This is a genomic window from Sulfitobacter litoralis, assembly GCF_900103185.1.
In the GTDB taxonomy this organism is placed as follows: Bacteria; Pseudomonadota; Alphaproteobacteria; order Rhodobacterales; family Rhodobacteraceae; genus Sulfitobacter; species Sulfitobacter litoralis.
The window spans coordinates 1-56,304 of sequence record NZ_FNJD01000020.1; the positions used below are offsets into that span (position 1 = coordinate 1).

General features: G+C 58.5%; 55 protein-coding genes (1 of these 55 only partly in view). 27 read left to right on the forward strand and 28 right to left on the reverse strand.

The window, feature by feature from the left end:
• Positions 1–434: IS30 family transposase (locus BLQ98_RS14200; RefSeq protein WP_141135342.1), on the forward strand; the 434-nt coding region annotated here is incomplete at its 5' end.
• 116 nt (positions 435–550) lie between these two features.
• Here the strand turns inward: BLQ98_RS14200 and BLQ98_RS14205 are convergent.
• From BLQ98_RS14205 to BLQ98_RS14240, 8 genes are all read right to left on the reverse strand, one after another.
• Positions 551–1,567, reverse strand: a complete 1,017-nt coding sequence (locus BLQ98_RS14205; RefSeq protein WP_244148439.1) for a C45 family peptidase — start codon at positions 1,565–1,567, stop codon at positions 551–553.
• A 1-nt stretch (position 1,568) separates the two neighbouring features.
• Complete coding sequence (locus BLQ98_RS14210; protein WP_093733965.1) at positions 1,569–2,639, reverse strand: extracellular catalytic domain type 1 short-chain-length polyhydroxyalkanoate depolymerase; 1,071 nt, start codon at positions 2,637–2,639, stop codon at positions 1,569–1,571.
• Positions 2,640–2,669: 30 nt separating this feature from the next.
• Positions 2,670–3,086, reverse strand: a complete 417-nt coding sequence (locus BLQ98_RS14215) for a CopG family transcriptional regulator (protein WP_093733966.1) — start codon at positions 3,084–3,086, stop codon at positions 2,670–2,672.
• A gap of 78 nt (positions 3,087–3,164) precedes the next feature.
• Positions 3,165–4,586, reverse strand: a complete 1,422-nt coding sequence (locus tag BLQ98_RS14220; RefSeq protein ID WP_093733967.1) for a UdgX family uracil-DNA binding protein — start codon at positions 4,584–4,586, stop codon at positions 3,165–3,167.
• Positions 4,586–5,821, reverse strand: a complete 1,236-nt coding sequence (locus BLQ98_RS14225) for a putative DNA modification/repair radical SAM protein (RefSeq protein WP_093733968.1) — start codon at positions 5,819–5,821, stop codon at positions 4,586–4,588. Before BLQ98_RS14225 ends, BLQ98_RS14220 begins: the two co-directional genes overlap by 1 nt.
• A 103-nt stretch (positions 5,822–5,924) precedes the next feature.
• Positions 5,925–6,296, reverse strand: a complete 372-nt coding sequence (locus tag BLQ98_RS14230; RefSeq protein WP_093733969.1) for a response regulator — start codon at positions 6,294–6,296, stop codon at positions 5,925–5,927.
• Positions 6,293–7,396, reverse strand: coding sequence for an HWE histidine kinase domain-containing protein (locus BLQ98_RS14235; protein ID WP_093733970.1), 1,104 nt, complete (start codon positions 7,394–7,396; stop codon positions 6,293–6,295). The genes BLQ98_RS14230 and BLQ98_RS14235 overlap by 4 nt, the downstream gene beginning before the upstream one ends.
• An 86-nt stretch (positions 7,397–7,482) precedes the next feature.
• Positions 7,483–8,367, reverse strand: coding sequence for a LysR family transcriptional regulator (locus BLQ98_RS14240; RefSeq protein ID WP_093733971.1), 885 nt, complete (start codon positions 8,365–8,367; stop codon positions 7,483–7,485).
• A gap of 133 nt (positions 8,368–8,500) precedes the next feature.
• Between BLQ98_RS14240 and BLQ98_RS14245 the strand changes: the two genes are divergently transcribed.
• The 7 genes from BLQ98_RS14245 to BLQ98_RS14275 all read left to right on the forward strand — a co-directional run bounded on the left by BLQ98_RS14245 (position 8,501) and on the right by BLQ98_RS14275 (position 17,205).
• On the forward strand, positions 8,501–9,448 hold the full coding sequence (locus BLQ98_RS14245; protein ID WP_093733972.1) for a Bug family tripartite tricarboxylate transporter substrate binding protein: 948 nt from the start codon (positions 8,501–8,503) through the stop codon (positions 9,446–9,448).
• A gap of 14 nt (positions 9,449–9,462) precedes the next feature.
• Complete coding sequence (locus tag BLQ98_RS14250; protein WP_237273139.1) at positions 9,463–9,954, forward strand: tripartite tricarboxylate transporter TctB family protein; 492 nt, start codon at positions 9,463–9,465, stop codon at positions 9,952–9,954.
• Positions 9,955–11,472 (forward strand): tripartite tricarboxylate transporter permease, encoded by a 1,518-nt coding sequence (locus BLQ98_RS14255; protein WP_093733974.1) that lies wholly within the window; start codon positions 9,955–9,957, stop codon positions 11,470–11,472.
• Positions 11,456–13,045, forward strand: a complete 1,590-nt coding sequence (locus BLQ98_RS14260) for a gamma-glutamyltransferase family protein (protein ID WP_093733975.1) — start codon at positions 11,456–11,458, stop codon at positions 13,043–13,045. The genes BLQ98_RS14255 and BLQ98_RS14260 overlap by 17 nt, the downstream gene beginning before the upstream one ends.
• A 103-nt stretch (positions 13,046–13,148) precedes the next feature.
• Positions 13,149–14,126: a bile acid:sodium symporter family protein gene (locus BLQ98_RS14265; RefSeq protein WP_093733976.1), complete on the forward strand. Its 978-nt coding sequence runs from the start codon at positions 13,149–13,151 to the stop codon at positions 14,124–14,126.
• Between the two features lie 205 nt (positions 14,127–14,331).
• Positions 14,332–15,600: a tetratricopeptide repeat protein gene (locus BLQ98_RS14270; protein WP_093733977.1), complete on the forward strand. Its 1,269-nt coding sequence runs from the start codon at positions 14,332–14,334 to the stop codon at positions 15,598–15,600.
• 219 nt (positions 15,601–15,819) lie between these two features.
• On the forward strand, positions 15,820–17,205 hold the full coding sequence (locus BLQ98_RS14275) for a cytochrome P450 (RefSeq protein ID WP_093733978.1): 1,386 nt from the start codon (positions 15,820–15,822) through the stop codon (positions 17,203–17,205).
• On the opposite strand, the gene BLQ98_RS14280 is transcribed toward BLQ98_RS14275, so the two are convergent.
• Positions 17,187–18,578 carry a sensor histidine kinase gene (locus BLQ98_RS14280; RefSeq protein ID WP_093733979.1) on the reverse strand — a complete coding sequence of 464 codons (1,392 nt, stop codon included), beginning with the start codon at positions 18,576–18,578 and terminating at the stop codon, positions 17,187–17,189. The two genes, BLQ98_RS14275 and BLQ98_RS14280, sit on opposite strands and share 19 nt — an antisense overlap.
• 173 nt (positions 18,579–18,751) lie before the next feature.
• Here BLQ98_RS14280 and BLQ98_RS14285 point away from each other — a divergent pair, with 173 nt between their 5' ends.
• The gene (locus tag BLQ98_RS14285) at positions 18,752–19,474 is read left to right on the forward strand and encodes an acyl-homoserine-lactone synthase (RefSeq protein WP_093733980.1); all 723 of its coding nucleotides are present in this window, start codon (positions 18,752–18,754) and stop codon (positions 19,472–19,474) included.
• Here the strand turns inward: BLQ98_RS14285 and BLQ98_RS14290 are convergent.
• Positions 19,441–20,028, reverse strand: a complete 588-nt coding sequence (locus tag BLQ98_RS14290) for a TetR/AcrR family transcriptional regulator (RefSeq protein ID WP_244148440.1) — start codon at positions 20,026–20,028, stop codon at positions 19,441–19,443. The genes BLQ98_RS14285 and BLQ98_RS14290 overlap by 34 nt on opposite strands.
• Positions 20,029–20,172: 144 nt before the next feature.
• On the opposite strand from BLQ98_RS14290, the gene BLQ98_RS14295 reads away from it, so the two are divergent.
• Together BLQ98_RS14295 and BLQ98_RS14300 are read left to right on the forward strand one after the other, a co-directional pair.
• A complete protein-coding gene (locus BLQ98_RS14295) occupies positions 20,173–21,249 on the forward strand; it encodes an efflux RND transporter periplasmic adaptor subunit (RefSeq protein ID WP_093733982.1) in 1,077 nt (358 codons plus the stop codon).
• A 3-nt stretch (positions 21,250–21,252) separates the two neighbouring features.
• Positions 21,253–24,312, forward strand: coding sequence for an efflux RND transporter permease subunit (locus BLQ98_RS14300; protein ID WP_093733983.1), 3,060 nt, complete (start codon positions 21,253–21,255; stop codon positions 24,310–24,312).
• 9 nt (positions 24,313–24,321) lie between these two features.
• Here BLQ98_RS14300 and BLQ98_RS14305 read toward each other — a convergent pair whose 3' ends face one another.
• On the reverse strand, positions 24,322–24,978 hold the full coding sequence (locus BLQ98_RS14305) for a TetR/AcrR family transcriptional regulator (RefSeq protein ID WP_093733984.1): 657 nt from the start codon (positions 24,976–24,978) through the stop codon (positions 24,322–24,324).
• Between the two features lie 336 nt (positions 24,979–25,314).
• Between BLQ98_RS14305 and BLQ98_RS14310 the strand changes: the two genes are divergently transcribed.
• The 3 genes from BLQ98_RS14310 to BLQ98_RS14320 all read left to right on the forward strand — a co-directional run bounded on the left by BLQ98_RS14310 (position 25,315) and on the right by BLQ98_RS14320 (position 28,417).
• Positions 25,315–26,466 (forward strand): C4-dicarboxylate TRAP transporter substrate-binding protein, encoded by a 1,152-nt coding sequence (locus BLQ98_RS14310; protein ID WP_093733985.1) that lies wholly within the window; start codon positions 25,315–25,317, stop codon positions 26,464–26,466.
• A 95-nt stretch (positions 26,467–26,561) separates the two neighbouring features.
• Positions 26,562–27,107 carry a TRAP transporter small permease gene (locus tag BLQ98_RS14315; protein ID WP_093733986.1) on the forward strand — a complete coding sequence of 182 codons (546 nt, stop codon included), beginning with the start codon at positions 26,562–26,564 and terminating at the stop codon, positions 27,105–27,107.
• A complete protein-coding gene (locus BLQ98_RS14320) occupies positions 27,107–28,417 on the forward strand; it encodes a TRAP transporter large permease (protein ID WP_093733987.1) in 1,311 nt (436 codons plus the stop codon). The genes BLQ98_RS14315 and BLQ98_RS14320 overlap by 1 nt, the downstream gene beginning before the upstream one ends.
• Before the next feature lie 65 nt (positions 28,418–28,482).
• On the opposite strand, the gene BLQ98_RS14325 is transcribed toward BLQ98_RS14320, so the two are convergent.
• Genes BLQ98_RS14325 through nthA form a run of 3 tightly spaced genes read right to left on the reverse strand, consistent with a single transcriptional unit; the run spans position 28,483 to position 30,085 of the window.
• The gene (locus tag BLQ98_RS14325; protein ID WP_093733988.1) at positions 28,483–28,809 is read right to left on the reverse strand and encodes a nitrile hydratase accessory protein; all 327 of its coding nucleotides are present in this window, start codon (positions 28,807–28,809) and stop codon (positions 28,483–28,485) included.
• Entirely contained in the window at positions 28,806–29,468 is a 663-nt protein-coding gene (nthB, locus tag BLQ98_RS14330; RefSeq protein WP_093733989.1) for a nitrile hydratase subunit beta, read from the reverse strand. Before nthB ends, BLQ98_RS14325 begins: the two co-directional genes overlap by 4 nt.
• Positions 29,465–30,085 (reverse strand): nitrile hydratase subunit alpha, encoded by a 621-nt coding sequence (gene nthA, locus BLQ98_RS14335; RefSeq protein ID WP_093733990.1) that lies wholly within the window; start codon positions 30,083–30,085, stop codon positions 29,465–29,467. Before nthA ends, nthB begins: the two co-directional genes overlap by 4 nt.
• Before the next feature lie 147 nt (positions 30,086–30,232).
• Here nthA and BLQ98_RS14340 point away from each other — a divergent pair, with 147 nt between their 5' ends.
• The gene (locus BLQ98_RS14340) at positions 30,233–32,521 is read left to right on the forward strand and encodes a glycosyltransferase family 2 protein (RefSeq protein WP_335754937.1); all 2,289 of its coding nucleotides are present in this window, start codon (positions 30,233–30,235) and stop codon (positions 32,519–32,521) included.
• Between the two features lie 106 nt (positions 32,522–32,627).
• On the forward strand, positions 32,628–33,635 hold the full coding sequence (locus BLQ98_RS14345) for a glycosyltransferase family 32 protein (RefSeq protein WP_093733991.1): 1,008 nt from the start codon (positions 32,628–32,630) through the stop codon (positions 33,633–33,635).
• Between the two features lie 72 nt (positions 33,636–33,707).
• On the opposite strand, the gene BLQ98_RS14350 is transcribed toward BLQ98_RS14345, so the two are convergent.
• Positions 33,708–34,739 carry a YeiH family protein gene (locus BLQ98_RS14350; RefSeq protein ID WP_093733992.1) on the reverse strand — a complete coding sequence of 344 codons (1,032 nt, stop codon included), beginning with the start codon at positions 34,737–34,739 and terminating at the stop codon, positions 33,708–33,710.
• Between the two features lie 52 nt (positions 34,740–34,791).
• Positions 34,792–36,447, reverse strand: a complete 1,656-nt coding sequence (locus BLQ98_RS14355) for an FAD-binding dehydrogenase (RefSeq protein ID WP_093733993.1) — start codon at positions 36,445–36,447, stop codon at positions 34,792–34,794.
• A gap of 326 nt (positions 36,448–36,773) precedes the next feature.
• Between BLQ98_RS14355 and BLQ98_RS14360 the strand changes: the two genes are divergently transcribed.
• Positions 36,774–38,309 (forward strand): AMP-binding protein, encoded by a 1,536-nt coding sequence (locus BLQ98_RS14360; RefSeq protein ID WP_093733994.1) that lies wholly within the window; start codon positions 36,774–36,776, stop codon positions 38,307–38,309.
• A 134-nt stretch (positions 38,310–38,443) separates the two neighbouring features.
• Complete coding sequence (locus BLQ98_RS14365) at positions 38,444–39,082, forward strand: NAD(P)H-dependent oxidoreductase (protein WP_093733995.1); 639 nt, start codon at positions 38,444–38,446, stop codon at positions 39,080–39,082.
• 72 nt (positions 39,083–39,154) lie between these two features.
• Here BLQ98_RS14365 and BLQ98_RS14370 read toward each other — a convergent pair whose 3' ends face one another.
• The 4 genes from BLQ98_RS14370 to BLQ98_RS14385 all read right to left on the reverse strand — a co-directional run bounded on the left by BLQ98_RS14370 (position 39,155) and on the right by BLQ98_RS14385 (position 42,345).
• Positions 39,155–40,069 (reverse strand): cation efflux transmembrane domain-containing protein, encoded by a 915-nt coding sequence (locus BLQ98_RS14370; RefSeq protein WP_093733996.1) that lies wholly within the window; start codon positions 40,067–40,069, stop codon positions 39,155–39,157.
• On the reverse strand, positions 40,066–40,503 hold the full coding sequence (locus tag BLQ98_RS14375; protein ID WP_093733997.1) for an enoyl-CoA hydratase: 438 nt from the start codon (positions 40,501–40,503) through the stop codon (positions 40,066–40,068). Before BLQ98_RS14375 ends, BLQ98_RS14370 begins: the two co-directional genes overlap by 4 nt.
• Positions 40,504–40,602: 99 nt before the next feature.
• A complete protein-coding gene (locus tag BLQ98_RS14380) occupies positions 40,603–41,379 on the reverse strand; it encodes an enoyl-CoA hydratase-related protein (protein ID WP_093733998.1) in 777 nt (258 codons plus the stop codon).
• An 87-nt stretch (positions 41,380–41,466) separates the two neighbouring features.
• Entirely contained in the window at positions 41,467–42,345 is an 879-nt protein-coding gene (locus tag BLQ98_RS14385; RefSeq protein ID WP_093733999.1) for a glycosyltransferase family 2 protein, read from the reverse strand.
• A gap of 169 nt (positions 42,346–42,514) precedes the next feature.
• Here BLQ98_RS14385 and BLQ98_RS14390 point away from each other — a divergent pair, with 169 nt between their 5' ends.
• The 3 genes from BLQ98_RS14390 (at position 42,515) to BLQ98_RS14400 (ending at position 44,634) form a co-directional block, all read left to right on the forward strand.
• Positions 42,515–43,264, forward strand: a complete 750-nt coding sequence (locus tag BLQ98_RS14390) for a helix-turn-helix transcriptional regulator (RefSeq protein WP_093734000.1) — start codon at positions 42,515–42,517, stop codon at positions 43,262–43,264.
• Positions 43,265–43,611: 347 nt separating this feature from the next.
• Complete coding sequence (locus tag BLQ98_RS14395; RefSeq protein ID WP_093734001.1) at positions 43,612–44,052, forward strand: hypothetical protein; 441 nt, start codon at positions 43,612–43,614, stop codon at positions 44,050–44,052.
• 108 nt (positions 44,053–44,160) lie between these two features.
• Positions 44,161–44,634, forward strand: a complete 474-nt coding sequence (locus BLQ98_RS14400) for a Dps family protein (protein ID WP_093734002.1) — start codon at positions 44,161–44,163, stop codon at positions 44,632–44,634.
• 45 nt (positions 44,635–44,679) lie between these two features.
• Here the strand turns inward: BLQ98_RS14400 and BLQ98_RS14405 are convergent, their stop codons facing one another.
• Both BLQ98_RS14405 and BLQ98_RS14410 read right to left on the reverse strand, forming a co-directional pair.
• Entirely contained in the window at positions 44,680–44,925 is a 246-nt protein-coding gene (locus tag BLQ98_RS14405) for a DUF1289 domain-containing protein (protein WP_093734003.1), read from the reverse strand.
• 136 nt (positions 44,926–45,061) lie between these two features.
• Complete coding sequence (locus tag BLQ98_RS14410) at positions 45,062–45,568, reverse strand: superoxide dismutase family protein (protein ID WP_093734004.1); 507 nt, start codon at positions 45,566–45,568, stop codon at positions 45,062–45,064.
• 214 nt (positions 45,569–45,782) lie between these two features.
• Between BLQ98_RS14410 and BLQ98_RS14415 the strand changes: the two genes are divergently transcribed.
• The 3 genes from BLQ98_RS14415 (at position 45,783) to BLQ98_RS14425 (ending at position 47,201) form a co-directional block, all read left to right on the forward strand.
• Positions 45,783–46,136, forward strand: a complete 354-nt coding sequence (locus BLQ98_RS14415; RefSeq protein WP_208596070.1) for a PRC-barrel domain-containing protein — start codon at positions 45,783–45,785, stop codon at positions 46,134–46,136.
• Positions 46,137–46,299: 163 nt separating this feature from the next.
• Positions 46,300–46,791: an MgtC/SapB family protein gene (locus tag BLQ98_RS14420; RefSeq protein ID WP_093734005.1), complete on the forward strand. Its 492-nt coding sequence runs from the start codon at positions 46,300–46,302 to the stop codon at positions 46,789–46,791.
• Positions 46,792–46,904: 113 nt separating this feature from the next.
• The gene (locus BLQ98_RS14425; protein WP_237273162.1) at positions 46,905–47,201 is read left to right on the forward strand and encodes a hypothetical protein; all 297 of its coding nucleotides are present in this window, start codon (positions 46,905–46,907) and stop codon (positions 47,199–47,201) included.
• An 83-nt stretch (positions 47,202–47,284) separates the two neighbouring features.
• Here the strand turns inward: BLQ98_RS14425 and BLQ98_RS14430 are convergent, their stop codons facing one another.
• Together BLQ98_RS14430 and BLQ98_RS14435 are read right to left on the reverse strand one after the other, a co-directional pair.
• Positions 47,285–47,953, reverse strand: a complete 669-nt coding sequence (locus BLQ98_RS14430; protein ID WP_093734007.1) for a L,D-transpeptidase — start codon at positions 47,951–47,953, stop codon at positions 47,285–47,287.
• A 257-nt stretch (positions 47,954–48,210) separates the two neighbouring features.
• Positions 48,211–48,900: a YrbL family protein gene (locus BLQ98_RS14435; RefSeq protein WP_335754934.1), complete on the reverse strand. Its 690-nt coding sequence runs from the start codon at positions 48,898–48,900 to the stop codon at positions 48,211–48,213.
• 222 nt (positions 48,901–49,122) lie between these two features.
• Here BLQ98_RS14435 and BLQ98_RS14440 point away from each other — a divergent pair, with 222 nt between their 5' ends.
• Together BLQ98_RS14440 and BLQ98_RS14445 are read left to right on the forward strand one after the other, a co-directional pair.
• Complete coding sequence (locus tag BLQ98_RS14440; protein WP_208596071.1) at positions 49,123–49,701, forward strand: TRAP transporter small permease subunit; 579 nt, start codon at positions 49,123–49,125, stop codon at positions 49,699–49,701.
• Positions 49,701–51,092, forward strand: a complete 1,392-nt coding sequence (locus BLQ98_RS14445) for a TRAP transporter large permease (protein WP_093734008.1) — start codon at positions 49,701–49,703, stop codon at positions 51,090–51,092. The genes BLQ98_RS14440 and BLQ98_RS14445 overlap by 1 nt, the downstream gene beginning before the upstream one ends.
• 70 nt (positions 51,093–51,162) lie before the next feature.
• Here the strand turns inward: BLQ98_RS14445 and BLQ98_RS14450 are convergent, their stop codons facing one another.
• The 3 genes from BLQ98_RS14450 to BLQ98_RS14460 form a co-directional block, all read right to left on the reverse strand.
• Positions 51,163–52,257, reverse strand: coding sequence for a TRAP transporter substrate-binding protein (locus BLQ98_RS14450; protein ID WP_093734009.1), 1,095 nt, complete (start codon positions 52,255–52,257; stop codon positions 51,163–51,165).
• Positions 52,258–52,667: 410 nt separating this feature from the next.
• Complete coding sequence (locus tag BLQ98_RS14455) at positions 52,668–53,732, reverse strand: ParB/RepB/Spo0J family partition protein (protein ID WP_093734010.1); 1,065 nt, start codon at positions 53,730–53,732, stop codon at positions 52,668–52,670.
• Positions 53,729–55,039, reverse strand: coding sequence for an AAA family ATPase (locus BLQ98_RS14460; RefSeq protein WP_093734011.1), 1,311 nt, complete (start codon positions 55,037–55,039; stop codon positions 53,729–53,731). The genes BLQ98_RS14455 and BLQ98_RS14460 overlap by 4 nt, the downstream gene beginning before the upstream one ends.
• A 389-nt stretch (positions 55,040–55,428) precedes the next feature.
• Here BLQ98_RS14460 and BLQ98_RS14465 point away from each other — a divergent pair, with 389 nt between their 5' ends.
• A complete protein-coding gene (locus BLQ98_RS14465) occupies positions 55,429–56,124 on the forward strand; it encodes a DnaA N-terminal domain-containing protein (protein ID WP_093734012.1) in 696 nt (231 codons plus the stop codon).
• Here the strand turns inward: BLQ98_RS14465 and BLQ98_RS14470 are convergent.
• Positions 56,121–56,304, reverse strand: partial view of an IclR family transcriptional regulator gene (locus BLQ98_RS14470; protein ID WP_244148442.1) — the end only. The gene runs 626 nt beyond the window's last position; the window shows 184 of its 810 coding nt (coding positions 627–810); the start codon falls outside the window, past its right edge; the stop codon is at positions 56,121–56,123. The two genes, BLQ98_RS14465 and BLQ98_RS14470, sit on opposite strands and share 4 nt — an antisense overlap.

Consider the following 56,304-nt stretch of genomic DNA (forward strand, 5'->3'; position numbering starts at 1 on the left):
GTGCTCAGGGTAAGATGAACGTCGCCTCGCTCATTGAGCGGAAAACCCGCTTCGCCGTCCTGTTCCGTAACAACGACCGCAGCACAACGCATCTGATGGACAAGCTAATGACTGTGATGGAACCCCTGCCCCAAACGGCCCGTAAATCGATCACCTTTGATAGAGGTATTGAGTTTAGGAATTGGCGCAAGCTGGAACCTGGAATCGGAACCGAGGCATGGTTCTGTGATCCGCAAGCCCCGTGGCAAAAGGGTTCCGTCGAAAACCTGAACAAGCGTGCGCGGCGCTACTTACCAAGAGATGCGCCTGTGGCCGCGCTCTCAAATCAAGATATGAAGTCGATTTGCGACCGCTTGAACGGCACGCCCAGAAAGTGTCTGGGATGGCGCACACCAACGGAAGCATTCAGGGAAGAACTCATGAAACTAAGATAGCGGTAACCGTCGCAACGACCCTTGAGAATCCACTTAGCTTTACGCCCCGTAGCTCCATTTCGGGACATATCTTTGCCAATCGCACCCATGACCCGCGGCGTAGTCCATACCCACCTTCACCCAGTCGATATCACCTTCACGCTGCTGCGGTGTAGCACCGTTAGAATAGATGACGTCGCGCTGCCTTCTTGGAAGGCGTCAATTGATTGTACCCAGGTATCATTGTCCCAATGCAGCGTCAGATGTCGGCGTTTTGGCTCGTATTCAGCTGTGAACAGCGTGCCAAACCCATCGGCATACCGATCCTGCTTTAGGGGCGCTTGGGTGAATTGCTGCGCAAGACCGGCGGGACCAGGTCCCTCGGATAAGAGACTAATAAGGCGTTTTGACCGCTCAAACGTTCGCGTAAAACCGCCGCGATCGGGGGTACTGCCGTCAGTCTGATGGTTCGTCGCAACAAGACGCGGCTGCACTTTGGCACCTCCGCCCGCGTATAGCTCGACGCTCGCGGCGGCTCCATCGGCATCCGCAACCACTACGTTATAGGGCATATGGGACGGCACCCGCTGCAACACCCGCAGGGCCTCAGGGACTGTTTTACAGGTCTCTAGGACATAGCGCAGGATCGTCGTGATGCCAAAACCACGGCCGGTTTCTTGTCGCCCACCATAGGCCAGCGCGATGCTGAGGCCTGCGTCGTTGATACCGTCAGACAGCCCCCAGAGGAACTCGACCATGCCCATGACGGGGCGGCCGGTCCAGGCACTGTGCAACAGCAACCCTTCGTTTAAGTCTGGCGATAGATCGTAATTACGCACAAGCCGGATGTCGTCCCGCGATGTGGCAACCGCCAGCGAGCAGCCCCCCAGATAGCTAGGAGGGCACCATGTCGACAAAAAACGCGCAGCGCGATCTGATCCTCCAGCCAAATCCTTAAGCTTTGCGTGAACAGGGACTAACTCGGGCATATACTGCTGTAACGCGGCTTCGCAGGCAGTGCGGTCGGGGCCGGTATCGCCGCCACGTGCGGTGAACCACGCCTCGTAGGCAGGCCATGAACGGTCCCAGCGGGCGGCCCACTTTGCTCCCGGGGTGGCTTCGCTGATTGCGTCAAACGTAAGGGAGTGCGTCATATCAAGCGCCCTTCGACGGCAACTCGAGGAAAAACCTTATCATCTCGCGGCTGGCGTTTGGCCCTGTCGGGTCCGTGTACGACCCTGCGCTGTCGCCCCCCGACCACGCATGAGCAAGGCCCGTGATGGACCACTGCTCTCTTACCGCGTGGCCTTTCGGGGCCAAGATCGTGCGACGGGTAAAGCTGCGCCCGTCAGTCTCGCCATCGTCCATCACCTCTGTCCCCGCGGGAGGCGTCTTGGCAATCGCATCTGCATTGGTTGCGTGAACGGTGGTGTCAGCGTCGCCCTGAAAGATGATGGTCGGAATGAAATCGCCCGTGTTAGAGCCTGTTGCCCCCTGCCCCATGGCTGCGAAAGCCGATGGCACATCGCGGGCCGCCTGATAGGGCAGCCCCGAATGCGCCCCGACCGCGTCGAATACATCGGGGTAAGTCTGCCCCAGCACGACGGCCATCGCGGCCCCCGCAGAAAGCCCGGCCACAAAGCTAAGCCCCTTTGGAATGGCATGGTCCCGCTGCACCTGTTGCATCAGCCCTGCAAGGATCACGGGTTCACCCGCGCCGCGCATTTGGTCGCCCGGATCGAACCACTTCCAGCAGTTTTGCATATTCGCGATCCGCGATTGCGCCGGATACACAAGGATAAGCCCGTAGTCATCCGCCAGCTGGTTCATGCCTGTACCCTTGGCAAAATCAACCGGGGACTGCTTGCAGCCGTGGAGCATCATCACCGCCCCTTTCGGCGCTGACCCGTTGAGGTTGGGGACATAAATCCGATACTCTCGGCTGCCCGCGGTACAGCTGAAAGTACCGCTGTCGAATGTCGCACCTTGGGGGAGTTCGGGTTCTGTCGTGTCGCCGCCGGTCAAAGCCGATTGCGCCAATCCAGCGAGTGTGTCGCGCAGGCCGCGGCCAACTTTAGCTCTAGCAAAGGGATTTTTAGCGGTTTTAGTCGCAATACCACCCCCTACGCCGAGCGCATTCTGGATCGCTTCGGTTGCCGCTTTGGGGTTTCCCCCGCGCACAAGTTTCCCGGCACGGCGCATGGCCGCGTTGAAATCATCTGTCATGTCGCATTCCTTTAAAGGATTAAGCCGGTCTTAACTGATCCGGTCGCCGAGTGCTTTTTTGACGTCTGTGCTGGCTTGAAGCGCCCCCAGCACATGAATGGAACCAATCGTGGCGCGTGCGAGTTCCGGTGTGACGTCACGTGCGATACGCGCAAGCCCCACGACTTTGATGTGCAGGACCTCATTCGCGGCTTGCACGGCTTCAAGATCTGCGAGGGTGTAGTCGCGCAGGCCCATCTCCATCGTGTGCCGTTCTATCGACCGTGTGACCGTATCGGACTGGTGGTCCAACTGCTTGCGGATCGCTGTACGGATAAAATCGCTGCGGTTGGAATAGAACCCCTCCTGTACCAGCAGATCGATCCGACCCAGATCAACAAAGCCCAGGTTAATGGTAATTTTCTCGTTTTCGGGCTGTTTGTCTCGTAGCTGCCTGACGTTGTTCATATCGATTCTCCATCCATGTGGATGGTATATGGCATCCGATACGCAGATTGCAATGGGTGCCCGATCTTTCTGGCCGCTTCAATCCAGCAGTTTTACCGCCATGGCTAGATCGTCCCTAAACTGGGCCGTTGCATCGGCTTTGGCTTTAGGATCTGGAAGGCGCAGCAGATAAGACGGGTGTAGGGTTAACAAAATAGGCGTGCCGGATGCGGTTTGTTCGACCGTGCCCCGCCGCGACAAGATACCCGCGCGGCGCCCCGTTAGCCCTTCGGCGGCGGTGGCCCCCATCCCAAGCAGCAATTTGGGACGTACCTGCGCGATCTCTGCGTCCAGCCACCACCGGCAATGCTGAATCTCTGACCCGTTGGGAGATTGGTGCAAGCGCCGCTTACCGCGCGGGGTGAACTTAAAATGCTTTACGGCATTGGTGACAAACGTCTTGTGTCGCTCCAGCCCCGCCTGCCCCGCAATCTTGTCAAACAGCTGCCCCGCCGGACCAACGAAGGGTCGCCCGCTAAGGTCCTCCTGATCGCCGGGCTGCTCCCCTACGACCATCAGGTCAGCGTCCATCGGCCCCTCGCCCGGTACAGCTTGTGTTGCGTTGCAATGCAGGGGGCAACGGGTGCAGGCCGCGATATCTTTGGCCAATGCGTCTTTCGGCCCCTCCCACGCCGATTGATGTGCGGCAAGCTGCGCTTGTACTTGTGCCATGCGCGCAGGTGGCAGCGAGGGTGCGGCCTCTGCCATCGCCCGCGCGCGGGCGGGGGCTTCGGCAATCATCTGGGGAATAAACGCCGCTTCGGGCATGTTCTTCCAGTATTTCTTTGGCATCTCTGACTGCATGGCTTTGACCATCAACCGGGCAGGATTAAAGATATTCTGGAAATAGGTGATCCACAGCTGCTCGCTTGCGTCTTCGGGCAGCGCTGGCTTTTCCTGTCCTTCGCGGAATGACAGCGACCCATTTTCGAACACGGCAGACACATCCGGCGTGAAGATACGCCAATCCATATCGCTGAAACGGCGGACAAAGAAATCGGCGGTAGGCTCTACCGTGTGATACGTGGGCTCGAACCACGCGGCAAAGGACCGCCGCGGCGCGTCTTCGACCCCGATCTCGCGGAAGCGCACGAATGCTTTCATCTTATGTTGGCAGCGATGCACGTTCTTTTCCATCGATCGCAGGCGTGACAAATCGGCGTCGCCGCGGTCCGTCATGAGATGCGGGGCATCTTTCAAACGCCACAAAAATGCATAGAGCCGCGCAAAGCGTTCAGGATCGCTATGCCAGACGACGGTGCTCGCCATCGAAATAAAGCTACGCGGTACAGTGACGTGCCCTGCCGGTCGGACCGGCCGAACCTCACCAAACAGATCGGGTGCAGTGGTGGTATCGCCCCACAGGATCGCTTCGGGCGGGATGCCCGCTGCTAGAAACTGACGCGCCGCATCACGCCACGCCTGCGCCGTGCCAATCGGGGGCATCACTGCGCGGTGCATCAGAACAATGTCAGCTGTTCGGGCGGCGGCGCAAAACGCGCACGCAGGTCAAGGCTGTCGGTCAACCCACCGGGGGACCAGCCGCCCGCTGTGATAAAACTGCGCGCCTTTTTCATCGACGCACCCATGCGGATCAGATCTTCGTAGCGCAGGGCGCGGTGGCAGCGCGTTGACAGGATCCGGTTCACCGTCTTCACCCCGAACCCCGGTACGCGCAGCAGCATTTCGCGAGTGGCACGGTTCACATCCAGCGGAAACACCTCGCGGTGCACCAAAGCCCAGGCCAGTTTTGGATCTACTTCAAGATCAAGGTTCCCGTCCGCCGTGACCGACGTGATTTCGTCCAGTTGGAAATCATAGAAACGCAGCAACCAATCCGCTTGATAGAGCCGATGTTCGCGCTGCAAGGGCGGTCGGATCAGCGGGAGCTTGGACGAACTGTCCGAGATCGGTGAGAAAGCCGAATAATATACGCGCTTGAGTTTATAGCTGGAATAGAGCCGTGTTGACTGGCCCAGAATGGCGGCATCATTTGACCCGTCTGCCCCGATGATCATCTGCGTCGATTGGCCCGCCGGCGCAAACCGTGGGGGGCGTTTACCGGTGTGGGATTTGTCCTTCGACACTTCCTTGCGCAGCCGGAAATCCGCCATCGCCTTGCGGATCTGCTCAGGCTTCTTTTCCGGCGCATATTGTTGAACGGCAGCATCCGTTGGCAGCTCGACATTGATCGACAACCGGTCCGCCAACAGCCCCGCTTCGGCGATCAGCTCGGGGGCCGCATCAGGGATGGTTTTGAGGTGGATATAGCCGCGAAAGTTTTCCTCGTGGCGCAGCTTGCGCGCGATTTGCACCATGTCCGACATGGTGGCGTCCGGCGACCGGATCACGCCCGAGGACAGAAACAGACCTTCGATATAATTGCGGCGATAAAACTCGATGGTCAGTTTGACCACTTCATCGACACTAAACCGCGCCCGCGTCACGTTCGACGAGGCCCGATTGATGCAATAGCTGCAATCATAGATGCAAAAGTTCGTCATCAGGATTTTCAGCAACGAGATACAGCGCCCATCCGGCGCATAGGCGTGACAAATGCCCGACCCCTCGTTCGAGCCAAGCCCCTTACCATCGCGCGAGTCGCGCTTTGTCGACCCCGAAGAGGCACATGACGCATCATATTTTGCCGCGTCGCTGAGGATCGCCAGTTTTTGTTCTACAGTTTGTTTAGCCATACGTTCACTATATGTTCACGTTCGGCCGATGTCACGCCCCTTGATGGGCCCACCCCTGCGCCGCAGTGTCGCGGCGCGCGGGATTCTGCTTATACTTCGCGTTTTAGGTTTCCAACGTGGGATAGAGGCGCCGCAGGGTCTCAACCAGTTTTTCACTGCTGACCGGCTTTTTAACGACGCGGTCTTCTGGCCCGAGAAAGCTGATCTGATCCGCATCATAGGCTGTGATGAACACGAACGGTATGCCACGTTCGCGCAGGATATCGGCCACGGGCTTGGAGGTCTTATTCGGACCGAGGTTCACATCCAGAAACGCGATGTCGATATCGCCCTTACGGGCTTTCTCTTTTGCATCTTCAAGATGGATACTGGGCCCAACAACGTTAAAGCCGATGTCTTCCAAAAGGTCGGTCATCTCGAAGGCGACAACGACCTCATCTTCGACGATGAAAATATTCTGAGGTGTATCTGTCATTGTGGTGCCTGTTCTTCCATTTGTTGCAGCATCGTTAAATGCCATTCGTATCCGCCTGACCCAAAGATCGTGTCGATCTTGCCGCCAGTTTCAGCCTCAAGGGCCCGTCCGGTGATAAAACTGCCAAATCCGGTTTCGCTCGGTTTCTCGGCCGCGGGGCCGCCGCTTTCTACCCAGTGAAGCTCAAGGGTGGAACCCTCAGGGGTATCATGCTGTTCCCAAGTTAGTTTCACTATTCCGTCAGGAACCGACAACGCACCGTATTTCACGGCGTTCGTGGCCAGCTCGTAAAATGCCATCGACAACGACAAGGCCTGACGCGAAGGCAGCTCTGTCGCGGGGCCCGAGGTCTTAATGCGTCCACCGCCAATGGGTTCCAGCACATCGTTGGCCACCTCTTCGATACCGGCGCGGTCCCACGTGGTGCCGACCAGTTTCGAATGCGCCGTGGCATAGGCGTTCAGACGTTGATCGATCGTTTCGCGAATATTGCGGTGAATGCTCATCTTGCGCAGGGATTGGCTGACAATAGACTTCACCACACTAAAGGCGTTCTTCACGCGGTGGTTAAGCTCTGCAATGAGGATGTTCTGCGCCTCGCGCAATCGGCGCTCTTCGTCGATGTCGATCAGGGCGACGGTGGCTCCGATGCGTTCGCCATCACCGTTCAACACCGGCTCGCCGATTATACGTAACCAGAACCGCGTGCCATCGCCCCGCTGGTAATGAACGTCGATTTCAGCGTGATCCTGATTGCCCTCGATGACGCGCGCCAATGGATACTCGTGGCTTTCAACACGCCGCCCATCGGCATGATACGAGATCCATTCACCATAGGACGTGACATCATCGGAAAGAATGACTTTGTGGCCGACCATTTTCTCGACATGGCTGTTGCCATACACGATCTGGCCATCCGCATCCGCCATAACGACCCCGACGGGTACCGTTTCCATCACAGCTTCAAGGAAGTTCAACCGGTTCAATGCGTGCTGCGCCTTCTTCTTTTTGCGCGCGTCCGTGTTAGAATTGTTTGCCGCCAGCTCATCATGCAGATGCAAAAGCTCTGTCGCCATCTTATCGGGGGACTGTGTCGGCATCGTAATTCCTAGATTTTCAAAATACTGCGTGGTTGGAAATAGCCTGTCGGGGGCTGATGTCTAGGGTAACACAGGTGTTTTGCCCCCTAGTCATGGACATCGCCCGACAAGCCCTGCTGAATCAGCGCCGCCACAAGCGCTGCCAAGACCTCTGCCCGGCGCGACGCGACCCGCTGCACCAGCCCCAAACGACGATGGATAGGCGGTGCACCAAAGGGAAACCAATCAAGCGAGGCTGACTCCGCGTCATGCAGCGCGATCTGCGGAATAATCGCGAACCCCAGCCCTGCCCGCACGCAGCCCACTATGGCAGGCATTGTGTTGACCGACACGATCTGGCGCGGCGCAGCCCCAAGGCGGGCGATCTCTGTGTCGATCTGACGCGCCAGCGGCACCTGCGTACGGTACCGGATATAGGGCATATCGCGGATCAGATCATCAATGCTCAACGTCCCTGTCCCCGGCGGCGTCAGCACGATCAGCGGTTCGGTCAGCACGGGTGTCCACCGCAAGCTGCTGGGGACGGCAACGTGATCGGCCACAACGGCAGCATCCAGCTGCCCCGACACAACTTCGCTCATTAACTCCTCAGAGACGCCGACGCGCAGGCGAAAGTTAAGATGCGGAAAGCTGGCGCTCAGAGTTGCAAGAGCTTGTGGCACCAGCGAATTCGCCCCCGTCCGCAACGACCCAAGCGCCACGGTGCCGCGCATTTGCTCGCCTGCGACCGACGCTTTGGTGTCCGACACGATCTGCAGGATTGACTGGGCGGCGCGCACCATCTCGGCACCTTTGGTGGTCAAGGCGGGCGGGCGTCGCGTGCGGTCAAACAGTTGTGTACCGATCTCAGCCTCAAGTGCAGCGATCTGCTGGCTCACGGCAGAGGCGGTCAGGTTCACCGCCTGCGCCGCTGCAGCAAAGCCACCGCGCTGGCTAATGGCCAATAAAGTCTCGAGCTGACGTGTATCCATCCCTTAAGGTAAGCAATGCTAAACATAATGGCAAGAATTACGCGCTTTGTCTGGGTTGCTCTTGTGTTATTCACGAAACTGACACCAAACCCGCGGCGGAAAAACCGCTGCTTCTCTCACAGGGAGTCCTCCTATGACGTTTCGTTCGGGCCTAGCCGCCCTTTTCACCGCTGCGAGCCTACTTGCAGTTCCCGCCACTGCCGAAACCTACCCTGAAAGGGCTGTAGAATTCATCGTACCATGGTCGCCCGGTGGTGGGTCTGACACGCTGATGCGTCTTGTGGCCAACAACGTGCAGCCGTTCCTTGGCGCTGAAATGCCCGTCATCAACATGCCCGGCGTTGGCGGCACCGTTGGTCTGCGCGAGGCGTCGCGCCGCGCAGCGGACGGCTATACCATCAGCCAGGTCCACGAAGGTCTGTTGGTCGCTACCGAAACCGGCATCACCGATCTGGCATGGGATGACTTTGACCCCATCGCGCTGATGACCGCATCACCCCAATATCTGGTGGCCGGTAAATCCGACAACTACAGCAATTTCGAGGAATTCGTGACCTATGCCAAGGCGCATCCCGGCGAAATCTCCATGGGGGTGACACTGGCGGGCGTACCGCACCTGCACGCTGCGATGATCGAACAGGCGTTCGGGCTTGAGTTTAAATACGTCGGCTATGAAGGCACCGGAGAGCGCGTGCGCGCGCTGGTTGGCGGCAACCTTGACGTAGCCATCGGCGACATCAGCTCCTCCAAGCAATTCGTCGACAATGGCGATCTGACATTCCTTGCTGTCGGTGCGACCGAACGTGTGGCCGCCGCCGCAGATGTGCCGACCTTCAAAGAGCTGGGTCAGGACCTCGAACTGAACGTGACCCGCGGCATCGTCATGCCCAAAGGTGCCCCACAAGAGGTACGCGACACACTGGAAGCCGCGCTGAAAGAAATGGCACAAGACCCAACCTATATCGAGCAGACCAACAATGCGGGTGCAGATGTCGGGTTCCGCGGTCAAGAGGACTACCGTGCCTATCTGACCAAACTGGACGAGACAGTGAAATCGCTGTCGTCGGTTCTGGCCCCATGAACGGGCACGACCCCATGAAGTCACAGGAGGCGGGCTTGGTTGCCCGCCTTCTGAGCTATGTCTTCTTGCTGTTGGCTTCGGTCGGGCTGTTCATCTCGGCCAGCGGCATTGCCACCTCGCGCTTTGAAAAACTCGGCGCCGGTGCCTTCCCCAAGATTATCTTTGCCACCATGGCCATCGTTTCAGCCATCGCGATCATCGACGCGCTGCGCCAGATCCCCCGCCGCGCTTACGGTGATTTCGCGGCGCAGGCCGTGGCATGGGCCAAACGCTGCTATCTGGTGTTTGTCTGCCTTGGCGCGCTCACAGCCTATCTGCTGACCATTCCTTTGCTGGGGTTTTCCATCGCCAGCCTGATCTTCCTTTTCGTGCTTCAAGTGATCCTGATGCCACGCACGCCCAAGTCAATCGCCCTCGCCGCTGTGGTGGCTGTGGTGTTTTCCTTCGGGCTGAACTGGCTTTTTGCCGAAGTGTTCACCGTCTTCCTGCCGCGCGGAGTGCTTTGAATGACTGATTTCATGACAGGGGCCGCGCAGATTTTCACGCTGGCCACGCTCGCCTATATGCTGGCGGGGTCCGTCGCGGGCATCGTCGCCGCCGCGATCCCCGGTTTCACCGTGACCATGGCGATTGTGCTGACCTTGCCGCTGACCTTCACGATGGAGCCGTTGCAAGGCATCGCGGTGATGTTGTCGGTCTATGTGGGTGGCTACACCGGCGGGCTGATCTCGGCGGCATTGCTGGGCATCCCCGGCACACCATCGTCTGTCGCCACCACCTTTGACGCTTTCCCCATGGCCCGCAACGGTGAACCAGGGCGCGCGCTTTCCATCGGGGTGTGGGCGTCGTTCTTTGGCACCGTGATCTCGACCATCGTGCTGATCTTTGCTGCACCGCCGCTCGCGCTATTTGCTGTGCGCCTTGGCCCGTGGGAGTATTTCTCGCTTATCGTGTTTGCCCTGACCATCGTGGCCAGCCTCGTGGGCACATCCGCAATGCGCGGCATCTTGGCGGGGCTGATCGGGCTCGCAATCTCTACCGTGGGGACAGACCCGATCATGGGCCGCCCGCGCTTTGATTTTGGCATAGAGATGTTGCAGGCCGGCCTGCCGTTTCTGGTGGTGCTCATCGGCATCTTTGCCATCTCGCAGCTTGTGTCAGAGGTAGAGAATGCCGACAGCGTCCGGTCAGGCAATGCGCTGGTCACAGGGGCTATCGACTTTCAGACATGGACGGTGATGAAAGAAGTGTTGATGCGTCCGGTCAACCTGCTGAGATCGTCAATCATTGGGGTGCTGATCGGTGCCCTGCCCGGCGCGGGGGGGTCCATCGCCAATCTCGTTGCCTATGACCAAGCCAAACGCGGATCGAAGAACAGCGAGAAATTCGGCACTGGTGAACCTGACGGCATCGTCGCCTCCGAAGCAGGCAACTCTGCCACTGCGGGCGGCGGGTTGATCCCGTTGATCGGTCTGGGCATCCCTGGGTCGGCTGTTGATGCGATCCTTATGGCGTCTTTGATGGTGCACGGCATTTCCGTCGGTCCCCGACTGATCCTGGATCACGGCGACCTTGTCTATGGCATGTTCATCGCGATGGTTGTGGCGTCTTTCATGATGCTGATCGTGTCGATCTTTTCCATGCGCCTGTTTCTGCGGGTGACCGAGGTACCCAAATGGCTGATCGTGCCAGTGGTGATGACCTGCTGTGTCGTGGGCACCTTTGCGCTGAACAACCGCGTGACCGACCTCTATCTGCTGATCTTTATCGGCATTACCGGCTATACGCTGCGCGCCCTTGGCTATGCGCTGGCACCCTTGGTGCTGGGGGTCATTCTGGGCCCGATCGCCGAAACCAACCTGCGGCGCGCGCTGATGACGGATGAAGACCCGACACTGTTCTTCACCCGCCCCATCAGCCTGATTTTCCTGATTGCGGCGTTCGTGTCCATTGTCTGGGCCGTCCGCAGTCACCTTAAAAACCGTACATCTACAGAAAGGCCAACCCATGCGCCTACGTCATGATCCCGTCTATCCGTCGCGCCGCTCGCCCGTTCTGGCCGAGAACGTCGTCGCCACATCTCAACCCCTCGCGACCCAAGCCGGCCTGTCTATCCTGCAACAAGGCGGCAACGCCGTAGACGCGGCTATCGCCACTGCCGCTGTGCTGACCATCGTTGAACCTACCGGCTGCGGCCTTGGCTCTGACGCGTTCTGCATCCTGTGGGACGGCAAGCAGCTGCACGGGCTCAATGCCTCTGGCCGCGCGCCGGCGGCTTGGACGCCCGAGTATTTCAAGGATGGCATTCCCGAACATGGCTGGGACGCCGTGACCGTTCCGGGTGCTGTCAGTGCGTGGGTCGAACTGTCCGAGAAATTCGGCAGCCTCGGCCTGTCCACCGTGCTCGCCCCCGCGATCCGCTATGCCGAAGACGGGTTCATCGTGTCGCCTGTCGTGGGCACAGCATGGGCCAAAGGGGCCGCAGTGCTAAAGGACCAACCCGGCTTTGCCGAGACCTTTATGCCCGATGGCCGTGCGCCCAAACCCGGCGAACGCTTTCGCAACCCCGGCGCCGCGCGCACCCTACGGGCGATCGCAGAAACCAAAGGCCGCGCGTTCTATGAGGGCGAGATCGCGCAAGAGATCGCTGCTTTTGCAAAGGCCAATGGCGGGGCGATGACGGTTGACGATCTTGCCGCGCATTACAACGACTGGTGCGGCACCATCAGCCAAAGCTTTGACGACGTCGAACTGCACGAGATCCCGCCAAACGGTCAGGGCATCGCCGCGCTGATGGCGCTTGGCATATTGCAACATACAGACATTCGCGACCACGGCCCCGACGATCTGGCCGCTGTGCATTTGCAAATCGAAGCGGTCAAGCTCGCCTATGCCGATATGCACGCCTATGTCGCCGACCGCGATCACATGACAGATGTGGACGAGAGCGCATTGCTTGACCCCGCTTACCTCGAATCCCGCGCGGCGCTGATTGATGCGAACCATGCACAAAACTTTGGCACCGGCGCCCCTAAGCAAGGCGGGACCGTTTTGCTCAACGTGGGCGATGCGTCGGGCATGATGGTCAGCTTTATCCAGTCGAACTATGCGGGCTTCGGCTCTGGTGTGGTTGTGCCGGGCACGGGCGTATCGATGCAGAACCGGGGCTTTGGCTTCACAACGCAAGAAGGCCATCAAAATCAGGTCGCGCCGGGCAAACGCCCCTTCCACACGATTATTCCGGGCTTTGCGATGAAGAACGGCGCACCGCTGATGGCCTTTGGCATGATGGGCGGCCCAATTCAGGCGCAAGGGCATATGCAACTATTGCTGCGCACGCAGCTGTGGGATCAAGACCCCCAGACCGCCGCCGACGCCCCTCGCTGGCGCGCGATCAAGGGGCTGGCAGTGGCCTGCGAGCCGTCGATGTCTGCTGATTTGTTGGACGGGCTCAAGGCGCTTGGCCATGCGATCCAGATCGAGGCACCGGATAATGCATTCGGCTTTGGCGGCGCTCAACTGGTGCAGCGCACTGACAACGGTGGCTATGCCGCTGGCTCTGATCCGCGCAAGGATGGGCAGGCCGCAGGGTTCTAAGCACGCTTAAAAGCAGAACGAGCGGAGGAAGCTTTTCTTCCGCTCGCTCTTTACGGGCGGGCAGCGCCCCTATACCGATTTCTGCGACAAGGCGGGTTTTCTCATGAATTATATCAAACGTATCGGTATCGATGCCTATATGCTTTTGCTGCTGGCCACTGTGATCGCGGGCATAGTGCTGCCTGCCACTGGCCTTGCCGCCGAAGGGCTGCGCGGGGTGACGTTCTGGGCGGTCTCGCTGCTGTTCTTTTTGTACGGGGCCAAGCTTGATCCCAGTGCGGTGAAGGCGGGCATCACAAACTGGCGGCTTCAAGGCATGACCTTTGGCGCGACCTATATTTTGTTTCCGTTGATCGGACTGGTCCTTGCCACGCTGTTCAGCCCGATACTGGGCGCGACTGTGACCATGGGGCTGCTGTTTCTGTCGGTTCTGCCGTCTACCGTGCAATCATCCATCGCCTTTACCTCTATCGCAGGGGGCAATGTGCCGGCGGCGATTTGCGCGGCCTCAGTCTCTAACATCATCGGGGTTATTCTGACGCCGGTGTTGGTGACCCTTCTGCTACAACAAGGCGACGGCGGCGTCAGCCTTGATGCAATCGGCAAGATCGGCGTGCAGATTTTGCTGCCCTTTGTCGTCGGCCAGCTTATGCGTCCGCTGGTTGGCGGGTTTGTGCAACGCCACAAGCTGCTGACCATGATAGTCGACCGTGGGTCGATCATGTTGATCATCTATTCGGCCTTCAGCGCAGGCACGGTGTCTGGGCTTTGGTCCGCCATTCCCTTGACGACCCTTGTGCTGCTGTTTGCTGTGGTCTGGTTGTTTCTGGCCGTGGGTATGTGGTCGATGATCGCGCTTGGCAAAGCGACGGGGATGCCGGATCCTGACCGCGCGGTGCTGTTCTACTGCGGATCGACCAAAAGCCTTGCCAGCGGCTTGCCCATTGCCACGGCGCTGTTTGCGCCCGATCTGGTCGGGGCCATTGTTCTGCCGCTGATGATCTACCACATCTCGCAGCTTCTGGTCTGTGCCTTTGTCTCGCAGCGGGCGTCCCGCCGCGCCGGTGCCGCGCCGAGCTAAGTTACCCATGGGTATCTTTTCCGCCAGTTCCCCGCCCCCGCGCGGGCGGGTCTTTGCCGGTTTGTCATGAGCCGCCTAAGCCATAGCAGGAACACGCAAATTTCCGCCGAGGTTTGACGGGGCGGCGGCGTGCATCGTCAGGTGATTAGCGTTACGCCAACGTGAAAAGGCAGCAGGCTGCCCGCCCGACAAGAAGGACCCTCCCATGGCAGGTAAAACCAAAAGAAGCTGGATTGGTCGCACCATTCTGGCCGCGATCATGCCCATGGTCGCACAGGCGCAAACCGTACAGGACGGCTTGGCCGCGTTCGAACAGGGCAATTATGCCCACGCGCTAGAGCTTTTGCTGCCACTTGCCGAAAAGGGGGATGCTGAGGCGCAGTGTCAGATGGGCCGGCTGTACTATCGCGGCGGCGACGGCATCCCGCAAAATTTCAACAAATCGATCGAATGGGCTGAAAAATCCGCCGAGCAGAATAATCCCTGCGGTCTGAATTCATTGGGGGTCTCCTACCGCTTTGGTCACGGCGTCGATGCCGATGCTAATACCGCCTTTGACTATTTCACCCGCGCTGCGGCACAGGGCTTCGACAAGGCGCAATTCAGTCTGGGCAATATGCACGAGTTGGGCGAAGGCACGGTGCAAAGTGATGCAGAGGCCCGCGCCTGGTACCGAAAAGCGGCAGACCAGGGATATGCCATGGGCCAGTACCGCTTGGCGGTCCTGCTGCTAGAAGGTCGTGGCGGTGCCGCGGCGCCCAAAGAAGCGCAGCAGCTATTGCGCGCCGCGGCAGCACAGGAACTGGCAGAGGCGCAGTATTCCTTAGGGTGGTTGTCCCATCACGGCATCGGAGTGAAACAGGACTATGGCGAGGCGCTTGAATGGTATCGCCTCGCGGCAGAGCAGGGATACCCTGCAGCCCAGATCAATCTGGGCAACCTCTATGCCGACGGGCTTGGCACCTCGCAGGATGATGAAAAAGCCGTTGGCTGGTACTACGAGGCCGCGCGAAACGGAGTGCCTGCAGCGCAGGTGAACATGGGCAAGCATTATGCCTTGGGGCGCGGTGTACAGCAGGATTTTGACGAGGCAATGGTCTGGTACCAGCAGGCCGCGGAATACGGCGAACCCGTCGCCTATCTGAATGTCGGTTTGCTGTATGAGAACGGACAGGGGCGCCCCGCCGATCCGGCAGAGGCCGCCCGCTGGTACCACGCCGCCGCCGAACGCAGAGAGCCAAGATCGCTCGCAAAACTCGCGCATTTTTATGCCGATGGCATAAGCGTCAAGCGAGACCCTGTAGCGGCTTGGGCCCTACAGCATACTGCGATGGCCTATGCCGCAGATGGAGAGCTCGATGCGCCCGAAGAACGCCTGATGCAAATGGGCCAACAACTGGCACCCCAGCAAAAGGGCGAGGCAAAGGCACTGGCACAAAGCTGGCAAAACGGGCAAGAGCTGGTCTTGCCCTAGGTCAAATCGCCGCGTGGCACATGGATGTTTGCCAGTTGGGTGGACTGCTGTTCTGGCTATTTTGCACGCGCAAATACCAAGGAGAAGCACGTTCCGCTCGCGCGCCCTGAAGGCTGACGTTCCGCCCGCGCGGGTAACTTTAGGTAGTATGTGGTATTGTTTCCCTGCTAGAAACAGCGATGTGGCAGCCGCCACCGTTGCACCGGCAAGGAGACGACAATGAGTTCACCCAATATGCCCGCACAGGATAGTATGACGCTTGTGCAACCGATCCCGGTTCAAGCGGATTTGGCCACCGCCGATGTCGGTTTGATCGACTTCGCCAAAAAGGCCGGCAAAAACATCTTTTCTGTGATCCCCGACGCGACCCGAACGCAAAGCTATCTGAAGGGTCCCGCCAGAATCCATTATGTCTGCGACCCCGAAATGGTAACCGAACTGCTGGCCGGAGCCGGGCGCCGGTTTCCCAAGGCTGCATTTACCCATAATGTGATCGGCCCGGTGGTCGGCAACGGCATGATCCTGTCGGAGGGCGAGAAGTGGCGCAGCCAGCGTCATCGGTATGCACCCCTTTTTGCGGCGCGCAACCTGCCTGTACTGACCCGCCACTTTGCCCAGACCGGCGACGAGCTGGCGGCGTTTTTTGCGCGGGCGCAGGGCGAGGTCGATGTGTCGGATGCCGCGCAAGAGGCGACGCTGACCAATATCTCGCGCGTGATGTTTTCGGGCAACGAGGCAGTGTCGAAAGAGGATGTCCGCTTGGGGATGCGACGGTTTACCGATTACATCAGCTATATGTCGCTGTTTGATCTGATGGGACTGCCAAAATGGATGCCCCGCTTGAAATGGCTGCGCAGCAAGAAAGCGATCCGTGATCTACGACAGCTGACCCATGACGTGATCACCAACCGCCGCGCCGCGCGCCATGCCGAGGCGGTCGATTTTCTTGATCTGTTGATCGAGGCGCTCCAGACTGACAAGGAAGACATCGAAACCACCGTCGATAACCTGCTGACCTTCGTCGCGGCGGGCTATGAAACCTCGGCCAATACGGTTGCTTGGGGGCTGTATCTACTGGCGATGCATCCGCAGGTGCAAGCGGATCTGCGCGCCGAGGTGATTGAGGTGTGCGGTGCGGGCCCAATCGGGTTTGCTGACCTGCCCAAGATGCCGAAACTACACGCTCATGTGCGCGAAACCCTGCGGATGTATCCCGCCGGTGCCCTATTCGCCCGTGATGCGTCAGAGGAGGTTACGATAAAGGATGTGACCTTTAAGAAAGGCGATGTGATCATGTTTCCGGTCTATGCGCTGCACCGGAATGAACTGCTGTGGGAGAACGCGGCGCTGTATCAGCACGACCGATTTTTGAACCGCAAATACCCGCGTGGCCAGTATATTCCCTTTGGCGACGGGCCACGTATCTGTATCGGTGCGCAATACGCCGAGACCGAGATTATGGTGCTGCTTGCCTCGGCCCTGCGAGGGGCGTCGTTCGAACTGACGGAACACCCTGTCGCACCGCCGAACCTAACCTTTACCATGCGCCCTGACGGGCCGCTGATGCTGCGCGCCGTGCCAGTGGGTCAGGCCGCGTCGGAATAGCTTTGGGGCTTGGTGCCATCGGCCGCATCCGCCGCCTTGAGCGACACGTTGAAGGTCGTGCCGTAGCCAAGTTTGCTTGTGTAGGCGATGCTGCCACTGTGAGCATCGACGATACGCTTTGATATCGACAGCCCCAAACCGGTGCCTTGGAACTTGCGCTGATCGCTGGAGTCAAGCTGGCCGAACTCTTCGAAAATAACGCTTTCGCTGCCTTCGGGAATCCCGATGCCCTGATCGGCAACAGAGATGACCAGATTTTCGCCGTCCCGCCCTAGCCCGACAGAAATGGTTCCGCCCGCCTGAGAGAATTTGGCAGCGTTGGACAGAAGGTTGACGACGACTTGATCCAGTCGCTTCCGGTCCCCACGGACGATGGGGTTTTCGGTTTTTACATCGATTTTGACAGCCACACCAAAACGGCTGGCATAGGGTTGGAACGAATGAGCCGCTGTGTTCACCACTTCTGCCAAATCCACATTGCCAAGATCGAGCGAGAATTTTCCGACATCGGCAGATTGCAACAGCAGCAAATCCCCGACCAGTTCGCCCAGACGATGCGCGTTGCGTGTGGCGATATCGAGAAGCCGCGACATTTTGTCCGGCACCTCCCCCGCAGAACCCGCATTAATCAGATCAAGCGCCCCTCGGATCGACGTTAGAGGCGTGCGTAATTCATGGCTGACTGTTGACAGGAAACGGGTCTTGGCTTCGCTTGCTGCAAGGGCATTCTTGGCTTCTATCTGAAGCGCCAGACGGTTCTTCATCAAGGCGGAATACCCCTTAATGAAGGTCCGCGCGAGTTCGAGCACGAAGCCCAAGACAAAGAGCGCGGTAAAGAGGTTCAACCAAATCTCAGAGTCCAGTGAGGGTCGGGCAATCACCACATCGCGGATCGGGATGTAAAGGATCGCCCCGATGTAAATCGCCAGGCGAAACCCCAGCACGTAGAGAAACTGATGGTTGTTCATCGCCGCAAATATAGAGGCGGAAATCAACAGGAAAAGCGGCAGAAAATGGCTATTTCCCACGCCCTGCTGGATCGCAATCGCGATGCAGAACAACGATATGGTCGTCGCGCTAAGCGCCGTGGTCATATAGATATGGAACAGTGACTTGCGGATCTTGAGCGTCTTGGAACGGGTGTTGCGCAGGATAGAACGCAGCACAAGAATATCATATACTTCACAGATGCCGATGGCGGCGAAAAAGAACAGCGCCACATAGAGATCGTAATAATACCCTGCCAGTCCGATCGCGACGGTGTAGATGATCGCGCGCTGCGCAAAGGCACGGCTGCCGACAAGCGCATAGTCCCGCAGCCGGCTTAACACCGGGCGGGTCTGGGGCAAGTTAACATTGTCGATTGCTTGCATGTTGCGCTTTCTCCGTCTGCTTGGCGCACTGTAAGGCGCCAAACGAATCTATTTCTATATCACAATGATACACCTCAACTATTAGTGGAAAATTTGTTGCGATTAAGGCAGAACCGTGACTGTATGCATTTAGTTAACTTTTTCGTGATTTCAGTGGGCTCGGGGCAATATCAATGGGAATCCAGAACGCATATTCACATCGAAACGCAGAGACGCTTGAGCCTTTGGTGCAACCCGCTCTCACGTCGCGACCTGTCGAAGATAGCGTGCCTTCCTACGCGACACGCCTAGAGGAAACTGTGGTGCATATTGGCAACCAGTACCGCTATGGCCAGCTGTATTCAGATTTTCTGAAAGCCCGTAAATCGGTATTCATTGACCAAAAAGAATGGGATCTGCCCCATACCGAAGGGATGGAATTCGACCAGTACGACACACCACAAAGCCGGTCTGTCGTCATTCATGAATACGGGCGCGTGCTGGCGGGTGTCCGGTTGTTGCCGACCACGGCGCAGTGCGGGTGCTACACCTATATGCTCAAGGATGCGCAGCGCGGGATGCTGCAGGATATTCCTGAATATGTGCTTTACGAAGAGGCCCCCGTGATGCCCCATGTCTGGGAAGCAACGCGCCTGTTTTTGTCAAAGAACGAGCCCGCGCACCGGCGGCTGGCGATCCAGACCAAGCTGATCAAGGCCATGGCCCGTGCGGCCACCCAACAAGGCGCGACCCATGTGATCGGAATTGTCCCCGCGGTGTTCCAGCGCTGGATGAACCGTCTGGGCATGAGCGCCCTGCCAATGGGGCCCAAGCTAAACATCAGCGGCGACAACACGCAGGCCGCGATCATGCATGTGGCCAATTACGCCAGCGCGGCCCCATCCGACGCACGGTAGGCGATCAAGATAGTGTCGACCACGCGTGCGACGTGCTGGTCGATGTCTTTGTACGGACGGGTCGTCAGCCCCAGTTGTGCGCGGACCGTCCCAAAGCCTTTCAACAGCGAAATAAGATCTTCGGCCACATCCGCCGGATCAAAATCATCCCGCAGTTCGCCGGTTTCTTGCCCCTGTGCCAGCAGGCCGGAAACGGCCGTGCAGACTGCCTCGAAGGCGGCGGTATAAAAAATCCGTCCTACCTGTGGATAGTCCCGCGCAACTTCGTGAATCAGACAGGTAAATTTAACCGAATCCTGCTCGCTCAGGAAACTCAGGAACTTACGTCCGAACGATGTCAGCGCGGTACGCAAATCGGGATGACTGGAAATATCGCCCAACACCTCGGCGCGGAACACGTCTGCCTCCGCCTCAAGCACATGCTGCAAAATATCCGACATATTGTCGAAATAGCGATAGATCGTCGCCTTGGACACGGATGCTTCACGCGCCAGAAGGTCCGTCGTGACCTTGTCAAAGCCGTTGACAAAGAACAGGGCGCGGGCCGTCGACAATATCCGTGACTTTGATGCATTTTCATTCATCCCCCTGAACTAGGGCGTGTATCGGCGAAATAAAAGTGCTGAAGGGCATCTAAGAGGGGTTGAACTGTGCGTCACTGAGCGTAAGTACCGCTCAGTACTCAAAAGGCCATTAAAATGAAGCAGCTAATTTCCGTTCTATTATGCGCGACCCTTGCGACGCCGCTTATTGCCCAAAGCGCTGACGACCTTACACCCTCGGGCATACAGGCCCCCATTCGGTCGGTCAAACTGATAGAAGCAGGCGGGGCCGCAGCGCAGGTAAAGCGGGTCTTCTTTGGGCAGATCGCTGCGCGAGAGACGGTCGATCTGTCTTTCGAAGTCGGTGGCCGTATGGTGATGTTCGACGCACAAGAGGGGCAGTTTTTGCAAGAAGGCGCGCAGATCGCAGCACTGGATGCCGCGCCGTTTGAACGTGCCGTCCAACGCGCCGAAGTACAACTGACCCAAGCGGAACGGGATTTTGAGCGGTCGCAAACCTTGGCCAAAAGCAATGCAGTCTCCACCGCGCAGGCGCAGGATACGCAAACCGCCCGTGATCTGGCGCGGATCGCGTTGACCGAAGCCCGCGAGGCGTTGGACCACGCGACGCTAATTGCCCCTTTCCGTGCATTGGTGGCGTCGCGGCTGACGCCCAATTACGCCAACATCGCCCCCGGTCAGGCCATCGTGCGCCTGCATGATATGTCGGAAGTGCGGGTGGAAATCGATGTCCCCGAACAGATGTTCCAGATGTATTCAAACGCCGCCGGCATCGAATTCACCGGCACGTCGCCGGTGTTCTCCGGCGGTGTCCCTCTTGAACTGCGCGAGTTCAACGCCGAAACCCAAAGCATCGGGCAAAGCTACCGCGTGACACTGGCGCTGCCTGCCGACCGCGTCACCCCCAAGCTGATCCCCGGGGCCTCAATGAGCGTGACCGCGCGCGTCGCTGCGGGCGACGATACGGCAACCACCCTCCCCCCTTCTGCCGTGATGATGGCGGAGGATCAGGCGCGTGTCATGGTCTATACCCCCGATAAAAGCGGCAAGCAGGGGCAGGTAGCTTGGGTCCCGGTCGAAGTCTCGTCCAGCACGGGAACAGATATCGTCGCCACGGGACTTGAGCCGGGCACATTGGTCGTAGGTGCTGGCACACAGCTGCTGCGCGAGGGCGACACCGTGCGCCCCTTCAACGGGTTGAGCATCGAGTAAACTATGAAAATCGCACGTTTCTCCATTGAAAATCCGCTTTATACGTGGATTTTCATTCTCTTCGCATTGTTCGGTGGTGTGTTTGGCTACCTTTCGGTTGGCAAGCTTGAAGACCCGACATTCACCCTCAAATCGGCCATCGTGGCGACGGCTTATCCTGGTGCGAGTGCCGCCGAAGTGGCGACCGAGATATCCGAGGTGTTAGAAGCCGAAATCCAGCAGATGGACGAAGTGAAGACGGTCACCTCGCGCAACACCCATGGCCTGTCGGTGATCGAAGTCGAGATGCAGGATGAATATGATGGGACCGAGCTGCCACAGGTTTGGGACGATCTGCGCGACCGCGTGTCCGATGCGGGTGCGTCGCTTCCCTCTGGTGCCCGTCCGTCGCAGGTGAACGACGATTTCGGCGATGTTTTTGGTATCCTTTATGCCGTCTCCGCCCCCGGTTTTTCTGATTCAGAGATATGGGAGATCGCGACTTTCATCCGCCGCGACTTGCTGACCGTGGATGGGGTGGCAAACGTCGATATTGACGGGCTGCCGCAAGAGGCGATTTTTGTCGAACCGTCGTCGCAAGAGCTGTCACAGCTCGGGATTGATCCCAGTGTGATCATCGGCGCAATCAACGAATCTACCGCGATTAACCCCACGGGTTTTGTCGAAACCGGTGATACCAATCTGCGCATCGACGGGCCGTCGGGCGAGGATAGCGTCAACGATATCAGTGCGCTGACCTTCGGCTTTCAGGGCGAGGTGTTGAATCTGCTGGATGTGGCCACCGTCACGCGCGGCCGTGTGGACGCGCCAGATCACATCCTACGGCAGGACGGCCAAGAGGTGTTCACCCTTGGCGTTTCGGGTCTGCTGTCAGAAAATATCGTCGAGGTCGGCAAACGCGTCGAAGCGCAGCTAAAAACGTTGCAAGCCTTTCTGCCCGTCGGGGTAGAGATCACACCGATCTATGAACAGCACCGCGTGGTGGACGAGGCAAACAACAGCTTCCTGCTGTCTCTTGCCATGTCCGTCGCCGTGGTGATCGGGGTGCTTGCGCTTTTTATGGGGGTGCGTGCGTCTGTCGTTGTGGGCGCGTCGCTGTTGCTGACGGTGCTGGCAACGTTCTTTTTCATGTATCTTTTCGGGGTCAAGGTAGAACGGATCAGCCTTGGTGCTTTGATTATTGCCATGGGGATGCTGGTGGATAATGCCATCGTGGTCGCCGAAGGCATGCAACAAGAAATGCGCAAGGGGCGGCCTTCGGTCGCTGCAGCAGATACTGCCGCGCAGAACACCCAGATTCCGCTTTTGGGCGCGACCGTGATCGGGATCATGGCGTTTGCCGGGATCGGGCTATCGCCAGACGCGACGGGTGAATTCATGTTCTCCTTGTTTGCGGTGATCGGCATTTCGTTGCTGCTGTCGTGGATCGTGGCGGTGACCGTCACACCGCTGTTGGGGCACTATATGCTGAAGATCGGCGGGCTGGCGGATGATGACAGCGGCTATAATGGTCCGATTTTCCGCGCCTATGGCAATCTTGTGCGGCAGGTTTTGCGGTTCCGCTGGCTTGTGTTTGCCGGTCTGATCGGCACCACGGTGGCCTGCGTCATGATCTTTGGGCAGGTCAAACAGCAGTTCTTCCCCGCATCGAACACGCCGCTGTTTTACTTTGAATACAAGGCCGAACAGGGCAGCTCTATCCAGTCAACCTCCCGCGATCTTGCGGTGATCGAAGATTGGCTGCTGGCCCGCGAAGATGTGGACACCGTGACTACCACCATCGGTGCCGGTCTGACGCGCTATGTCCTGACCTATACGCCGGGGGACAGCGACCCCTCGATCGGGCAGCTGGTGGTTCGCGCCACCTCGGCCGAGGCAATCCCCGCCCTACGCGCCGAGCTTGACCAGTTCGCGATCAATGCGCTGCCTTGGGCAGAGGTGCAGACCAAGCGGATCATCTTTGGCCCCGGTGGGGGTTCAGACATCGAGGCGCGATTCTCGGGGCCCGATTCCGCCGTGCTGCGCGATCTAGCGGATCAGGCCGAAAATATCCTGCGCGACGCGACGCCATTGCTGCATACCGAGCACGTGGACTGGCGCGAAAAAGTGCTGGTCACCCGCCCCGTCTATGCCGAAGACCGTGCGCAGGCTGTCGGTATCGGCCGCAGCGATGTGGCGGATGCGATTGCGCTGTCGACCAACGGGATCACTGCCGGCACCTACCGCGAAAGGGACCGTCTGATCGACATCATCGTCCGCGTGCCGCGGTCAGAATCCGCCAGCAACGGCCAGCTGCCCGACCAGATCGTCTATTCCGCCGCGCTTGGGGATTACCTACCGCTGAGCCAAGTGATCGACGGGTTCAAGGTCACGTCAGAGAACGCGGTGATCGAGCGCCGCAACCGCGTGCAGACGATTACGGTGCAGGCCAACGTCATCGAAGGTGTCACCCCGCCAACGGTTTTCCCACAAATCCGCCCATTGATCGAGGAGATTGAGCTGCCGGTCGGCTATACCCTTGAATGGGGCGGCGAATTTGAAAACGCAGGCGATGCCCAAGCGTCTCTTGGCAAGCAGATGCCGCTGAGTTTCGGGACCATGTTGCTGATCACCATTCTGCTGTTCGGCAAGCTGCGCCAGACCGCCGTGATCTGGACCATCGTGCCAATGGCGATCAACGGGGCCGCATTGGGCCTGCTGTTCTCGGGGCTGGCGTTCAGCTTTACCGCGCTGCTGGGTCTGCTGTCGCTGTCCGGCATGTTGATCAAGAACGCGATCGTTCTGGTCGAAGAGATTGATGTGCAAAAAGAAAACGGGCTAAACCAGCATGATGCCATCGTCACCGCAAGCGTCAGCCGTCTGCGCCCTGTGGTTCTGGCAGCGGTCACGACGATACTGGGGATGGTGCCGCTGCTGGCGGATTCGTTCTTTGCCGCAATGGCGGTGACGATCATGGGCGGCTTGGGCTTTGCCTCTGTGCTGACGCTGATCGGTGTGCCGGCGCTGTATCACACCTATCTTGCAAAAGAACGGCGGGCGGATGCCGCGGCCAAACCGGTCTAGAGGGTCAAATTATGCCGTGGGGCCATGCACCACGGCATGGGCCAAGGCGCGGGCGAGCGCGTCGCGTTCTGCCTCTGACTGATCGGGGCGAATGCGGTACCAGTCAACCAAACCGTTCAACGCCCCCATCAGGGCGCGGCTGGCAATTTCAATGCTCGGCACGGCCAGCTCTCCCTCTGCGACACCCGCGCGCAGCACCTCGCGGTACAAATTTTCGTAATCGTTGCGCAGGGTAATAAGTTCGCGCAGAACGCCGCGCTCTGCCTCGGTGGTAGAGCCGCGCAAATAGACCTCTACGCCCAGACGGATGCTGCGTTGATAGGGCAAGGTGTCCATCATGACGCGGGCGTGGGCGTGAGCCATCTGCTCTAGCTTCTTCACATTCGATTTCTTCATCGAAACGAGCGGGGTGACCGCTTCAAAGCAATATTGCATCGCCTGTCGGTACACGGCAAAAAAGATCGCATTCTTGGACCGGAAATGGTGGTACACGCGCCCCTTTGTCGCCCCAAGCTCATCTGCGATGTCGTCCATCGTCGCCTTGTCGAGCCCCTTGAGCATAAAGCATTGCGCGGCGGCTTCGATGATCTCGCGGCGGCTGTCGTGCTTGTGCGAAGCCGAATCCGAGGCCTCGGCGATTGTGGTCACGTCGATGTGTTCGCCCATATACTTTAGACCTCTGGCAGGGGAAAGACGGCAATAATCGGGGTTTTCTGCCCGCCTGACGTGAATACTGAGCCGAAAACATCCATTCTGACAAGCCGTTGCGTGGTCTGACGCCACGGATTTATCTGTTGCTACACTTACATCACCGACAGCTATTGACACCTGCGTGCCCTGTCACGACAGTAACATACTACTCAGAATGTTGCTCGGATAAAATCTAGGGGCGGCAGGGCAGATCGCGGGAATGGTCGGTCTGCAGGGTACCGAAAATCAAGGGCTCGGCCACACGCATCGCGGGGCTATGAGAGCTGACAAATTATGTTTGGGAGGACATACATGACTTATAAATCATCCGTCGCAGTCACCGCATTGGTCGCTGCTGTTGCCATCAGTGGCCAAGCAAGCGCGAAAGAGCGTTTGAACTTTGCCTACGGCTATCCGAACAACTCTGCCATTGGCCTCGCGGTTGACGCATATGCCGAAGCAGTAGCTGAACGCTCCGACGGCGAAATCGACGTAACCGGCTTTGCGATGTCTCTGCTCAGCTTGCCTGAAACATCGCCGGGTGTACGCGACGGTCTGGCCGATGTCGGCTTTGTACTGCCGCCCTATTATCCTGCGGAATATTCCACCAACCTTTTCCTGCACGAAATGAACCTGCTGGTGAACCTCGTGGAAAACCCCACCGGCAAAGAGCCTTTGGCGTTTACCGGTGCTATGGTCGAATACACCTTCACCAAATGCCCCGAGTGTCTGGACGAATATAAAGCGCAAAACCAAGTTTATACCGGCGGCGGCGTGACGCCCTTGTACAACCTGCTGTGTAAAGACGTCAAAGTAACGTCGGTCGAGGATCTGAACGGTCTGCGTCTGCGTGCCGGTGGTGCGGGTTTCGTACGTTTCGCCGAAGCTTTCGGTGCTCAGGGTGTGCGTCTGCCCGTCTCCGAAGCATATGAAGCGCTGGATCAGGGCATCATCGATTGTGCCATGCTGTCCGCACCTGAACTGACGAACTATAACCTGCACGAAGTCGTCACCGACATCACACTTGCCGTTCCCGGTGGGGTCTTTGCGGGTGTTTCCTCGGCGAACGTGAACGCGGATCGTTGGAAAGCCATGGATGACACAGCCCGCGAGACGATGCTGTGGGGCGGAAGCCACATGACCGCAGACACCACATGGAACTTCTATACGGATGACAGCGCCGCCATTGAACATTCGCGCAATGCAGGCATCAACATCCACAAGCCCGACGCCGAACTGCTTGCTGCGGTAAAGCAATTCTCGCGCGATGACCTCAAGACCGTGTCGGCCCTGTTCAAAGACACCTACGAAGTCTCACGTGCAGACGAGATCGCGTCGGACTTTGAGCCGCTACTGGCCAAATGGAACGATCTGGTGAAAGACGTCGAAAGCTCGGACGATCTGCAAACGCTGATCTGGGATCAAGTGATCTCCAAAGTGGACCCTGCGACTTACGCTCAGTAAGCCGCAGTAGACCTCGGTCTGCTGATCACAACGGGGGTGCCGTGCACCTTGCGCATGGCACCCCCAACGTCCCCTTCTTGCAAACGGATACTCCGATGAAACTTATCGCGTCAGTGATCTCTGCGGTGATCACATTGACCGCTTCGCTGGCTGGTATCATTGTTCTGATGCTGGTCACCCATGTCACAGTTGACGTGGTCATGCGCTTTGCGTTCGATACGCCGTTGAACTCTACCATCCTTTATGTCTCGGCCTTTTACATGGTCGCGATCGCCTTTCTACCGCTTGCCGCTGTCGAACAAAACGACGGGCATATCGCGGTTGAACTGCTGGTCGAAAAATTCCCAACCAAAGTGCAAAGCTTTCTCGCGGGGCTTGCCCTGCTGTTGACCTGCATCGTGACCGCCACCGTCGCGATCCGCACCGGCGACGAAGCTTTGGCGAAGTTTATCGGCGGGTCCTATTCGATCGAAGCAGGCGGCAAGGTGACCACATGGCCGACCTATCTGGCGCTGCCTCTGGGCTTCGGCCTGATGTCGATCGTCGCCGCGTGGAAATTCATTTGTCACCTGACGGGCCGCCCGCACGGGTTGAACGCTTTAAAAGTTGAAGACCCCTATCTAGCCGGCGGAGACGCATAATGACTGAACTACAAATCGCAGGCATCTTTATCGCGATCCTGCTGGCGATGATCTTGATGCGTATCCCGATTGGCATTTCGCTGATCGCGGTGTCCTTTGGCGGGCTCTGGTCCATGTTCAACTGGAACATCGCTTGGGGCAGCCTTGGGATCGTGCCCTATAGCTTTGCCAACTCCTGGGTGCTCAGCTCAATCCCCGCATTCCTGTTTATGGGGTTCATCTGCTACCATACGCGGCTGACCCAAGGGCTATTTAACGCCGCACAGATATGGCTTTCGGGTCTGCCGGGTGGTCTTGCCATTGCGTCGGTCTTTGGTTGCGCGGGCTTTGCTGCTGTGACCGGCTCGTCGGTCGCCTGTTCCGCCGCGATGGGTAAAATCGCCGTGCCAGAGATGGTGCGCCACCGGTACAGCCCTGAACTCGCAACGGGAACTGTCGCTGCTGCGGGCACCATCGGTGCGCTTATCCCGCCCTCGATCCTGATGATCTTGTATGGCATTATCTCGCGCCAGTCGGTCAGTGCACTGTTTCTTGGTGGTCTCGTCGTCGGTGTGATCACGCTTATCGCATATATCCTGCTGATCATCGTGCGGGTTAAACTGAACCCTCAACTGGCCCCTCCGGTGCAGATCAGCGCGACACGGGCCGAAAAGATCAGAGCCCTAGGTCAGACCTGGCCAGTGCTGCTGATCGTGATCGGCGTCTTTGCGGGTCTATTTGGCGGGGCATTCACCCCCACCGAAGCGGGCGCTATCGGCGCGATGCTGTCGACCATCGTCGCGCTGCTATACCGAACGCTGACCTTCAAAGCCCTGCGCATGGCGATCACGGAAACGCTGACCACCACTGCCGCCCTGCTGATCATCGCCGTTGGTGCCAGCCTGCTGACACGCTTTCTGGCGCTGTCGGGTATCGGTGATGCGCTGTCGGATGCGATCCTTGGCTTTGGCGCTGCGCCGCTGCTGATTATGATCGGCATCGTCTGCGTCTACCTCGCGCTCGGCATGATGCTGGAACCGGTTGGCGCGATGCTGCTGACCCTGCCCATCGTTTTGCCTATCGTCGAAGAGACCGGCTATAGCCTGCTGTGGTTCGGTGTGGTTCTGGTCAAACTGCTCGAGATCGGGATGATCACGCCGCCCATGGGGATGAACGTCTTCGTGATCAAAGGCGTCGTCGGCAATACCGCATCGCTGTCCACGATCTTTAAGGGCGTTTTCTGGTTCGTCATCGTCGATCTGCTGATCGTTGCAGCGCTGATTGCGATGCCTGATATCGTGATGTTCCTGCCAGACTGGGTAGGCCGCTAAGTCAAACATCCCGGCGCGGGGTTTCCTGCGCCGGGATGTGTTAAAAAGCGAGGACGACCAAGACGCTAAAGTGCAATGGCCTGCCCATGGGGTGTCCGCGCCGCTGCTTCGTGCCAAGCGTCCTTACAGGCCACCAGCTCTGATGCCGACGCCAACTGCTTTTGCGCGACGATCTTTTCCAATGCGCACAGCCAATGCTGATAATAATCCCGCTCGACGCCTGAATGAACCTCTGCCGTCAGCGCTTTTGCCCATTCGGCCCATGTGAAGGCACCGGATTGATGCAAAGTGACAGCCATCGCAAAGGCCTGTGCTTGCCACGGTTCCTCAAAGACCGGCTCGTTTCCAGCCAGTGCAATGTCTGGCAAAAGCGAAAGATCGGGCAAGGTCATAATACGGTCCTCAGATAAGGTTCCCACAGATCCAGTGTGACGCTGTCCCCCTCGCGCCCCTGGGCACCCCAAAGCGTGCGCGCCGAGAACGCCACTTGATACAGCCACTGCGGATCTTCGCCCTGCCCTTGCGCATTGCTGTCGGGAAAGACGTGAAACCCGTGCACCTTGGTGATGGTGCCCACCTTGTCACGGGCATAGCGCGCCATGCGGGTGTGGGTCGTGGGATGATCGTTGATCGTTCTGACCTGATCGCCCACGGCAAAAGCGGGCTCTCCCTGTTCGGGACGATCTGCAGGCCCGCCAGCAGACAGCATCGCGTCCACATCTTCAGCCGCAAGCCTGCGCTTGATCGGGGTTGCAGCGATCAGCGGTACGCCTTGGGCGATCTCAGCCTCGGTGAGCATCTCCTTTTCCACCATCAACCGCTTGGCCGCTTTCAGCCAGATCGCATAATAAGGCGTGCGGGTATAATCGCCCGGATGCATATCCTCACGCGCGGATCGCGCAGCATCGATATTCCACTGCCCGCAGGCCCCAAGTGCGACGACCATGCCCAAAGCGCGGGCCTCCCACGGGGCGTGGAACAGCGGCTCATCGGCCTCGGGTGCGACGGGGCCAAACCCCATCATCCCGCCAAGGTCCGCCCCGCCGTTCATGACGCCACCTGCGGCGCGCGTGCCAGTCCCGTGCCGATCATCGCATTGCGGGTCACCAGTTCAGCCAGTTGGTCCATCGTCAAACCCTCCGTCCCCTCAGGCCGCTGCGGGATCACCAGATAGCGTATTTCAGCTGTTGAATCGTGCACCTCCACCCGCGTCGTCGGGGCGAGGGTCAGGCCGAACTCGGCTAATACGCCGCGCGGGTCGATCACTGCCCGCGACCGGAAGGGGGGAGATTTATACCACGTCGGCGGCAGGCCCAAAACCGACCACGGATAGCAAGAGCACAGCGTGCACACGACCAGATGATGCACATCGTCAGCGTTGAACACTGCCTCGATGTGTTCCCCTTGACGGGAATGATAGCCAAGCGAATGGATCGCCGCAGAGGCATCGCGCCGCAGCCACGCCTCGAACTCGGGCTCAACCCAGGATTTCGCCACCACATGCGCCCCGTTGCGCGGCCCGATCTTGGTCTCGTAGGTCTGGATAATCCGGTCAACAGCGGCGCTGTCGATATACCCTTTGGCGCTCAACAGACTTTCGAGCGCTCTTACCCGCGCCTCCGTCTCTGTCAGATGCGAATGGTCGTGGTCGTGATCATGGGATGTCATTTGGCCGGCCCCCTTTACCCGCGTGCGTCGCCTTCACGTTACGAGCGAACGCAGCAATTGCAAAGCGCAATGGCCCGACAAAACAGGCTGAGCGCCTGCCCGCACGAGGTTGAATTGCGCACCGGCCTAGAGTAGGTTTCCGTAGCGGTGACGCTATTTTTTGCTGAAAAGTCAGGTGCTCATGTGATTGGCAAAGTGATCCGGCGCAAAATGGCAGGGTGCCATTTCAAAAAGTTCTCCCTGCTTGATGCAGTCATTCAAGACGTCGACGATGCACAGCATGTGACCTTGTTCTTTGACGCGTCCGTTTCGCCCAAGCTTGTGACCCCGCCCGACGGGTCGGCCCTGCTGGGCACGAAATCTGTCGGCGGGGCAGCGGTGTTAAGCTATGCGCTGCCACGAGGGGCGGAGCCGCGCTTTGATATTGCAGGACAAAAACAGGTGCTGCTCGCTTGCAGCGCCGTCGAACGCTCAGAATATCGCGATGCCAATGCACTGGCTGCGGTGCGCAATGGCGAAAGTGCGGCGGTCGTTCTCGACTGGTTAGCGCATCATGAAACCTATCACCGTATGACTTCGGCGGTCATCCTTGACCGAAGTCGCCCCGATAAAGGCGATGCATTCGCCAAAAACCTGCAAGCTGGCATCACCGCCCGACAGCTTGGCTGCGATGTGGTGCTCCTCACAACCGATATACCGCTTGGCAAACCCGACGCCCCCGCCGAGGCGCATCCCTTTAATGTGCCCGAAGCCCCCGGCAAAGATCGCATGAAGGTGCCGCCGGCAGACCCCTGGACCAGCCCCCTGGGCGCGATGTCAGTATACGAAATCATCCGCGACCGGTTTCTGGGCGATGCACGTGCAGTAGCAAACATTGATGTGCATGACCTGATCCCCCCCGCCAAGACCACAGTGTTCGATGCGGCCGTCGGGGCCGAAAATGGCCTGATCGAATTGATCGGCCAGCATTGCTATCCATGGCGCGTGCGCAATGACGACGATGCGACATTTGGCGATCATACCTGCGTACAATTCGACACCGCATCAGGACGTCGCCGTTGGTGCATCGCACCGCATCACGCCCCCGAAGGATCGGTATGGCGCCTTGTGCGGGTGGGCAATGCAACACCGGATTTGTCGCGCACGATCCGTTTTTACCGCTACATGGCGTTGCGTCATCCGACGCCGTCTATCTCGAAAATTGTGCCCAAAACGTCTCTGGTCGAGCATCCCCAGTTGCTAGATCAAGCGGCCAAGCTGTGGGACCACGCCCCCGTACGCATGCCTGAAATAGAAATCGATACCCCTGCCAAGGCACGCGGGCGCTGCGCCATCGTGACGACCATGAAAAACGAAGGCCCCTTTATCCTTGAATGGCTCGCTTTTCATCGGTCTATCGGGTTTGACGACTTTATTATCTATACCAACGACTGCACCGATGGGACCGACACGATGTTGGACCTGCTACAGGAAAAAGGCATCGTTCAACACCGCGACAATCCCTTCCAGAAAGTGAATCTCAAGCCGCAGCACGCGGCCCTGCAGGCGGCTGAGCAAGAAAAGATCATTCAGAACGCCACTTGGGTGACCTGCATCGACGTGGATGAATTCGTGAACATCAAATGCGGCGACGGCACGCTTGATGCGCTTTTTGCCGCGACCAAAAATGCAAATATGATCGCGATGACATGGCGCTTGTTCGGCAACGGCGATGTGCACGCGTTCCAGCCGACGCCCATAACCGAACAATTCCAGCGATGCGCGCCCGAACACACACGCAAGCCGCATCAGGCATGGGGTTTCAAGACGCTGTTCCAGAATACCGGCATCTTCAAGAAGCTCGGCGTGCATCGCCCCAAGGGGCTGAAATCTCAGCTGTGGAAAGAGATCAACTGGGTCAACGGGTCCGGTCAACCACTGCCGCGCGATATGTACCGTAACGGGTGGCGCTCTACGGTCGACACCTACGGCTATGATCTGGTGCAGTTGAACCACTATGCTGTGCGCTCTGCCGAAAGCTTCTTGGTGAAACGCGACCGCGGAAGGGTGAACCACGTCGACCGTGATCAGGGTCTTGCCTACTGGTTTCGCATGAATAACAACGCCGAGGTCGAACAGTCTATCCAGACCCGTTTGCCGCGCATGAAAGAAGAGCTCGCCCGACTGCTGGAAGATGCGGACATCGCGGCAGCGCACGAACATTCTGTAGCCTGCCATCGCCGCAAGATCACGGAACTGCGGGCAACCGAAAACTATTCAAAATTCTATGCCGAATTGACCAGCCCGCGCATGGAAAAACTATCGACCTTGCACGCGCATTTCGGGGCCAATGTCTTTTTGCAGGGCCCCGGCACTGTCCCGGACGAGGTCGTGGCGCGCAAACAGGGCGACGATTGGGCCTTTACCGTCGAGCGGGAGGAAGAGACCCAGCACTAACATCAAGCTGGCCTAAATCACGCCGCACCTATGCCTTTGTTCTGAACCTTTTCGGTACGATACCGAACCCCTAGTCAAGTCTCGGATAACATGTGATGTTTGCCCAATGAAAACACTTCCTAAAATCGCGTCTCTCTGGATCGGCGGGCGGTTGTCCTGGCTTGAACAGCTGTGCCTGAAATCCTTTGCGGACAATGGCCACCACGTCACGCTTTATAGCTATGGGCCGATTGATAACCTGCCGGACGGTGTGCACGCAGGCGACGCCGAGGAAATTTATCCGGCAGAACCGATGCTGCGACATGCGCGCACCGGCAGCCCCGCGATCCATGCCGATATGTGGCGGCTGCACCTGCTGCTGAAGACGGACTGCATCTGGGTTGATGCCGATATGTATTGTCACCGCCCATTCGACTTTGACAGCTCGTTTGTCTTTGGCTGGGAAAAGCCGGGGCTGGTGTGCAACGCAGTGCTGGGGTTGCCGTCGGATTCGAAAACTCTGGCGGGACTGCTCGACTTTTTTACCGATGAATATGCGATCGCGCCTTGGCTCAAACCTTGGCAGCAACGCGAGCTGGAAAAAGAGCGTGACGCCGGCCAACCCGTCCATATGACAGCGCAGGAATGGGGCTTTACCGGCCCTGCCTCGGTGACGCATTTCCTGAAAGAAACCGGTGAGATAGACCACGCGGAACCCGAAACCGCGTTTTACCCGATCTCGTTTCCCGACAGGAATCACATGATCCTGTCCAAGTTCAACATCGAAGAGCGGCTGACAGAACGCACACGCGGGGTGCATTTTTGGGCCCGACGGATGAAACCGCGGCTTGAGGAAAAAGAGAACAACACACCCCAGTCCGGCAGCTTTATGGATGGGCTGATCGCGAAGCACGCGATCGTCCCCCAAGACGCGCCTATTCCGGCAAAGGTAAAAGTCTCCAAGGCGCCGGTGGATGATCCCGCTTTCAAGGCACAGATCGGGCTCGCGGCGCTGCAAGGCAAGGCCTCCATCAGCAAAATCTCACGCGATCACCTTGTCGACAAGCAATTCGTCAAGACCTGCCGCGATACGATCCTTAATGACGCCGCGATGCTGTTCACGCCCCAAAAGTAATACGCTGCAAGGACCGCGGGGGCATCTGCCCGCGTTCGGCCACGGCCACAAAGATGCGTAGCTGATCAAATGTCATCCTGCGGCCCCCGTCAGAACAATCAGCCCAAGGCTGATCCCCATGATAAAGACCCAAGCCCCCGCCCCCAGCAAGGCCGGACGTAGCCCCGCTGCGGCAAGCTTGCGCAGGTCGGTTTCCAGCCCCATCGCGGCCAGCGCCATCGCCAGTAGAAACTGCGTAACGCCGGTCGCGGGGTCCAACACCGCCTCCGGCACCCAGCCGGTCGAGGCAACGCCAACCATCGCGATGAACCCAAAGACGAACCACGGGATCGGGGCTTTGCCCCCGCCGCTTTGCCCCCCACGGCGCCGCGCGGCAAAGACCCCCAGACATAGGATCATCGGGGCCAACATCATCACCCGCGTCAGCTTGGCAATGGTGCCGAATTGACCAGCCTCGTCACCGCGTTGAAAAGCGGCTGCGACGACCTGTGCGACCTCGTGGATCGATGCACCGGCCCATAGGCCAAAGCCGCGCGGACCCAATGCAAACCAACTTTCGGTTAAAGGCAGCAAGATCATGGCAAGCGAGCCAAAGATTGTGACGCAGGCCACCGCATAGGCGACATCTTCGTCGCGGCCACGGGTCACCGTATTGGTCGCGATCACCGCCGATGCCCCGCAGATCGACGTCCCCGCCGCGATCAACTGTGTCAGCTTGGCATCCACGCGCAGCACGCGCCCCAGCCAGATTGTGAACCCAAAAGTCAGCACCAGCGACAGCGCGATCACCGCTACGCCCAACCAGCCGACCTGTGCCACCTGCCCCAAGGTCAGTTGTAGCCCCATCAGGATGATCCCCGCCCGCAAAACCAGCCGCATGCTGATGGCAATCCCGGCCTGCGCGGCCTCGGGCGTGCCCAAGGTATTGCGCAGGGTCATCCCCAAAAGGATCGCAAGGATCAACGGGCTAAGCATCCCCAGCCCCGGCACAAACCGCAGCACGAACGCCAGCCCCGCAATCATGGCGGCCAGCAGCAAGCCGGGCCAGATGGACTGCGTCGGACGGCTTGCAAGGGCACGGGCGGAAGGGGAGGTTTCGGTCATGGGGTACCTGTATCGTATCTACACCCCCTTAGATATCACCCGATCCAAGCCATCAAGCGATCGTATCTGCCCGTCCGGCTTGGCGCCCAGAAAAGATGCAGCCCCCCAGAAACGTTCCTTCAAGCGCATTATAGCCGTGATACCCACCGCCACCGAAACCCGCGACCTCTCCGGCGGCAAACAGTCCGGGGATCGGCACCCCCGAGGCATCCAGCATCTGGCTGTCCAGATTGGTGTGCAACCCGCCCAGAGTTTTGCGCGTGATGATGTTCAGCTTTACCCCGATCAATGGCCCGTTTGCCGGGTCGAGTATCTTGTGCAGTTTGGCCGTGCGCTGGAGTTTGTCGCCGCGATAGTTCCGCGCCGCATGGATCGCCATGATCTGCGCATCTTTGCTAAAGTTGTTGTCGACCTGCATATCCCGCGCCTTGATCTCGGCCTCAATCTTATCGGGCGAAAGCAGATCATTGCCCTCCATACCGTTCATCTTGGCGATCAGTTCGGGCAACGTTTGCGCAACAACGAAATTCTCGCCGTGTTCTTTGAAGGCTTCGACGGCGGATGTCGCGGCCTTGTTCAAAATGCGCTGCTGCACCACTTTGACCCAGCTTTTATCCGCGAAATCAGGGTTCTGCTCTGATCCCGAGAGGGCGAATTCTTTCTTCACGATCTTCTGCGTCGTGATGAACCACGAATAATCGAAGCCCGTGTCGAGGATCATCTTCAAAGACCCCAGACTGTCGAACCCCGGCAGCGATGGCGCGGGAAACCGGTTGCCCCTCGCGTCGAACCACATCGACGAGGGACCCGGCAGAATGCGGATACCGTGGTTGGGCCAGATCGGGTCCCAGTTTTTCACCCCTTCGGTATAGTGCCACATCCGGTCGTTGTTGATCAGCCTGCCGCCAGCGGCTTCGCTGATGGCAATCATGCGCCCGTCGACATGGGCGGGCACACCGGCGACCATCTCTTTGGGGGCAGGGCCAAGCCGGTCTATGGGCCAAGACTTGCGCACCAGATCGAAATCTCCGCCGATCCCACCAGAGGTCACCACCACCGACGGTGCTCGCAGTTCGAAATCGCCCACGATATCGCGGTTGGTCTTGTGTCCGCGCGCAGCCGTATCCGCCGCTAGCACCTCGCCCGAGACGCCGACAGCTGCACCATTTTCCATGATGATATGTGAACAGCGGTGCCGGAACTTCAGAGTGATCCGCCCTGCCTGTTCATGTTCGCGCACGCGGCGTTCAAACGGTGCCTGTGTTCCGGGCCCAACGCCCCACGTCAGGTGAAAGCGCGGCACCGAATTACCGTGGCCAGAACCAAAGCCGCCGCCGCGTTCTGCCCACCCCACAACAGGAAACCACCGCATGCCCATATCGTGCAGCCAGCCGCGCATCGGACCCGCAGCAAAATCGACATAGGCTTCGGCCCATTTGCGCGGCCATGCATCTTCGGGCCGGTCAAATTGCGCCGACCCCATCCAGTCTTGCAGCGCCAGTTCGCGGCTGTCTTTAATGCCCATCCGGCGCTGTTCGGGACTGTCGATCAACATCAGCCCGCCAAGAGACCAGAATGCCTGCCCGCCCAGAAAGGCTTCGGGTTCCTGATCGATGACAATGACCTTTTTACCGCGATCTGCCAGCTCGGCTGCGGCGACCAGACCGGCCAACCCGCCGCCGACGATAATAACATCCGACGTGTTCATGCAAAGCCCCCCACAGGATTACCTAGACGGCGGTCCTTCATGTCAGCAGGCTCGATGCGACCCGCCAAACGACAGCCGCCAAACGGCACGAGGCCAAAGATCGGATTTCCCACGACGATCCCTCCCAAGACATCTTAGAAAATTACAGTTGCTTTCCGGTGTACCCGCCATGGGTCGATTCACCTATGAGAAAACGGTTCTGCCGTAACGTCGCAAGGCCACCCCCGATGGACGCTGCGTCAAACTAAGGTTACCTTAACGTCAGGGAACAATACGACCTGCGCGCCCAAACGGCGCGTGGGCTTGGCACTATGGGAGAACAAATAATGTCAGATACGGTGATCGCAGATTTTGATCGTACACTTACCCGCGAAGTCTTTGACCGACGGGCCGCCCAAGGTGCTGCAGCGCTGACCGGCTTGGGGGCCGGGGCGGATGTGCCCGTCGCTGTCATCATGCGCAATGATTTGACCCAGCTCGAGGTGATGCGCGCTGCTGCAATGGCGGGCACAGTGATCGTGGCGCAGAACTGGCACGCCGCCGACGACGAAGCAGGTGCCATCTGCGACGATAGCGGTGCGCGGTTCGTGATTATCCACCGTGATCTGATCGACGCCCTGCGCCCCGCCCTTGAAGGGCGCACTGTGATCGCGATCACCCCCGACGCTGCCCTCCGCGAAGCTTACGGCATTGACGACGTCGCGGCACAAACCGACCCCGAGACACCAGAATGGTCGACACTTGTTGATGCCGCCAGCCCGATCACCCCCCGCGAGATGATGCGCCCGCTGATGCGCTATACCTCGGGCTCTACTGGCAAACCGAAAGGCGTACGGCGCCTTGGGGGCGGACCCAAGCGCGACTTCGAAGACGTGCTGTCGCGCGTTGGCACCGAGATGTTGCAGCTTAAACCCGGTTCGCGCTTTTTCACTGCCGCCCCGATTTACCATTCGGCGCCGTCAACGCTCACGTCTGCCGCCTTGGTGGCCCCCGGCGTGTCGACCTTTGTCGCGCCAAAGTTCGACCCCGAAAGCTTCCTGGCCACTATCGAAGCGCAGCGGATCACCCATATCTATCTGGTACCCACCATGATGAGCCGGATGTTGAAACTGCCCCACGAGGTCAAAGCGCGGTACGACCTATCCTCGGTTGAATTCTGCGTCTCGACCGGATCGCCGTGGCCCCATGACCTGAAGGTCGCGATGATCGACTGGTGGGGGCCGGTGTTCTGGGAAAGCTACGGCGCGACAGAGATCGGGTTCATGACGATGGTGTCGTCGGCTGACGCGCTGGCGCGACCCGGCACCGCAGGGCGTATGCAAATGGGCGGGACGCTGTTGATCCTTGATCCCGACGGAAACGAACTGCCCGCCGGTCAGGTCGGCGAGATTTACGCCCGCATGGATGCCTTCGGCGGGTTCGATTACTCCAATGACCCCGAAAGCCGCGCCTCGGCTGAAAAGCACGGGCATTTCTCTGTCGGGGATCTGGGGTCGGTGGACGAGGACGGGTTCCTGTTCATCACGGATCGCAAGAAAGACATGATCATCTCGGGCGGGGCCAATATCTTTCCCGCCGAGATCGAAGCGGTGCTGATGCGCGCGCCCTTCATCCGCGATGTTGCCGTCTTTGGTGCCCCCGACCCCGAGTTTGGCGAACAGATCGTCGCGGCGGTTGAATTGGCCGAGGGCCACAGCGCCGACAAGCAAAAGGTGCTGGATTTCCTCGACGGCAAGCTCGCCCGTTTCAAAGCGCCACGGATTGTCGATTTCCACGATGCCCTGCCCCGCGAAGACAGCGGCAAGATCTTTAAACCCCGTCTGCGCGCCCCCTATTGGGATGGGGCGGGTCGCGCGATCTAATTCGGCGCGATCATCGATCCACCTCGAGGGGCCGGCGCTAAATGCGCCGGTCTCCTTGCGTTAGGGGGCAGGGATTCTTACATCGCGCCGGTACACACGCCACCCCCGAGGGGGCCAATAACAGGAAGACAACAATGACCATCACCCTTCTAGAGCAGCTGAACTGGCGCTATGCGACCAAAAAGATGGACCCCTCCAAGAAGGTCCCTCAGGAAAAAGTCGACACGATCATCGAAGCGATCCGCATGACCCCCACCTCAAGCGGTACCCAGCCCTTTGAATTGCTGGTCGTGACCAACCCCGACAAGCTGGCGCAAATCCAGACAGCCGCGGGCGATCAGGCCCAGATCACCGAAGGCTCGCATCTACTGGTATTTGCAGCGTGGGATACCTACACCGCAGACCGCATCGACGCCGTGACCAACCTGAACGTCGAAGCCCGTGGCGACCTGCCCATGCTGAACGCGTATTATGAGAACCTGAAAAACAACTACCTCCCCCGCGACACTGAAACCAACTTTGCCCACGCCGCACGTCAGGCCTATATCGCGCTTGGCGTGGCGCTTGTCGCCGCGGCCGAACAAGAGGTCGACAGCACCCCGATGGAAGGCTTCGACCCCGCCAAAGTAGACGAGATTTTGGGTCTGACAGAACGCGGCCTACGGTCAGTGATCCTGCTGCCATTGGGCTACCGCGATGCCGGATCCGACTGGCTGGCCCCGATGAAAAAGGTACGTAAGTCTGCCGATACATTGGTGACACATATCAACTAATGCGATGATGAAGGGGGCAAAGGCCCCCTTCGTTCACCTCTCCCGCGCCTCGTGCCGATTGTCCACGGGTCTTTAAAGTGGCTTTTTTCCGGAGGCCACACTCAGGGTCACCACCCGCCATGCATCCTCCTCGCCCACAAGCTCTTTGGCGCGTTCGGGATTGGGCAAAAGACTTTCATCGTCGCCGATGACCACGTGCAGATATCGTCCGGCCTCGCGCAGCTTGACCATCGGGGCGCCGTCCACCCCTTTTCTGACGCGGCGCGCCAAATCCTGCATCTCATCCGAGCCCAGTTTTCGCGGCGCACCGTCCAAAAGCTCTGCCACAGAGATACGCAGATTGCGCCCCCCGTCTTTCAGGACATCCAACCCGATCAAACCGGCGGCCACCGCATCGGCCCACCAGAACCCCATGGAAATGCCGATGAGGCCCAAAATCCCCGCGACGCCGGTCTTCCAGTCTGCGGCATTCATATCCGCGTCGGCATGCAGCACCTTGTCCTGAATATCAGGCGCAATCGCCAGCTTCTTGCGCCCCAAAATCACCGGCGGGACAATGGAATAGACCAACGCCGCGACCATCAGCCAACCCATCCAGACCTCTGTACCGAATAGCTCCATGCTGCCAATGGTCGGATGCTCTTGCCGGATCAGGGTCACCGCCGCGTCATACACCAGATACCCGCCCATCAACGTCAACGCCGCCGCAGATAGGGCAAAGGCCAGCGTACCAATACGGTGCAGCCCAAACGGATATTTGGCACTGGGGGGCATCCGCTCTAGCCGCGCCGCGACAAGAAACAGGATAGGCGGGAGCAACGACAGTGTGTCCTCAATCCATGCCGCCTGCATCGCCTGACTGGATCCCATCACTAGAAACATCACAACGATAATCGTCATCAGCCAGAACAGCGTCCACCATTCCAGCCGCCGCGCCTGTGCGATCTTGTCGGAAATTTCTGGCGGCAAAGGGGGGTAGCGGTTCATTGCTTGGCCTCCCGCGTCAAAGGACGCAACGCCATATTTGCCCGCATGAGAAACTGGTTTTCCCCGCGGCGCAGCAGCAACACCCGTTCTGGCCGATCGGCACCGATAGTGACGTAGCCGATGGGGTTCGTCGCCCCCGCGTGGTCGGTCAGAGGTGAATCCTCAGGAATGCCGCCCGCCAAGAGATGCAGATCGCCAATCTCCAGCGCATCAAGCATCCGGTGAGTATTCTCGCGGTGCCATTCGACTTTTGCGTTCAGCGCATCGGCGATCAGTGTCACGGCGGTCAGGTCAATCTGTGGCAGCGGGTCTTGTAATAGGCCCACCTTCAACACGGCACCTTGCACGGTCTGGGTGGTATTTTCCGGGTCTTTCGGCAACTCGCAGGCAGCGAGACCAAAAAGAAGTGCAACGGCAAGCAGCTGGCGGAACATGATCAAAACCCTTCACTGCGATAACGGCACAGATCGCGATTTCGTTCCCGCCAGCCTGCACCGGCGGGAAACGAGGGCCTTGATACCTCCGCTCGCGGTTCAGCCGTTGAACCGCGGTGGTCGTTTTTCCAGGAATGCGGCCACGCCTTCCTTGAAGTCGGGCGTATTGCCCGCCTCTTTCTGCCATTTGCGTTCATTCGCCAGCGCGGTGTCAAAGTCAGTGTCAGCCGCGCTCCATGCGGCTTTTCGGATCAGGGCAAGGCTGCGCACCGGCCCGTTGGCCAGCTTCGTCGCGATCTCGAGCGCCTTGGCCTCTACCTCGTCATTCTCGACCAACCGCGTGACCAGCCCCCAGTCAAACGCTGTGGGTGCCGGAATCTTCTCGGCCAGCAGCATCATTTCCATCGCGCGCACGCGGCCAACGGCACGGGTCAGCAGCCATGTGGCCCCCCCATCGGGGATCAACCCGATTCGTGCAAAGGCTTCGAGGAAATAGGCATCGCGACCAGCGACAATCACGTCGCACGCCAAGGCAAGCGACGCACCGATTCCCGCTACGGCCCCTTGCACCGCAGACACCACAGGCACGGGCAGATCACGGATCGTGGTCATCAGCGGGTTATACGCATTTTCCAGTGCCGCGCCCGCATCCAGTTCCGTGCGGCTTTCGGGTTTACTTTGTTTCAGATTCGCGCCTGCGGAAAAGGCCCGTGACGACCCCGCAAGGACAATCGCCCGCGCCGTTTGCGCCTCAAGGAGCAGCAGGTCGCGTAGTTCTAGCGCCATGGTAGATGTCAGCGCGTTCATCGTCTCTAGATCATCCAGCCGCAACACCGTCACCGGTCCGTGGCGTTCTACCTTGATTTTATCCGTCACCCTGCTCTCCTCCCATGCAATCTACGGTTTAGATCGGGGGCATCCCACCACGGGAAGACGACGTGAACAAGCGCTAGATGGCGCCGGCTAGGCGTCGCAAAAGGTCGCGGCCACCCAATCGGGCAAGGTGACCCGCTGTTCGAATACGGTCGATTTCGCCCGCAGGACATTCTCTTTTGTGTCACGCACTGGGGCCGCGTTTATCGTCGCATAGGCGTGATCGCGCGCCGCCTCCCAGCTTTGTGATGGGTAGCTTGCCAATCGTGCATAGAACCGTGCGGCGGTCTGATCTGCTTCTTTCCACGCTGCCCCCGGCAGACCCCGCCCCGGCATATTGCCCACATCCGTGCGATGCTGGTTTGCCGTCTCTAAAGCAGCGATATTCGCGTATTTCAGATGCATCAGATACACGCCGCGCGGCAGCTCGAAAGGCGTGGACTCGATGCGCCTTGGCCCGACCCATATCCCGTGCCGCCACAACCCCGTGCCCCGTTTGGTGGCCCATGCTTTGCTGTAATGGCCCGAAAACACAGCTGTGCGCCGGTGCCCCAAGGCCATCTGTCCCTTGGCCAACACATTGTCGTCCAGCGTTTCTGCTACATTCAATCCCAAGGCAAAGACGGCCTTGCCGGAAACATTCTCTAATACTTCCGTTAGAGACGCATAGACCGCGGGATCAAAGCAGATCAGCTCGTCCGCGTCAGTGCGGATCACCCAATCGAAAGACACGGCCAGCCCATCTGCAAAACTGTTCAGCACCTGCCCGCGCCGTCGGTCGAACCCTTCTAGCGTCTCGCGGGGCACGGTAATGACCGTCGCGCGGGGACACAGGCGTGCGATTTCGGGGTCGGCCCCATGTGCGACAACATACAGGTTATCAAAGCCCACCAAGCGCCCGTAATGCAGGTACCACTGGGACAGCGCCCAGTAGTCTTTGTAAACCATTGTGATCGCGCAGATATTCATGCCTCGTTTGTACGTCCTTCGCCGAAATCAACACAAGAGGTTTAACAAAGGTCGAGCGCCAGATCACAACCTGAGGGTCCATTCCGCCACAAACCTTCGCCCTACAGTGTTTACATGTTGCGTCTTGGCGACACCGTTGCCAATATGTCGGCGTTGTCGGGGGACGCACATGTCATTGGAAAAGCTGATCGATTTAACAGATGCGGCGCGCGCAGGCATGGATGACGCGGCCTTCTGGGCCTCGTGCATGACAGCACTGTCGGATGTCGGCGTGACGGGCGTTGGGTATGGCATAATCCCCTACCGCAGCGACGCCACAGTGCGCGGGTTCACCAAAGCCGGATTCTTTCGCCACACCTATTCCTCCGATTGGTCCGCAGCCGTAGAGGCGAATGCGCTGGTTGATGATGACATATCGGTCGAACTGATTGCTAATGGCATGCCCGAAGTTCTTTGGAACGACGATAGCCTGCTAGAGCATGCCACCGAACCCCAGCAACTACAATCCGAGCTGGAGGGCGACCTTGGCATGAAATACGGGGCCTCGCTTTCGCTTAACCGCAATAACGCCGGACAAGCCATTTCAGGCATCGGCCTCTGGGTCGGGGACCCCACGTCGGACGGCGAATTCAGCCGGTACTGGGAGGAGCATCGCAGCACGTTTCGGCGGCTGTCTTTCGCCATGGACGAAGGGATTCGCCGCGATCACATGAGCCTGCTCGTCAACCTCACCCCCAGAGAGCATGATTGTCTAAGCTACCTTGCCATCGGCCTACGCCCCGCCGAAATCTGCTGGACCCTCAAGATCAGCGAAAAGACGTTCGAGAAACACATCAAAGGGGCCAAGGGCAAACTGCGCGCCAGCACCCGCGATCACGCGGTCGCCAAGTCGCTGGTTCTGGGGCTGATCAAGCCCTAGATGGGGGTTTTTCCCCGCTTGTTCCAATCTGACGGCAATGGCAGTTTAAGGCCATAGAACGGCATCACAACTTTTTAGAAGCGGGCTGGCGAGATCGGGCATATTCACGCTGCCTGACCTCATTCTAAACCAGCATCGTTTTGCAAATAATTTTATTATTAAAGCGCGGGGTGGCAGCAATGCCGCCCCCATTTTTCCGCCATTGGACGACATATCCGATGCGGGGAAAGCTGCGCCGCGTGTCGCCGGATCACTGCCCCTTGTGAGGCCCCCGCACATACCTTATAATTAGAGTAAGATATTCAATCGACCGGGCTTCCCCGCCCCATGTATGGACTTCTCTTGATATGGCATCACTGGCGACCCTTCCGATCTCGGATCGTGACGACACACCACTGCACGCACCTGCCCCGCACGTTACCCCCGACCAACGCGCCGCCCTGACCCGTTTGCGGCTGTCGGCGATGGCATGTCGCGTCGCCGCGCGCACGGATCTTTACGAAGCCTGCGCCCTGCTCAGCCTCGACGGCGAAGACGCCAAACGCACATTTGTCGATACGCTGGTCAAATGCCTGCCAAGCGCCCTACAGCGGCGAGTGATCTGGTTCACCCCCGGAACAGATACACTTTCGTTCGACGAATCCTGGACCCTGCGATGCCTGACCTGCATCCGCGCGAATGATCTTGCTAACCTAAATTTCCTGATCAAGTCGCGGGTATCCCCTGCGGACCGGCGCTATATCGGCTATTTACTCAGCCAGATTTCCGAGCAGTTTTCTAAAGATTAGAATTATTCTAAACAAGTCTTGGCAAACCGTTTTCCGCGTCTATGTTAAAAGACAGCCAGCTTGTACCGTGCCAGCCAGTTACAATTTCAAACATGTGGGGACGTAAAAATGAACCAGACAGCCGCTGCATTGACCACCGATGCAAAAACAGCAATCGCCGATGCGTTGAACCAATGCGTTGCGGAAACCGCCGTGACGACAATGCTCGCGCAGAACTTTCACTGGAACGTAAAAGGCATGTCGTTCGGCCCGCTGCACGATCTGTTCCAGAAAATCTACGAAGACCACTTTATCGCGCAGGATGATCTGGCAGAGCGTATCCGCGCCCTTGATGTCCACGCCGAAGGGATGCTTTCCGGCATGCTCAAACGGTCCAAGATCAGCGAACATGATGGCCATGCGACCGATCAGGAAATGATCCGCATGATGATGGAAGCGCAAGAGACGCTGGCCTCGACCATCGCAGGCGCAGGCCAGCTGGCCGCCGACAACGGCGACACGCTAACCGAAGATCTGTGTATCGCACGCGGAACAGCGCATGAAAAATTCGCGTGGTTCTTGCGCGCACACCTCGCAGGCTAACCGCCCTGCCCGCTGACCCCGTCAGCACATCGAAACAAATCGCGGCTAGAGAAGCTTCTCGGCCGCGATTTTGCGTTTAGCGAGCTTTTTGCGATACGCCAGATCCCAGTGACTATATTTGCCCAGACGTTCCTGCTGTGCGGTCAGCATGTGCAAGAACCCCACGCGGTGGCTTTCCTTCTTCAGCGACTTGAACATAGATTTCTGCGCCTTGGTCAGCGAACACCCGATGCAATGGCCTTCGCGTTTGAACTTGCACACGTCGATACAGGGGCTTGGGGTTTTAGCCATGGGAAACCTTGCTGATACATCCGGCAATTTGATCCCTGTCGGTCAGGGGACTCGCGGTAGCATATGGCAATAAACGCAAGGCCGCACCAGTGCAGGCGCGGCCTTGATCCTTCACATCATTGTAAATGGGCTGCGATCAAGCAGGGTCGGCCCCGAAGGTCCCGCAAGCAATACGATCCCCCGCGTCGCCCGATGGCTGCGAGCTGTAATCGTCCTGCCCGCCATGTATCACAAACGCCGCACCATCATCGTCCATCAGGTGTTCTTCCACGTTCAAGAAAGGCAGAAATACCTCCTGCTCGACTGTGCCATCGCTGTTTACGGTGACGTTCGGCATGTCACCGGGGTGCGGGCCACCTGAGGCCAGCACGCCATGTTCCCGGTCCCCTGCAATATGACCGCCTGCTGACTTAAAGCCGTCGCCCGAACAATCCCCGGTCTCGTGCAAGTGCACTGCGATCCCCCCCTCGGGCAGGTTTGTCAGCGACAGTTTCGCCAGCGCAACGCCGGACTCTGTGTCGCTTACCGAAACGGTCCCGACCTTTGCGCCGTCGCTGTTCATGACGGTCGCTGCGGTCTCTGCTGCAAATGCGGCGCTTGTCATCAGCCCGCAGGCCACGGCAGTGGTAAATGCGATTTTCATGGTAATCTCCCTTTATGCTTGGATATGAACCGGCCAGCTGTGGTCGATTGGTCAAGGACCAACCCGCCCGATTTCGCAAGGGTTCCAAGACAACGGCCCCCTCGGCCAGACCTCGCCCATCGGCAGAACTTGGCCGCTGGTGAAAGCCCCCGGAACCGGAACCGCGCATCCTTCGTTTCAACTACAGATAACCACAACACAGGAGAGTTTCGACATGACTGCAACATCACACTCTAGCCTCGTATCTTCCTCTGACGTGAACGGGACGAATGTCTACAGCCGCGACGGCACACACATCGGGTCCATCGATCACCTGATGATCGACAAACAATCGGGAAAGGTCGCTTATGCCGTGATGGGCTTTGGCGGGTTTCTTGGCCTCGGCGAAGAACACCATCCGGTGCCGTGGGGCAAGCTCGACTACGACACTGCTAAAGAAGGTTTCGTAACCAACATCACCGAAGAGCAGGTAAAAGGCGCGCCAGCCCGCGATGACGGCTGGAAAGCGGATCGGGACTGGGAACGCCGGACGCATGAACACTACATGATCCCCAACTATTGGATCTGATCCCCGCAAATAGCTACATCACCGACCGTCCCCCTTTCGGGGGCGGTCTTTTTCGATTGCCGCCTTATCATATACTTTATCGCGTTAAAGCTTCCGGAAGATCGCCCATGCCACATGCCCCCGCAGCCCCCCGCCTCTCTGTCTGCCCGCAGGAGCCGTGCTGATGTGGGATGATATCTTAGGCCAGTTCGCGCTCTCTCCCAGCCTGCCCTTATCGGTGGTGATCTCGCGCACGCTCGCGACAGTCGTGTTTTGTGGGCTCATTGGGCTGGAGCGTGAAACATCCAAACGACCCGCAGGACTGCGCACTCATATGCTGATCGGTCTTGCGTCCTGCATCTACTGTTTGCTGACGCTCGCCCTCCTTGCCCGCAGCGCTGAATTTGGCGACACCATCCAGATGGACCCGCTGCGCATCATCGAGGCGGTTACGAGCGGCGTCGCCTTCCTCGCGGCGGGGTTGATCGTTTTCTCACAGGGCAAAGTGCGCGGACTAACCACAGGTGCCAGCATGTGGGTCGCCGCCGCTGTCGGCGTGGCCTGCGGTTTGGGCGAATGGACCATCGCAGGCATGACGGTGATCCTTGCCCTGATTATCATCGCACTGGTGCGAAAGCTCGAAAAACACGCGGGCACCTACGAAGATCACGACTAGGATCGACCCAATGCAGCAATGCAACAGTTTGTGACGTGAAAACACATGCCCTTGTTTTACAACTCCGGCGGAATACCGTAGCTGAATTACAGATTCATATGAGGAAGATAACGATGAGCGTTCGGGTTTGGATTGCAGGCTGTGCCGTTTTGGCGCTGGCTGCTTGTGCGGAAGTGCCAACTACCACTGACAAAATGACCAACGACCAAGGGTTTTTCACCGAACTGCCCGAAAATGTGCGCCTGGTGGCTGCCAAGAACCAGGACCTGACCGCGGTTAAGATCGACCCCAGCAACGGATGCTACGTCTACCGCTACCGCGGGCCGGTCGAAACGACCTTCCTGCCCCTGCGCGCCGACAATGGCCGTCCGATCTGTACCCAAACGATCGCGGCAGCTGCGGCGGGCTAATGCGCCCCGCATCGTGACGTAAAAAGGCCGCCGGAAGCTCGATGCTTCCGGCGGCCTTTTGTATCTACAAGCCGTAACTCCGCTTAGCTCGTTGCAGTGATGCGCTCTTCGGGTGGATAAAGAATAGCGCGTGAACCAGTGTTCACGTTTTCATATAATGCGTTGATGTGCGGCATGATCATCCGTACGCAACCAGAGCTCGCACGCCCCCCGATCGACTGCGGGTTCGGCGAGCCGTGAATGCGCAGATAGGTGTCGCGGTTGCCCACAAACAGATACAGCGCACGCGACCCCAAGGGGTTCTGCGGTCCGGCATCCATACCGTCAGCGTGTTGAGCGTAAAGCTCAGGATCGCGACGGATCATATTCTGGGTCGGCGTCCACGTCGGCCATTTTGCCTTGCGCTTGATCGAATAGGTGCCGGGTTCGTACAGATCGCCACGGGCAATCGCCACACCATATCTCATGGCCGTACCGTTGTCCTGAATGTGGTAAAGATAGCGGGCCACCGCATCAACGTGAATGTCACCCGGTATCAATCCGGGGTTCGATTCGACAAGACGCGGCAGGAAGCGTGGTGCGACACCCCACGGGTTTGTCGTTGCAGGGTCAAAGCCGGCGGGCGTCACTTGTGCGTCCCACGCATCCCACATCGACCGGTTAGTCGTGGCAGCAGCGGCAAGGTTCGGGGCCAGAGGGGCGGAAAACAACGCGGCAGCGGTGCTGGTGATGAAATGTCGTTTGGTCAGCATGCGGACACGCTCCTATTTAGTTAGTGCTTTTAGTTAGTGCTTGAAGAAGTAACCCCCGATAACGCGCCTCTGTTCCCAAGAACCAGTCACATGGCCGTGTGAGTTTGTTTCGACAGGGGTAAACTAGACCGCCCGCACCCAAAACGCTACGGCTCGTTTCCCCTTATTTTATTGATAAATCCACAGATACTTTGACAAAGTTCCAATAAGATTGAAATTCTGTCAGTTTCATCGAATCTGACGCAGCAATAATTCCTTTATAGGTGGGCACCGGGCCTGCTGCGCAAAAACATCTTCTTGCGCCGTGACCAGTGCAGTCCAATTTCGCCGGCCATACGCTCCATCCCACGGTGCAATTCATATCTGCGCAGAAATGGGAACCACGCACGCAGCCTGATGACACTCGGGTCGCCGAACCCGTCTACAATGAAAGGTCGGCAGATACCGTCTTCCTGCCCCCACACGATGCTCCGGCAATCTGCCTTTGGCACAACGACACCGAGCGCAAAAACCGATCGCGCGAAATCATTCAAAGCCTTCAGCGCGGCGGTATCCAGCATGTCACGCGCGATAAACTCATCCAGCGTCAGCCCCAGTCCGCCAGCTTTTGGCCCGACACGCTGCATCAATAGACCCAGTCCCATGTCCGTGCGCGTCATCCCATGCGTCGTCGCCAGCGGAGAGACAAAGGCGGTGCCAAAGCTGCGCATGCGCACTTCCATTTCATGCGACACCTCACGCACCAAAGCGCGGTGCAGCGTCACGGGGAATTGCGTGTGTACCAACGGCCTCACACGCCGCTTGCGCGCCGACACATCCGCCCCAATCGGCACTTTCGCGACCAGATCGCCGGCACCATTCACCGCGAACACCGCCCTCCCTTGCTCTCTTCTAAGCAGAGCGCCTGTATTCAAGTGGAGCACTTGGGCTGATTTTGGCATATTCATAAATTATCTTTAACTACGGGAACTTATCAACGGAAACACACGACGGCGAATCTGTAACCTAAAGTTGCATGAAATGTCAAAAGCTATCCTTAGAAGGACCCTTCACCCGCGTCTCCTGCCAGCTTTTAACACCGTCAAGAATCCGTCGCCGCTTGACATTCCCCCGTGGCACTTTGATTGACGTGCGTTAAGAACGATAGAAACCATAGAAAAGGGTGGAATGTGCGTTTTCTCGCTGGAGTAGCCTCACTCATATGCGCTGTTAACTTGATTATCGGGAAAGTCTTTTCCTGGCTCGCGCTGGCCATTGTCATTGTCTGCTTTACCGTAGTGGTACAAAGATACCTCTTTGCCATCAGCTATGTCTGGATGCAGGACCTGTATATCTGGCTCAATGGCGCAATGTTTACCGCCGTCGCCGGTTTTGCGCTGTTGCGCGACGATCACGTGCGGGTCGATATTTTCTACCGCCCCGCCAAACTGCGCACCCGTGCCATTACCGATCTGATCGGTGTGGTTATATTTCTGCTGCCCTTTACGTGGATCGTCTACATCTATTCCATGCCCTTCGTGCAGCGCGCCTGGAGCTATCATGAAGGCTCCGCCAACGTTGGTGGGATGCCGGGGCTCTATATTCTCAAAACCTTTATCATCGTCTTTGCCGCCCTGATCGCGGCGCAAGGTATTGCGATGGCGATCCGGTCGATTCTGGTGCTGCGGGGCAGGGTCGATCTTGTCCCCGCCGCGATGCAGTACAGCCCCGATGCCATCAAACCCGCCGCCACCAAGGGAGCCGCCTGATGGACCCGATAATGATTGGCGAGATGCTCGCCGCGCTGATGTTCTTTGGGGTCATCGGCTTTTTGCTTCTGGGCTTTCCGGTTGCCTTCACCCTCGCCGGTACATCGTTACTATTCTGCGGTGTAGGCATGGCTTTGGGCGTGTTCGATCCGTCGAATTTCGGGTCTTTGCCAAACCGCTATATCGGCTTCATGACAAACGAGGTCCTTGTGGCCGTGCCCCTGTTCATCTTTATGGGCGTGATGCTTGAACGCAGCCAGATCGCTGAACAGCTGTTGCTTACGATGGGCAAGATGTTCGGCAATATGCGTGGAGGGCTTGGTATTTCTGTCGTGCTGGTCGGTGCCATGCTCGCGGCCTCCACCGGGGTTGTGGGCGCGACCGTGGTGACTATGGGGCTGATCTCGCTGCCCGCGATGCTGCGGGCGGGCTATGACCCGAAACTGGCGACTGGCGTTATCTGTGCCAGCGGTACCTTGGGGCAGATCATCCCCCCCTCTACTGTCCTGATCTTCATGGGTGATATGCTGTCGGGCATCAATTCGCAGGTGCAGATGGCCAAGGGCAATTATGCCCCGACGCCCGTGTCTGTCGGCGATCTTTTTGCCGGCGCCTTGCTGCCCGGTCTGCTGCTCGTATCGTTGTACCTTGGATACGTTTTGTTCAAAGCCGCAACCGATCCAGAATCCTGCCCCGCGACACCGGTTCCGGCAGATGAAAAATCGGCCCTGCTGCGCGAGGTCTTTGTCGCATTGGTACCGCCTTTGGCTCTGATTATGGCCGTTTTAGGCTCTATTCTGGGCGGCATCGCCACCCCGACAGAGGCAGCATCCGTAGGGGCTGTGGGTGCCATGATCCTAGCAGCGCTGCGTTGGCGATTGTCCTTTGGGGTGCTCAAGGAAACCATGATCGCGACGGCAACGATCACCAGCATGGTCTTTGTGATCCTGCTCGGGGCGTCGGTTTTCTCTGTCGTGTTCCGCATGATGGGGGGCGACAATCTGGTGCATGAATTCCTCAGCAATCTGCCCGGTGGCACGCTCGCCGCTGTTGCAGTCGTTATGCTGATCATGTTCTTCCTGGGCTTCATCCTCGACACGTTCGAGATCATCTTTATCGTGATCCCGATCACCGCACCGGTGCTGCTGATGTTGGATGTCGATCCGATCTGGCTGGGCGTGCTTGTCGGCGTGAACCTGCAAACCTCGTTCCTGACGCCGCCCTTTGGCTTCGCGCTCTTTTACTTGCGCGGCGTCGCCCCGGCGGACCTGCCCACCAGCGCGATCTACAAAGGCATCCTTCCCTTCGTGCTGTTGCAGGTGGTGGCGATTGCTATCTTGTTCATGTTCCCCCAGATCGTGACCTGGCTGCCCAAGCTGATCGCGGGCTGAACGCCCCTACCCCCCAACAAAAAAGGCCCGGTGTTTCCACCGGGCCTTTTCTTTGTCCGTCTCTTAGAACTTAGTATTTCAGGAAGCTCTGACGTGCCTGAACATAGGGGCTGTCGATTTTCTCTGTCCGGGTACGGACAAGGTTCAACGCCTCGACAAAGCTCTCGGCTGTTTTCTTGACCAACGGATCGTCGCTGCTACGCAGTTCTTCGAGCACTTCGACCGACGCCTTGGCACCGGCTTCCATGATATCGTCTGGGAAGTTGCGGACTGTCACGCCGTGCTCTTCCACCAGCGTTTTCAACGCGCGTGGATCGTTGGCATAGAAGTCTGCCGCAACCTGATCGTATTCGGCCTGGCTGACGTCGCGGATGATGGCCTGCAGGTCTTCGGGCAGCTCTTGGTACTTTTTCTTATCGACAACCAGTTCGGTCGCGAGGCCGGATTCAACGAAGGACGGCATGTAGTAGTTCTTGGCAACCTGATGGAACCCAAGCGCCAGATCGTTATAGGGGCCAACGAATTCGGCCGCATCAAGCGTGCCCGATTGCAGCGCCTGAAAGATTTCGCCCGCCGCCATGTTGGTGACCGTGGCACCCAGTTTTTCCCATACGCGACCACCAAGGCCGGGTGTCCGGAAGCGCACGCCTTTGACATCATCAAGACTTTTGAGCTCGTCACGGAACCAGCCGCCGGTTTGCGTACCGGTGTTGCCGGACAAGAAGCCCTGAACGCCGAACTGGTCATAGATCTCGTCCCAGATTTCCTGACCGCCCATATAGCGCATCCAGGCTGTCAGCTCTGGCGTGGTCATGCCGTAGGGCACGCCGGTAAAGAACGACAGCGCAGGGGATTTGTTTTGCCAATAGTAGGCGGCCCCGTGGCTCATTTCGGCGGTGCCGTCGATGACCGCGTCCAGCGACTGCAGTGGCGGCACCAACTCGCCCGCCGAGAAGACCTTGACCGTCAGCCGGCCACCAGAGGCCGCGGTGATACGGTCGGCGAGACGCTGTGCGCCGACACCCAGACCGGGGAAGTTTTTCGGCCAGGTGGTGACCATGCGCCACGTGATGTTGCCCTGTGCAACGGCGGGTGCGGCCAATGTCGAAGCGGCAACCCCTGCCCCCGCAACGCCTGCGCCACGAATGAATGAACGACGATCCATGATGTTTCTCCCGAGATCAGATTATGTCGATAAGGTCTCTCTGACAGACGTCAGCCCTCCCCTATGACGGCACGTTAATCCTCTGTTTCACTGGATGTCCATGGGCTGAGAGGCCGTTATCGGGGTGTTTTAGGTGATTTCAGAGGTGTATTCGTCGCGTCCATCTTAAACGCGTTATGAATCAACGTGTTACACGATATCCGCTTGCTATTTAGGGGTGCCGCAGTGGTTTCGGCCCCGGATACGGACTCTTGCCGCCATGTCGCAAAAAAAGGGGACGCTGCTGCGCCCCCTTCCCGTCTATCTGGTCTTTATCGGTTGTCTGCCGTGGCGGTTACCCATGGGTAACCAGTGGTGCCGAGGTTACCCATGGGTAACCGGACAGGCGGGTGTTACCCATGGGTAACCGGTTACCGGATGCGCGGCCCGGCCCTAAGGACCTCTTCAAAGGCGCGCACCGCTTCTTCCAGCTGCTTCTTTGGCATGGTGGCAAAGTCGATATCGCTTACCAAGCGGCATTCGCCATGCCGGGCCGTCACTTTGGTCTGGCCGACGTAGAATTCGAACTTCTGCTTGGGCTCCGCCTTGCTCGCGGGTTTCTCGGCGGGCTCGTTCGAGGCCGTCAGAAAATCCTTGAGCATTTTATTCTGTTCATCGAGCGTCGCGGCATCGGCTAGTTTTTCCTGCAAGGCATTCGCTTGATCCGGCGTGCGCAGGGCGCGGGCAACGTCGACGCCCAGATTGCGCGGCACGGCCTTGGGCCACTGCAAGCTCCCTTCTAATGCAGACAGCAGAAACACAAAGCTTTTGATGTAAGAACGTTTGGTCTTGTGCAGTGCGCTGTAAAGACGGCTCACCAGTTCGGCAGGGTCGACCTCGTCTACGGCGTCATCCTTGGCCGCAGTGATCGCAACCTGTGCCATCTCGGCGAATGACAGGTCTTCGCGCACGACGTTTTCTTCGACCATATCGACATAACGCGAAATGCGGTCATCATCACCGACTTCGACGCGGGCGGTGATGGTGCCAAAGCGATCGTCCTTGGTTTCGGAAAACAGCTGCGACAGCGCGGTGAACCGGCGCCAGCCTTTCTTAAGCTGATAGCGCCCGTTCGGCCCGACATAGACCTCGACCGGTTCACGCTGCCCGCGTTCGCGGATGGAGGATTTGAGCTCTTCCATCTCGTCGGACTGCGCGACCTCTTCCAAAGCGAGGCGATCACGCGGCAGATCATCTGTAAAGATCTCAGACAGGTCGATCTGGTACAGCACGCGGCCTTCGCCTTGGGCCTGCCGGAAAGTCTTGGCGTCTTCGGCATTGCGGCGGCGCTGTTCTATTTTAGCTTCGGTGGCGCCTTGCAGGTTTTCGGCCACGTCACGCACCGCGGCGCCCATAGGCCCGGGCTGGCGGTTGCGGCGGCTACCAGAGGGGGAGGCTTCTACCGGGGCGAAGCCGAATTTATTTTTACTGCTCATTCTGCCTTCTCCTTACGTTTTCCGTTTTCCTTCCACGCGTCGAGCACAGTGTGCAAAAATTCGTCATAGGCACGGTCAAAGCTTTGCCGTGCACGTTTCCATGTTTCGCGCGTCATCTGGCGGTAGTCCTGTTCGTAGACCGACATCTGGAACCTGCCCGATTGTTCGACCGCTCGGGTCATTTCAATCGGGTGAGCGCAGACGTCGGCGCCAAAAACGTTTTTGAACGCATCGATCATGGCGCTGTGCAACGGGTTGTTGGATTCAAAACGGGTCATAAGTAAACGGATGTCGGAAAACTGTTTAGGAAGCGTAATGCCTGCGTCCGCTGCGAGGCTCGCGAAGCCTTCGGAAATGTCCGCCATAGCATCGCCAAGCTGGCCCAGATAGCTGGTCGTACTGTCATATTCCCAATAGCCGGGGCCCGATGGGATATAGAGTATATCAGCCGCAAACGCGGCATTTAGGGACTGATACCCGATCGCGGGCGGGCAGTCGAAAATGATGATGTCATATTGATCGTCGGGCAGTTCATCGAGGTAGCGCGCGACGCAGCCAAAAAAGCTCCATGCCTTGTGCAAGGCGCGGTATTGGGCCGAGGCAAATTCGACAAACGCCGCGTTGGCGCAAGACGGGATGATGTCGATCGTGGGCCAACAGGTCGGCTGGATGAACTCCTGAAACCGCTGCGCGCCGATGGATTGTACGTCTTCGGGCAATTCGTCTGCTGCGGGGTAGGGGCAGTCATCGGGGTCGTCATAGCTGTCCATAATCCGATTGGATTCACGGCACAGGTCGCGGCACATGATACCCCAGACCGTGTGGCTTTCCTTGACCTCGGTCAGGCCCATTGAGTGGGTGAGCGTCGCTTGCGGGTCGAAGTCGACGCAAAGCACGCGGTAGCCATCAAGAGCAGCCGCGTGGGCAAGGTGCTGTGCGACGACCGTCTTGCCGACACCGCCTTTGAAGTTCGACACGGCGACGCGCATGGCGCGACCACGGGGGCGTTCGGGAAGTAGCTTGCGGCCACGGAATTTCGCACGGCGGCGCAGTTCGTTGATCTCTTCGAGGCTGAACCAACGCTGGCGGCCATCCTCTTCGGTGATCCCTTGGGGCAAGGTAGGGTCGTCTGCCAGTTTCTTGCGCAATGTGTCGGCGGGGACGTCGAACATAAACTGGCTGATCTCCCATATAGAGAAGGGGCGCAGGGCCTTGATCTCTCCGGGGGAGAAGGTGGCGCGACGCACAGCGGCCTGTTGTTCCAAGCTGCGCTCGTTCATGTTAAGAAGGTCGTTGTGATTTCTCATCTTTATACTCGCGTTTTTTAGCCTCTGATTTCGAATAACGCGAATTCGGAAATTTGGCAAAACTTAATTTTCGCGAATTTCGGCGTCCGATCCTGAAGAACGGGTTTATTTTGCAGGGGCGAACGCATCACCAAGAGATTTTGGTGACAGGTAAATACAATATGGGGCTGTTTTGGTGACAGCAGGCCTCTGATAAGGTGACACCTAGGCGTCCCCCTTAACCTATTAACCTTTATCAAATTGAATTTGGATTAAGGAAAAGGGTAATTCGTGTTTTTCCCATCGGGTTGACAGAAGACGGGATTTAGAGCTTTGTAGGAAGCATAAACGGAATCGGCTCAGAGAGGCTGACCGGCCAAAATAAGACGATACATCGAGTAGGCAAAACCATGAACCCATTGCGGCTGACCGGCCCTGAAGCCGGGGTGATCAAGTACGACCTTTTGACCGCTCTGAGCGTGGCGGGGTTGAACGGATCACCGACTTTGCAAACCTCGTTGATGCGGCTGATCGCGGCGCTGACATCGCGGTACAACTGGCGGTCGGACGAGCTGAGCGTTGGGCAGCGGGATCTGGCGCGGATGTGGTCGGTGAATGAACGCACGGTAAAACGCGAGATCAAACGGCTAACGGATGCGCAGCTGTTGGTTTGCACGCGCGCTGGCGTGCGGGGCAGGGTGGCGGCTTATCGGTTGAACTATGCGCAGATCGTGCGGCTGTCACAGCCTTGCTGGCCACTGGTCGGGCCGGATTACGATGCGCGGATGAAAGAACGCTATCGCAGCGAAACGCCGGTGAAAGTGGTCAATTTAGCGGATTACGCGAAACCCGAACTCGCGGCGTCAGAAACCAGTGTGCCGGGGACATGGCAGCGGGCTATGGCGCAGCTGTCGCGTGAAAACGGGGATCAGTTCAAAGCGTGGTTTTCGCAGCTTGAATATGTGTCGTTCGAAGGTGGGGTGCTGCTGTTGCGCACACCGAGCAAATTCGCGCAACGCTATATTGAAACGCATTTGTCGCGCCCGCTTGTTACAGCGGTCGAGGCAGAGCTGGGCCCTGTGACGCGGATCGAGTTCAGGGCCTAGAAGCTAGCGTTGATGGCGCGGGCGGCTTCTTGGGCGATGGGGGCGGTGCTGCGGCTGAAGTCTTCGACGCTCCATTCCGAGAGCGAACCGGCGATGTGTATCGCGCCTAGCGGACGCCCCTGACGGTTAAGAATAGGCACACCGACGGCGACTTCGCCCATGACGAATTCATTTTCTACC

Excerpts from the sequence above, each read along its gene's own strand:
- BLQ98_RS14255 (WP_093733974.1), top strand. The coding sequence starts at position 9,955 with ATGACTGATTTCATGACAGGGGCCGCGCAGATTTTCACGCTGGCCACG.
- BLQ98_RS14445 (WP_093734008.1), top strand. The coding sequence starts at position 49,701 with ATGGACCCGATAATGATTGGCGAGATGCTCGCCGCGCTGATGTTCTTT.
- BLQ98_RS14405 (WP_093734003.1), bottom strand. The coding sequence starts at position 44,925 with ATGGCTAAAACCCCAAGCCCCTGTATCGACGTGTGCAAGTTCAAACGC.
- BLQ98_RS14285 (WP_093733980.1), top strand. The coding sequence starts at position 18,752 with ATGGGAATCCAGAACGCATATTCACATCGAAACGCAGAGACGCTTGAG.
- BLQ98_RS14235 (WP_093733970.1), bottom strand. The coding sequence starts at position 7,396 with ATGCCGACACAGTCCCCCGATAAGATGGCGACAGAGCTTTTGCATCTG.
- BLQ98_RS14305 (WP_093733984.1), bottom strand. The coding sequence starts at position 24,978 with ATGGGCGAACACATCGACGTGACCACAATCGCCGAGGCCTCGGATTCG.
- BLQ98_RS14350 (WP_093733992.1), bottom strand. The coding sequence starts at position 34,739 with ATGACCGAAACCTCCCCTTCCGCCCGTGCCCTTGCAAGCCGTCCGACG.
- BLQ98_RS14210 (WP_093733965.1), bottom strand. The coding sequence starts at position 2,639 with ATGACAGATGATTTCAACGCGGCCATGCGCCGTGCCGGGAAACTTGTG.
- nthA (WP_093733990.1), bottom strand. The coding sequence starts at position 30,085 with ATGACATCCCATGATCACGACCACGACCATTCGCATCTGACAGAGACG.
- BLQ98_RS14360 (WP_093733994.1), top strand. The coding sequence starts at position 36,774 with ATGTCAGATACGGTGATCGCAGATTTTGATCGTACACTTACCCGCGAA.
- BLQ98_RS14465 (WP_093734012.1), top strand. The coding sequence starts at position 55,429 with ATGAACCCATTGCGGCTGACCGGCCCTGAAGCCGGGGTGATCAAGTAC.
- BLQ98_RS14455 (WP_093734010.1), bottom strand. The coding sequence starts at position 53,732 with ATGAGCAGTAAAAATAAATTCGGCTTCGCCCCGGTAGAAGCCTCCCCC.
- BLQ98_RS14220 (WP_093733967.1), bottom strand. The coding sequence starts at position 4,586 with ATGCACCGCGCAGTGATGCCCCCGATTGGCACGGCGCAGGCGTGGCGT.
- BLQ98_RS14315 (WP_093733986.1), top strand. The coding sequence starts at position 26,562 with ATGAAACTTATCGCGTCAGTGATCTCTGCGGTGATCACATTGACCGCT.
- BLQ98_RS14395 (WP_093734001.1), top strand. The coding sequence starts at position 43,612 with ATGGCATCACTGGCGACCCTTCCGATCTCGGATCGTGACGACACACCA.
- BLQ98_RS14310 (WP_093733985.1), top strand. The coding sequence starts at position 25,315 with ATGACTTATAAATCATCCGTCGCAGTCACCGCATTGGTCGCTGCTGTT.
- BLQ98_RS14390 (WP_093734000.1), top strand. The coding sequence starts at position 42,515 with ATGTCATTGGAAAAGCTGATCGATTTAACAGATGCGGCGCGCGCAGGC.
- BLQ98_RS14425 (WP_237273162.1), top strand. The coding sequence starts at position 46,905 with ATGAGCGTTCGGGTTTGGATTGCAGGCTGTGCCGTTTTGGCGCTGGCT.
- BLQ98_RS14205 (WP_244148439.1), bottom strand. The coding sequence starts at position 1,567 with ATGACGCACTCCCTTACGTTTGACGCAATCAGCGAAGCCACCCCGGGA.
- BLQ98_RS14240 (WP_093733971.1), bottom strand. The coding sequence starts at position 8,367 with ATGGATACACGTCAGCTCGAGACTTTATTGGCCATTAGCCAGCGCGGT.
- BLQ98_RS14450 (WP_093734009.1), bottom strand. The coding sequence starts at position 52,257 with ATGGATCGTCGTTCATTCATTCGTGGCGCAGGCGTTGCGGGGGCAGGG.
- BLQ98_RS14375 (WP_093733997.1), bottom strand. The coding sequence starts at position 40,503 with ATGTTCCGCCAGCTGCTTGCCGTTGCACTTCTTTTTGGTCTCGCTGCC.
- BLQ98_RS14370 (WP_093733996.1), bottom strand. The coding sequence starts at position 40,069 with ATGAACCGCTACCCCCCTTTGCCGCCAGAAATTTCCGACAAGATCGCA.
- BLQ98_RS14325 (WP_093733988.1), bottom strand. The coding sequence starts at position 28,809 with ATGACCTTGCCCGATCTTTCGCTTTTGCCAGACATTGCACTGGCTGGA.
- BLQ98_RS14265 (WP_093733976.1), top strand. The coding sequence starts at position 13,149 with ATGAATTATATCAAACGTATCGGTATCGATGCCTATATGCTTTTGCTG.
- BLQ98_RS14295 (WP_093733982.1), top strand. The coding sequence starts at position 20,173 with ATGAAGCAGCTAATTTCCGTTCTATTATGCGCGACCCTTGCGACGCCG.
- BLQ98_RS14320 (WP_093733987.1), top strand. The coding sequence starts at position 27,107 with ATGACTGAACTACAAATCGCAGGCATCTTTATCGCGATCCTGCTGGCG.
- BLQ98_RS14355 (WP_093733993.1), bottom strand. The coding sequence starts at position 36,447 with ATGAACACGTCGGATGTTATTATCGTCGGCGGCGGGTTGGCCGGTCTG.
- BLQ98_RS14400 (WP_093734002.1), top strand. The coding sequence starts at position 44,161 with ATGAACCAGACAGCCGCTGCATTGACCACCGATGCAAAAACAGCAATC.
- BLQ98_RS14275 (WP_093733978.1), top strand. The coding sequence starts at position 15,820 with ATGAGTTCACCCAATATGCCCGCACAGGATAGTATGACGCTTGTGCAA.
- BLQ98_RS14225 (WP_093733968.1), bottom strand. The coding sequence starts at position 5,821 with ATGGCTAAACAAACTGTAGAACAAAAACTGGCGATCCTCAGCGACGCG.
- BLQ98_RS14230 (WP_093733969.1), bottom strand. The coding sequence starts at position 6,296 with ATGACAGATACACCTCAGAATATTTTCATCGTCGAAGATGAGGTCGTT.
- BLQ98_RS14250 (WP_237273139.1), top strand. The coding sequence starts at position 9,463 with ATGAAGTCACAGGAGGCGGGCTTGGTTGCCCGCCTTCTGAGCTATGTC.
- BLQ98_RS14260 (WP_093733975.1), top strand. The coding sequence starts at position 11,456 with ATGCGCCTACGTCATGATCCCGTCTATCCGTCGCGCCGCTCGCCCGTT.
- BLQ98_RS14245 (WP_093733972.1), top strand. The coding sequence starts at position 8,501 with ATGACGTTTCGTTCGGGCCTAGCCGCCCTTTTCACCGCTGCGAGCCTA.
- BLQ98_RS14300 (WP_093733983.1), top strand. The coding sequence starts at position 21,253 with ATGAAAATCGCACGTTTCTCCATTGAAAATCCGCTTTATACGTGGATT.
- nthB (WP_093733989.1), bottom strand. The coding sequence starts at position 29,468 with ATGAACGGCGGGGCGGACCTTGGCGGGATGATGGGGTTTGGCCCCGTC.
- BLQ98_RS14280 (WP_093733979.1), bottom strand. The coding sequence starts at position 18,578 with ATGCAAGCAATCGACAATGTTAACTTGCCCCAGACCCGCCCGGTGTTA.
- BLQ98_RS14215 (WP_093733966.1), bottom strand. The coding sequence starts at position 3,086 with ATGAACAACGTCAGGCAGCTACGAGACAAACAGCCCGAAAACGAGAAA.
- BLQ98_RS14365 (WP_093733995.1), top strand. The coding sequence starts at position 38,444 with ATGACCATCACCCTTCTAGAGCAGCTGAACTGGCGCTATGCGACCAAA.
- BLQ98_RS14430 (WP_093734007.1), bottom strand. The coding sequence starts at position 47,953 with ATGCTGACCAAACGACATTTCATCACCAGCACCGCTGCCGCGTTGTTT.
- BLQ98_RS14345 (WP_093733991.1), top strand. The coding sequence starts at position 32,628 with ATGAAAACACTTCCTAAAATCGCGTCTCTCTGGATCGGCGGGCGGTTG.
- BLQ98_RS14410 (WP_093734004.1), bottom strand. The coding sequence starts at position 45,568 with ATGAAAATCGCATTTACCACTGCCGTGGCCTGCGGGCTGATGACAAGC.
- BLQ98_RS14415 (WP_208596070.1), top strand. The coding sequence starts at position 45,783 with ATGACTGCAACATCACACTCTAGCCTCGTATCTTCCTCTGACGTGAAC.
- BLQ98_RS14270 (WP_093733977.1), top strand. The coding sequence starts at position 14,332 with ATGGCAGGTAAAACCAAAAGAAGCTGGATTGGTCGCACCATTCTGGCC.
- BLQ98_RS14435 (WP_335754934.1), bottom strand. The coding sequence starts at position 48,900 with ATGAATATGCCAAAATCAGCCCAAGTGCTCCACTTGAATACAGGCGCT.
- BLQ98_RS14385 (WP_093733999.1), bottom strand. The coding sequence starts at position 42,345 with ATGAATATCTGCGCGATCACAATGGTTTACAAAGACTACTGGGCGCTG.
- BLQ98_RS14460 (WP_093734011.1), bottom strand. The coding sequence starts at position 55,039 with ATGAGAAATCACAACGACCTTCTTAACATGAACGAGCGCAGCTTGGAA.
- BLQ98_RS14420 (WP_093734005.1), top strand. The coding sequence starts at position 46,300 with ATGTGGGATGATATCTTAGGCCAGTTCGCGCTCTCTCCCAGCCTGCCC.